Raw genomic sequence first — 55,288 nt, 5'->3', positions numbered from 1 at the left:
ATACTGTCGCGGGTGGTGCCGGGTTGGTCGTAGACGATCACCCGGTCTTCACCGAGCATGCGGTTGACCAGGGTCGACTTGCCGACGTTCGGACGGCCGATGATGGCGATCTTGATCCCGTCTTTTTCGCTCGGGCCAGGAATGCGCTTGGCTTCCTCGCCTTCGGCGACGATCTCTTCCTCTTCGCCTTCCTGCGGCTCGTCTTCGTCACGCGGGAAATCGCTCAGTGCCGCTTCCAGCAGTTGAGTGATACCACGGCCGTGAGCACCGGCGATCGGGATCGCGTGACCCATGCCCAACGGGGCGAATTCAGCGCGGGCCATTTCCGGGTCGATGTTGTCGACCTTGTTGGCGACCACGTGGGAACGCTTGTTACGCTTGCGCAAGTGTTCGGCGATCATCTGGTCGGCGGCGGTGAAACCGGCCTTGGCATCTACCAGGAACAGCACAACATCCGCTTCTTCAATGGCCAGCAGCGACTGCTCGGCCATTTTTTCGTCCATACCGTGTTCGTCACCGGAGATACCGCCGGTGTCGATCAGAATGTAGGAACGCCCTTGCCACTTGGCCTCACCGTACTGGCGATCACGGGTCAGACCGGACAAGTCGCCGACGATGGCGTCACGAGTCCTGGTCAGGCGGTTGAACAAGGTGGATTTGCCGACGTTCGGTCGGCCCACCAGGGCGATTACGGGAACCATGCGGCTCTCCACTTCGTTATTTCAGAAAATACAAAAGCCGCTGCGAGGCAGCGGCTGGTGCTCGGGGCAACACTGTGGGAGCGGGCTTGCTCGCGAAAGACCGTAGCAGCACCGCGTTTAATCAGGCTGTACGCGTCTTCGTTGACGCCCTTCGCGAGCAAGCCCGCTACCACAAATGAAGCTGCCTGGGGCGTTAACCCCAAGCATAGTTGTTACTTGATGGTCAGGGCTTCCAGTTTGCCGCTGTTGCCATACACATAGATCGTGTTGCCCACCACCAGCGGACGGGCACGCAGGCCGTCACTGTCGATACGCTCACGACCCACAAAACGACCGTCCACCTGGCTCAACAGGTGCAGGTAACCTTCCAGGTCACCGACGGCTACGTAGCTGGAAAATACTTCCGGCGCCGACAACTGACGGCGAGCCAGCGAGTCGTTGCTCCACAGTGCAGTGGTCGAACGCTCGTCAACGCCTTCAACGGTGCCCGAAGACAGACTCACGTAGACGTTGCCGAAACCTTGAGCGACACCGGCATAGCTCGATGCATCGCGCTGCCAGAGTTGGCGACCACTCTGCAGATCAAGTGCTGCCACGCGACCCTGGTAGCTGGCAACGTACAGCGTTTCGCCGGACAGCAGCAGGCCGCCGTCGATGTCGACCACGCGCTCCAGTTCCGAACGACCGGTTGGAATCGCGACCCGTTGTTCCCAGACCGGTACACCGTTGGAAATGTCCAGGGCGACCACTTTACCGGTCGACAGGCCAGCCACCGCGAGGCGGTTGGTCACGACCGGTGCGCTGGTGCCGCGCAGGGTCAGTACCGCTGGGGTGCTGTCGTAAATCCAGCGACGGTTGCCGGTGGCGGCATCCAGGCCGATCAGACGATCGTCCTGAGTCTGTACCACCACGACGTCACCGTTGTTGGCCGGCGGCGCGAGGACTTCGCTGGAAACCCGGGCGCGCCACTTCTCTTCGCCATTGATGGCGTCGAGCGCAACGATTTCACCCTTGAGGGTACCGATCGTGACCAGACCGTAACCCACGCCAACGGCGCCGGAAACAGGCAGTTCAAGCTCTTTTTTCCACTTCACGTCGCCGTTGTTGCGATCCATGGCCATCACGATGCCGTTCACGTCGGCCGCGTAGATGGTGTCACCGTCGATCGCCGGTACCAACATGTTGTAGGTTTCGCCCTGACCGTCACCGATCGAACGACTCCACTGCTTCTGCAGAACGACTTCTTCTTTGAAGGAGGTCAGTTCGGCCGGTGGCAGTTCTTTTTTGCTGTTGCTGCTGCAACCCGCGGCCAGAATGGCCAGAGCCAGCAATGCTGCATGCTTCCAACGGATCACGTCACGCATCCCCTTTGGCCAGGTCGTCGAGCTTGATTTGAAGGCCACCGACTGCCGCTTCATCCGACAGTGCCGCCTTGGCTTTTTGATACGCGGTGTTCGCTTCGTCAGTACGACCCAGCTGAACCAGCAAGTCGCCCTTGAGTTCTTCGCGAGTGGCCAGGAACGCCTTGTCAGCATCACCGTCGAGCAGCTTCAGGGCTTCATCGGCCTTGTTCTGCGCACCCAGCACCTGCGCCAGACGCTGACGGGCGATTTCGCCCAGCGCCGGGTTGGCCGGTTTGGCAACGATGGCTTTGAGTTCGGTCGCGGCGTCGTCCAGCTTGCCGCTGTCGACCGCTACTTTCGCCACGAACAGGCTGCCGTACTGCGCGTACGCGGTGCCGCCGAATTCGCTGTTGAGCTTGCCGGCCAGATCCGCAACGCGGGCAGCGTCAGGCTTGCCATCCGGGGTCAGCGTGGTTTCCAGCAATTGTTGATAGAGCACCGAGGCGCCTTGCGACTGGTTGCTCTGATACTTGTGATAAGCCTGCCAGCCGAACACGATGACCAGCGCCAACAGGCCACCGGTGACCAGAGGTTTGCCGTTGCGTGTCCACCAGTCCTTCAAATCCGCCAACTGTTCGTCTTCGGTACTCGACACCCCAATACTCCTTAATCGCTAAATCGGCTGTTTAGACAGCTTCAACCCTGCACGACGCAGGTGGCCAGGTGAGCGGCGAGCGCATCCCAGGCAATGCTTTGTTGTTCGCCCTGGCCACGCAGGGGTTTGAAACCTACCACTTGCTGGGCCATTTCGTCGTCACCGAGGATCAGTGCATACAGTGCACCGCTCTTGTCGGCTTTCTTGAACTGGCTTTTGAAGCTGCCGGCGCCGGCATTGACTTGCAGACGCAGGTTTGGAAGCTGGTCACGTACACGCTCGGCCAGGGCCAGACCGGCCAGTTCGGCCTGCTCACCAAAGGCGCAGAGGTAGACGTCGACCTGACGGGAGATTTCTTCCGGGATCTGCTCCAGGGTTTCGAGCATCAACACCAGACGCTCGATACCCATGGCGAAACCGACGCCTGCGGTCGGCTTGCCGCCCATCTGCTCGACCAGACCGTCGTAACGACCGCCCGCGCAGACAGTGCCCTGGGCGCCGAGCTTGTCGGTGACCCATTCGAATACGGTTTTGCTGTAGTAATCGAGACCGCGCACCAGTTTCGGGTTGAGCACGTACGGGATGCCAACCGCGTCCAGACGCGCCTTCAGACCTTCGAAGTGCGCACGGGACTCGTCGTCCAGGTAGTCGGCCATCTTCGGCGCATCGACCAGTACGGCTTGAGTGTCGGCATTTTTGGTGTCGAGCACGCGCAGCGGGTTGGTTTTCAGACGACGCTGGCTGTCTTCGTCGAGCTTGTCGTGGTGCGCCGAGAGGTACTCGACCAGCGCTTCACGATAGCGACCACGGGACTCGCTGGTGCCCAGGCTGTTGAGTTCGAGCTTGACCGCATCACGGATACCCAGCTCGCCCCACAGGCGCCAGGTCATGATGATCAGTTCGGCGTCGATGTCCGGACCGTCGAGGTTGAACACCTCCAGACCGATCTGGTGGAACTGGCGATAACGACCTTTCTGCGGACGCTCGTGGCGAAACATCGGGCCGATGTACCAGAGTTTCTGCACCTGGCCACCGCCGGTGATGCCGTGCTCGAGCACTGCACGCACGCACGCCGCGGTGCCTTCCGGACGCAGGGTCAGGGAGTCGCCGTTGCGGTCTTCGAAGGTGTACATCTCTTTTTCGACGATGTCGGTCACTTCACCGATCGAGCGCTTGAACAGCTCGGTGAATTCGACGATCGGCATGCGGATCTGCTTGTAACCGTAGTTATCCAGCAGACGCGCGACAGTGCCCTCGAAATAACGCCACAGCGGGGTCTGTTCGGGCAGGATGTCGTTCATGCCACGAATGGCTTGCAGAGACTTGCTCACTATAAATCCTTAAATTCGTTCGGCTTTCAGTCAGGCTCAGCCGCGCGCGATGACCGCTGCGTCAGCTTCGACCTTTTCGGCCGCTTTCTGGCGGATCAGCTTTTCCAGCTCGTCCACCAGATTGTCATTCGTCAGTTTCTGCGACGGCTTGCCGTCGATGTAAATCAGGTTTGGCGTGCCGCCGGTCAAGCCGATATGGGCTTCCTTGGCTTCGCCGGGGCCGTTGACCACGCAACCGATCACCGCGACATCCAGCGGCACCAGCAGGTCTTCAAGGCGCCCTTCCAGCTCGTTCATGGTCTTGACTACATCGAAGTTCTGCCGCGAGCAGCTCGGGCAGGCGATGAAGTTGATGCCACGGGAACGCAGATGCAAAGACTTGAGAATGTCGTACCCGACCTTCACTTCCTCGACCGGATCGGCCGCCAGCGAGATGCGGATAGTATCGCCAATCCCCTCGGCGAGCAGCATACCTAGGCCCACGGCGGATTTCACTGTGCCCGAACGCAAACCACCGGCTTCGGTGATACCCAAGTGCAGCGGCTGGACGATTTCTTTCGCCAGCAGACGGTAGGCTTCAACGGCCATGAACACGTCAGAGGCTTTCACGCTGACCTTGAAGTCCTGGAAATTCAGGCGTTCGAGGTGCTCGACGTGCCGCAGCGCGGACTCGACCAGCGCAGCCGGGGTCGGCTCGCCGTATTTCTTCTGCAGGTCTTTTTCCAGGGAACCGGCGTTGACGCCGATGCGGATCGGAATCCCGCGATCACGGGCGGCATCGACCACGGCGCGCACCCGGTCTTCACGACCGATGTTGCCCGGGTTGATGCGCAGGCAGTCCACACCCAGTTCGGCCACGCGCAGAGCGATCTTGTAGTCGAAGTGGATGTCGGCAACCAGCGGCACCTTGACCAGTTGTTTGATCTTGCCGAACGCCTCGGCGGCGTCCATGTCCGGTACCGAAACGCGGACGATGTCGACGCCGGCGGCTTCCAGACGATTGATCTGCGCGACGGTGGCAGCCACATCATTGGTGTCGCTGTTGGTCATGCTCTGCACAGCGATAGGCGCATCGCCGCCGACAGGCACGTTACCGACCCAGATCTTGCGCGAAACGCGACGTTTGATTGGAGATTCGCCGTGCATGACTTATTGACCCAACTTCAGGCGAGCAGTCTCGCCACTGGTGAACGGAGCGATATCGACCGGTTGGCCGTTGTAACTGACCTGTGCGGCGCGAGCCACACCCAGACGCACCGCCAGTGGCGGCTTGCCAGAAACCGAAACGCTGTCGCCTTTATGTTTCAGACCACTGAACAGCACTTTGCCGCGACCGTCGGTGACCTGTGCCCAGCAATCGGCGGTGAACTGCAGTTGCACCTGGCCGTCGCCGGCAGCTGGGGCAGCCGCTTCTACGCTTGGCGCAGCTGTGGCCGCGGTCACTGGAGCGGTGACGGTCGGCGCTGGTGTGGCCGGAACGTTAGGTGCTGGAGTCGCCGGGGTGGCCACCACCGGAGCCGGTGTATGAACCGGTGCGGCTGGCGTGGTCGCAGCCGGGGCGGCTGGAGCAGTTGCCGGAGCGGCAGGCTCGGCACCCGTCGCTTCAGCGGTGGTTTCCGATTGCGGCAGTGCGAGAGCGGTTGCGCCCTCGGCCTGACCTTCGGCAACGGCCTGGTCTTCCGGCTCATCGATCGGGTGAATCTGCGTGGTGCCGTCGGCGCCTTCGACTTCGACGTGCTCCGGAACCAGGCTGGTCAAGTCTTTGGTGCGCAGCGAGGTCTGATCCTGCCACCAGACGAAACCGCCGCCGATGACCGCGATCAGCAACAACAGGCTGACGATACGCAAAATGGTGTGGGAAACCCGCACCGGCTCTTCGATACGCCCCAACGCATGCACATTGCTGCCTTGGGAGTCGGTACCGGTGGACTGGTCGAATTGCTGGACCAGAACGGTCTGATCCATGCCGAGCAACTTGGCGTAAGCGCGAATGTAACCGCGAGCGAAGGTATGCCCCGGCAGCTTGTCGAAAGCGCCAGCTTCAAGATTGCTCAGGGAAGTCACGGTGAGGTTGAGCTTGAGGGCCACTTCGGCCAGCGACCAGCCATTGCTTTCGCGGGCCTGGCGCAAAGTCTCACCGGGATTAACGCGAGTCGCTGCTACAACTTCGGGATGCGCCGCTTTCATCATTGCTCCGACAGGTATTGCTGATATTCCGGCGTACCGGGATAGAGTCGTTTTAATTGCAGGCCATAACTGGCGGCCTTGTCGCGATCTTCAAACACTTTTGCCAGCCGAACGCCGAGCAATAGACTACGTGCATTTTGCTCGGTTAGCAGGCTGAAACGGTCGTAATAGTCACGCGCGGGCACATAATGCCTGTCTTCGAAGGACAACTCAGCCATTTCCAGCAAAGCACGCGGTTGTTGACGGTTCAGCCGCAGGGCTTTTTCCAGTTGCTGCTGCGCCAGATCCCGCTGCCCGAGCTTCGAGGCGGTCATGCCGAGGTTCTCGAAGACCCGCGAACGCTCAGGATACAGGGTATCGGCGGCTGCCTGCTCAAAACGCTCGTAGGCTTCCTTGTAACGCTGTTCTTCGTAGAGAAAACTGCCGTAGTTATTGAGGATTCGTGCATCGGTGGGACGCGAGGACAGGGCTTTGCGGAAATGTTCGTCGGCCAGTTTCGGCTCCATTTCGGCCTGGAACACCAGCCCGAGGGCGGCGTTGGCATCAGGATCGGAATCGTCCAGCTCCAGCGCCTTCTTCAGCGGCACCTTGGCCCGTTCGGTCATCCCTTGCTGCAAGTATCCCAATCCCAACTGCACGTAGGCGGCACGCGCTTCGTCGCGGCCCTTGCTGGTCTTCATCGTGTTGTAGTCACCCGACAGGACACAACCAGCACACAGGCTGGCCATCAGCAACAGCAGCGCAAAGCGCAGGGACATAGAGATCCTCTCTTAGTTAGTGTTCGCGGCGTTCTGTGCCAGATCGCTGTCGGCGCTCAACTCGCGCACGGCGATGTAACGTTCGCTGCGACGGGTACGATCCAGCACCTGCCCTACCAATTGACCACATGCGGCGTCGATGTCTTCACCACGGGTGGTGCGGACAGTGACGTTAAAGCCGGCCTGATGCAACTGATCCTGGAACCGACGAATGGCGTTGTTGCTCGGCCGCTCGTAACCGGAATGCGGGAACGGGTTGAACGGAATCAAGTTGATCTTGCACGGAATGTCTTTGAGCAGCTCGATCATTTCCACGGCGTGCTCAAGCTTGTCGTTGACGTCCTTGAGCAAGGTGTACTCGATGGTCAGCACACGCTTCTCGCCAAGGGCGGACATATAGCGCTGGCACGACTCGAGCAGCATCTTAAGCGGATATTTCTTGTTGATCGGCACCAATTGGTTACGCAATGCGTCATTCGGTGCGTGCAGGGACAACGCCAGGGAGACGTCGATGTGCTTGGCCAGCTCATCGATCATCGGCACCACGCCCGAAGTGGACAGGGTCACGCGGCGCTTGGAGATCCCGTAGCCCAGGTCATCCATCATCAGATGCATGGCGGCCACGACGTTGTCGAAGTTCAGCAGCGGTTCGCCCATGCCCATCATCACCACGTTGGTGATGGCGCGGTCGATGGTGGCGGGAACACTGCCGAAGGATTTGTTGGCAATCCACACCTGACCGATGACTTCGGCGGCGGTGAGGTTGCTGTTGAAGCCTTGCTTGCCGGTGGAGCAGAAACTGCAGTCCAGGGCACAGCCTGCCTGGGACGAAACGCACAGAGTGCCGCGTTTGCCCTGGGGAATGTAGACGGTCTCGACACAGCTGCCGGACGCCACGCGCACCACCCACTTGCGGGTGCCGTCGCTGGAAATATCCTCGCTGACCACTTCGGGACCACGGACTTCAGCAATAGCCTTGAGCTTGTCGCGCAAGGCCTTGCTGACGTTCGTCATGGCGTCGAAATCATCGACGCCAAAGTGGTGAATCCATTTCATTACCTGACCGGCACGGAAACGCTTCTCCCCGATTGAGTCGAAGAATTTTTCCATTTCCGGCTGGGTCAGACCCAGCAGGTTTGTTTTAACAGTCGATGTAGTCATGGATTCACCTTCACTCTTTAAGCAATGCTTAGCGAGTGGTTACTTCAGTAGCTGCGAAGAAGTACGAGATTTCACGAGCAGCAGCGGCTTCGGAGTCCGAACCGTGAACGGCGTTGGCGTCGATCGACTCAGCGAAGTCAGCACGGATGGTGCCAGCAGCAGCTTCTTTAGGGTTGGTAGCGCCCATCAGCTCACGGTTGCGAGCGATAGCGTTTTCGCCTTCCAGAACCTGAACAACCACTGGACCGGAGATCATGAAAGCAACCAGGTCACCGAAGAAACCGCGCTCTTTGTGCTCAGCGTAGAAGCCTTCAGCTTCGGCTTTGGACAGCTGCTTCATTTTCGAAGCAACAACTTTCAGACCAGCCTTTTCGAAACGGGTAACGATTTCGCCGGCAGCGCCTTTTGCAACAGCGTCAGGCTTGATGATGGAGAAAGTACGTTGAACAGCCATGGTGTAACTCCAGAAACAGTAATTTGCGAAAAATTAAACCCGCGAATTATACGCGGGTTCTTGGGTATTGCCTAACCTGCGAGGACGATCAGTCGACTTCTTCGATCCAGAGTGCCTGAACCGCTTCCAACACCTTCTCGCCGACACGGCCAGAGGTGTTGTCGAAGTCAGGCAATTCCATGATCCATCGCTGCAGGTCGACGAAATTGACAGAAAGCGGATCTACATCCGGCTTGGCTTCGGCCAATTCTTCTGCAATGCGTTGAACATCATTCCAACCGTAGCTCATGACAGTCTTACCAGTCAGTGCGGCGCTTCGGCCGCATGGTTAAGCGAATATTTCGGAATCTCGACGGTGATGTCTTCTTCGCCGACGATAGCCTGACAGGCCAGGCGCGATTGCGCTTCCAGGCCCCAGGCGCGATCGAGGAAGTCTTCTTCCAGCTCGTCCGCCTCTTCCAGCGAGTCGAAACCCTCGCGGATGATGCAATGGCAAGTGGTGCAGGCGCAGACGCCGCCGCAGGCACTTTCCATCTCGATATGGTGTTCGTGAGCCAGATCGAGAATCGAAGTGCCGGGTTCGGCCTCGACCACCATGCCTTCAGGGCAAAACTTCTCGTGGGGCAGAAAAATGACCTGCGGCATCAGATATCCTCGATTTCATTCAGATTGCGCCCCGACAGAGCGGCTTTCACCGTCAAATCCATGCGGCGGGCAGCAAAAGCATCGGTCACTTGCGACAGACGCTTGGTCTGCTGCTCGATGGCGTAACCATCGGTGCCTTTCATCAGTTCGGCCAGTTCCTGCATCTGCAACTCGATGACCATGCGCTCTTCGGCGTCGAGCAAACGCTCGCCATCGGCCTCCAGAGCGCCCTGCACCGCTTCGATCAGGCGCTGGGCATCGACTTGCTGCTCGCGCAGGACGCGGGCGACCTTGTCGTCATTGGCGTGCTGGAACGAATCCTTGAGCATCTTGGCGATTTCGCCGTCGGTCAGGCCGTAGGACGGCTTGACCTGAATGCTCGCCTCAACGCCCGAACCCAGTTCGCGGGCAGAAACACTGAGCAGACCGTCGGCATCGACCTGGAAGGTCACGCGAATCTTCGCCGCACCGGCCACCATCGCCGGAATGCCGCGCAGTTCGAAGCGCGCCAGGGAGCGGCAGTCGCTGATCAGCTCGCGCTCCCCTTGGAGCACATGGATCGCCATGGCCGACTGGCCGTCTTTATAAGTGGTGAAGTCCTGAGCACGGGCGACCGGGATAGTGGTATTGCGCGGAATCACCTTCTCCATCAGCCCGCCCATGGTTTCCAGCCCCAGGGACAGTGGAATCACGTCGAGCAGCAGCAGTTCGCCGCCATCGCGCTTGTTGCCAGCCAGCGTATCCGCCTGGATCGCGGCCCCGATGGCCACCACTTGATCCGGGTCGATTTCCGTCAATGGCTGACGACCGAAGGCTTCGGCAACGGCCTCGCGTACACGTGGAACGCGAGTCGAACCACCGACCATGACCACGGCATGCACGTCTTCCAGCTCGATACCGGAATCACGCACGGCGCGGCGGCAGGCTTTCAGGCTGCGCGCAACCATTGGCTCGATCAGCGCATCGAAGGCTTCGCGGGTCAGCTGCGCTTTCCAGTCACCGTAGGCGACTTCAACGCTGGCCGCATCGGTCAGGGCTTCTTTCGCCGCGCAGGCAGTTTGCAGCAGATTGCGTTGCGCACCCGGATCGAGATCGGCGGACAGGCCGGCGCTCTCGATGATCCAGCCGGCAATCGCGTGATCGAAGTCATCGCCGCCCAGGGCGCTGTCGCCGCCGGTGGCCAGCACTTCGAACACACCGCCAGTCAGACGCAGAATCGAAATATCGAACGTACCGCCGCCCAGGTCATAAATCGCCACCAGACCTTCGGCATGCTGATCCAGACCATAAGCCACGGCAGCCGCCGTCGGCTCGTTGAGCAGGCGCAGCACGTTCAGACCGGCGAGTTTCGCCGCATCCTTGGTGGCCTGGCGCTGAGCATCGTCGAAATACGCCGGAACGGTGATCACCGCACCGACCAACTCGCCACCCAGGGTCGCTTCAGCACGCTGACGCAGGACCTTGAGGATATCGGCGGAGACTTCGACCGGGCTTTTCGGGCCTTGCACGGTGTCGATGAACGGCATGTGCGATTCGCCACCGACGAAGCGGTATGGCAGTTGCTCGCCCAATTGCTTGACGTCGGACAGGCCACGCCCCATCAGGCGCTTGACCGACAGCACAGTGTTCAAGGGATCGGAAGACGCGGCCAGTTTGGCCGACTCGCCAACCTCGACGCGGTCGGCGTGATAACGCACGGCGGACGGCAGGATGACCTGCCCGTCAGCGTCGGCCAGTGGTTCGGAAAGACCACTGCGCAACGCAGCGACCAGCGAATTGGTAGTGCCCAAGTCGATTCCCACAGCCAGACGACGCTGGTGCGGTTGAGGACTTTGGCCGGGTTCGGCGATCTGCAGTAGGGCCATCGTGATCAGGACTTATCTGTATATCAGGCGTGCGACCGGAGCGGCACTGGGTTAATCGTCGAGGCGCTCTTCTAACTGGCGCACTTCGTAGGTGAGCTTGTCGAGGAACTGCATGCGCCGCATCAGGCGTTCGGCCTGTTCGCGTTGCGCTGCATCATCCCAACAGGCTGCGAAGCTTTCGTTCAACTGTTCCTGAGCCACTTTCAGGCGACGCTTGAATACCGCGACACCGTCGAGGTCGGCGCTGTCCTGGAGGTCTTCGAGCTCTTCGCGCCACTGCATCTGCTGCAAAAGAAACTCGGGGTCATGGACCGTGACTTCCATCGGCACTTCATGCCCGCTGATGGTCAGCAGGTAGCGTGCACGCTGGGCCGGACTCTTGAGCGTCTGGTACGCGTCGTTGAGCCGCGCCGACTGCTCGAGCGCCGACCGCTGCTCGCGCTCGGAGGCGTCGGCAAAGCGGTCAGGATGAACACCGCGCGCCAACTCACGGTAGCGCGTGGCCAACTGCTCGAGATCCAGGCGAAAGCTCGGTTGCAGCTCGAATAAAGCGAAATGACAAGGAATACCCACGACAAGCCTCAGATGTTGAAGCTTTCGCCGCAGCCACATTCACCGCGAACGTTGGGATTGTTGAACTTGAAGCCTTCGTTCAACCCTTCCTTGACGAAATCGAGCTCGGTGCCGTCCAGGTAGGCCAGGCTTTTCGGGTCGATGATCACTTTCTCGCCGTGACTTTCGAACACCTGATCCTCGGCAACCACCTCGTCGACAAACTCCAGCACGTAGGCAAGGCCGGAACAGCCTGTGGTGCGAACACCCAGACGAATCCCTTCACCTTTGCCGCGCCCGTCGAGGGAGCGTCGCACGTGTCGAGCAGCCGCTTCTGTCATGCTGATAGCCATCGTTGACTCCTTACTCGTCGCGCAATGCTTAGATCAAGCCTTTCTTCTGCTTGTAGTCGCGAACAGCCGCTTTGATAGCGTCTTCAGCGAGTACCGAGCAGTGGATTTTCACTGGCGGCAGGGCCAGTTCTTCGGCCAGCTGAGTGTTCTTGATGGTCTCGGCCTCGTCCAGCGTCTTGCCCTTCATCCACTCGGTGGCCAGGGAGCTGGAAGCGATTGCCGAACCGCAGCCGTAAGTCTTGAACTTGGCGTCTTCGATAACGCCCTGATCGTTGACCTTGATCTGCAGACGCATCACGTCGCCGCACGCCGGAGCGCCGACCATGCCGGTGCCGACATCCGGGTCTTCCGCGTTCATCTTGCCGACGTTGCGCGGGTTTTCGTAGTGGTCGATGACCTTTTCGCTGTAAGCCATGATGCTTAATCCTCACTCATCAGAGAGTCGCTCTTTAAGCCCCGCAACCTGGGGTCGCAGGGCCGGTTCGCGGCGACTTGAAATCAGTGTGCCGCCCACTCGATTTTCGAAATGTCGACACCGTCTTTGTACATGTCCCACAGCGGCGACAGAGCGCGCAGCTTGGTAACGGCCTCGCAGACTTTCTGCGCGGCGTAGTCGATTTCTTCTTCGGTGGTGAAGCGGCCGAAGGTGAAACGGATCGAGCTGTGTGCCAGTTCGTCGTTGCGGCCCAAGGCGCGCAGTACGTACGAAGGCTCCAGGGACGCCGAGGTGCAGGCCGAACCGGACGATACCGCCAGATCCTTGAGCGCCATGATCAGCGACTCGCCTTCAACGTAGTTGAAGCTCAGGTTCAGGTTGTGCGGAACGCGGGCGGTCAGGCTGCCGTTGACGTACAGCTCTTCCAGGTGCTCGACCTGCTTGAAGAAACGATCGCTCAGGGCCTTGATGCGTACGTTTTCGGCAGCCATGTCTTCCTTGGCTACGCGGAAGGCTTCGCCCATGCCGACGATCTGGTGGGTCGCCAGAGTGCCGGAACGCATGCCACGTTCGTGACCGCCGCCGTGCATGGTCGCTTCGATGCGCACACGCGGCTTGCGGCTGACGTACAGGGCGCCGATTCCTTTAGGGCCGTAGGTTTTGTGGGCGGAGAACGACATCATGTCGACTTTCAGCTTCTGCAGATCGATCTCGACCTTGCCGGTGGACTGAGCCGCGTCAACATGCAGCAGAACGCCCTTGGAGCGGGTCAGTTCGCCGATGGCAGCGATGTCGTTGATGGTGCCGATTTCGTTGTTCACGTGCATTACCGACACCAGAATGGTGTCTTCGCGCAGTGCCGCTTCGATCATCGCCGGCGTGATCAGACCGTCTTCGGTCGGCTCGAGGTAGGTCACTTCGAAACCTTCGCGCTCCAGTTGGCGCATGGTGTCGAGAACAGCCTTGTGTTCGATCTTGCTGGTGATCAGGTGTTTGCCTTTGGAGCCATAGAAATGCGCCGCACCCTTGATTGCCAGGTTGTCGGATTCGGTGGCGCCGGACGTCCAGACGATTTCGCGCGGGTCGGCGTTGACCAGATCGGCCACCTGACGACGGGCATTTTCGACGGACTCTTCAGCTTTCCAGCCGAACACGTGGGAACGGGACGCCGGGTTACCGAAGTTTCCGTCGACCAGCAGGCATTCACTCATCTTTTGCGCAACGCGCGGATCGACCGGGGTGGTCGCAGAGTAATCAAGGTAAATCGGCAATTTCATGGACTATCTCCTAAATCAGGGCTGGCGTTCCGCTAGCTCTTCGGCTGTCATTCGACGGCGGACGCTTCAATCTTGTCCAGGCGTGGCGCCTTGCTGTTGCAACGACGCTGGTCCTGACGCTGGGCTACTTCTTGCACCTCACGGCGAGTCACAAGATCAGCCAAGCTGATACCACTTAGAAATTCGTGAATCTGCAGGCTCAGATCGCACCACAGGTGATGAGTCAGGCAGGTGTCGCCGGAATGGCAATCGCCCTGGCCCTGGCACTTTGTAGCGTCGACCGATTCGTTGACCGCATCGATCACCTGAGCCACCTGGATGCCCTGCATGTCGCGCGAAAGCTGATAACCACCGCCTGGACCGCGAACACTGGAAACCAGGTTACTGCGGCGCAGCTTGGCGAAAAGCTGTTCGAGATAGGACAGGGAGATGCCTTGGCGCTCGGAGATATCGGCCAGGGACACCGGCCCGTGCTGCGCGTGCAACGCCAAGTCAAGCATGGCGGTCACGGCGTATCGGCCTTTTGTAGTCAGTCGCATGGACAATTACCACGGAGTTCGGAATGGGCGGGAGTATGCAATTCCCGAGCATTTAAGTCAACTATAAGACCTAGTGCTTTAGTCGGGTTTACCCGCAAAAGAGCGCGCGCATCATAGCAAAGGCTGGCGGCGTACAGCCAGCGGTACCGCGTTATCGTTCTTCGCGAGCAAGCCCGCTCCCACAGGGGATGCATTCCAATGTGGGAGCGAGCCTGCTCGCGAAACGCAGCGCCCCGGTTTAGCTGGCCTGGCTCTGATCCTTGCCCTTCACACAGGCAAAGTCTTCTTCGCGCAGTTCAGGCAGATCTTTCGCACAGTAATTACTGCCCAGATCCTTCAGCGCGCCGCACATCCCTTCCAGCCGCCCATCCACCGCTTGCAGGTGATCGAGCAACTGACCGATGGCACGGGCCACCGGATCGGGCATGTCTTCGCTGACACCATAAGCATCGAAGCCGATCTTCTCAGCCATCGCCTTGCGCTTGGCGTCCTGCTCTTCATCGGATTTGACGATGATCCGCCCCGGAATCCCCACCACTGTGGCGCCCGGCGGCACTTCCTTGGTGACCACTGCGTTGGAGCCGACTTTGGCGCCAGCCCCTACCGTGAACGGCCCGAGCACTTTGGCGCCAGCACCCACCACCACGCCATCACCCAGCGTCGGGTGGCGCTTGCCCTTGTTCCAACTGGTACCACCGAGGGTTACGCCCTGATAAATGGTCACGTCATCGCCGATCTCGGCGGTTTCACCAATGACGATGCCCATGCCGTGATCGATAAAAAAACGCCGACCGACCTTGGCCCCCGGATGAATCTCGATCCCGGTCAGCCAGCGACCGAAGTTCGACACGAGTCGCGCCAGCCATTTCAGCTCGTTGCGCCACAGCATCCCGGCCAGCCGGTGAATCCAGATCGCATGCATGCCGGGATAGCAGGTCAGGACTTCAAAAGCGTTACGCGCCGCCGGATCTCGATGGAATACGCTCTGGATATCTTCACGCAAACGCTCAAACATCATTCAGTCCTTCCGCTTAAGAAGCTCACCACGGGCCGCTTTTTGGGTTTCCGTGAGGATGCCACGCAAAATATTCATTTCCGCCCGGCTGACCGAGCTGCGTCCGTACAAGCGGCGCAGGCGCGCCATCAAGTGCCGCGGTTTTTCCGGATCGAGAAATTCGATGGCGACCAGCGTCTGCTCCAGATGCTCATAAAAGCGCTCCAGCTCATCCATGGTCGCCAGCTCGGCACTTTTCACCGAGGCCACTTCTTCTTTCTCGATCTTGGTCGGCTGCCCTTGAGCAGCCAGCCAGGCCATGCGCACTTCATAGCTCAACACCTGCACCGCCGCCCCGAGGTTCAGCGAGCTGAACCCAGGATCGGAGGGGATGTGCACATGAAAGTGACATCGCTGCAGCTCCTCGTTGGTCAGGCCGGAGTCTTCACGACCGAATACCAACGCGATTTCCGCGCCCTGCCCCGCCTCCTCGACCACTTTGCTCCCGCATTCGCGCGGATCGAGCAGCGGCCAGGGAATGCGCCGGTCGCGGGCGCTGGTGCCGAGCACCAGATTGCAGCCGACCAGGGCGTCTTCCAGGGTGGCGACGACTTGAGCATTTTCAAGGATATCCCCGGCACCCGAAGCTCGAGCATCGGCTTCGTGGTGCGGAAACAACCGCGGTTCTACCAGCACCAGCCGCGACAGACCCATGTTTTTCATGGCGCGCGCGGCCCCGCCGATGTTGCCGGGGTGGCTGGTATTGACCAGGACGACACGAATGTTCTGCAGCAAGGGAGGCGCTCTCGGACACAGGAAAGGGGTGCAAATCTTACAGAACAGCCTACCGTTAAGCTATGAAAGCGAACAGCGACCTTCACCTGAAGAAAAGTTCTGATAGAATGCGCGGCTTTCTTTAACAACCTTAGGTGACACATCCATGCAGCCCATGCTGAATATCGCGCTGCGCGCCGCCCGCAGCGCCAGTGAACTGATCTTCCGCTCCATCGAGCGCCTGGATACCATCAAGGTCGACGAAAAAGACGCCAAGGATTATGTATCCGAGGTCGATCGCGCCGCCGAACAGAAAATCATCGATGCTCTGCGCAAGGCTTACCCGAATCACTCGATCCAGGGTGAAGAGACCGGCATGCACGTCGGTAACGGCATCGAAGGCGAAGAGTACCTGTGGATCATCGACCCACTGGACGGCACCACCAACTTCCTGCGTGGCATTCCTCACTTCGCTGTCAGCATTGCCTGCAAATACCGTGGTCGCCTGGAGCACGCAGTGGTTCTGGACCCGGTTCGCCAGGAAGAATTCACCGCCAGCCGTGGTCGCGGCGCTCAACTGAACGGTCGTCGTCTGCGCGTCAGCGGTCGCACCAGCCTCGACGGCGCTCTGCTGGGCACTGGCTTCCCGTTCCGTGACGACCAGATGGATAATCTCGACAACTACCTGGGCATGTTCCGCGCCCTGGTTGGCCAGACTGCCGGCATCCGCCGCGCCGGCTCCGCCAGCCTGGACCTGGCCTACGTGGCTGCCGGTCGTTTCGACGCGTTCTGGGAGTCGGGCCTGTCCGAGTGGGACATGGCTGCAGGCGCCCTGCTGATTCAAGAAGCTGGCGGCCTGGTGAGCGACTTCACCGGCGGTCACGATTTCCTTGAAAAAGGCCACATCGTTGCCGGCAACACCAAATGCTTCAAGGCAGTCCTGACGGCGATCCAGCCGCACCTGCCGGCTTCGCTGAAGCGCTAAGCTTCCGGCGAAACGCAAAAAGCACCCTTCGGGGTGCTTTTTTTATGCCTGCGATTTCAGCGTCCAATCGAATCCACTGTGGGAGCGGGCTTGCTCGCGAAGGCGGCACGTCAGCCAACATCAGTTCTGGATGGTAGACCGCTTTCGCGAGCAAGCCCGCTCCCACATTGGGATTGCGGTGATCTGACGCTGAATCGCGCGCACAAAAAAGCACCCCGAAGGGTGCTTCTTTTTAAAACGATCAGACCGTTATTGACCTGGCTGATTCTGCGACAGAATCAACTTGCCTTCCTTGTCGACCGGAATCTGGTTGCCCGGATCGCGATCCATCCGCACTTTGCCTTCCTTGCCATCCAGCGAATAACGCACGTCGTAACCGACAACCTTGTCACTGATGTCATTCACTGTGTTACAGCGAGTCTGGGTGGTCGTGTAGGTGTCGCGGTTCTGCATGCCTTCCTGCACCTTGTTACCGGCATAACCGCCACCGACCGCACCAGCAACGGTGGCAAGCTTCTTGCCGTTACCGCCGCCGACCATGTTACCCAGCAGGCCACCACCGACCGCACCGAGCACCGTACCCACGATCTGATGCTGATCCTGAACCGGTTTCTGCCGGGTTACTGCCACATCCTTGCACACTTCACGTGGAGTCTTGATCTGTGTCTTGACCGGTTCTACGGCCAGCACTTGCGCATACTCAGGGCCGCTTTTAACCAGGCTGTAGGTGGCAACAGCACCCCCGGCAGTCACACCGACAGCACCCAATACCGCACCAACCAGCAACGACTTGTTCACATGAACCTCCTGACCATCACATGCGGGACGCGTCCCGCGCTTCTCCCAGCCTTGGAGCATAAAAAAAGGCGCGAGTTCAACTCGCGCCTTTTCTGGGCTGACAGCCGGAGAAGCGATGGCCGTTATGGACGGTCGTCGACTTCCTTCTCGGTGTTGGCCGGAGGAATCAGATCCTCGGTGCTCAGGTTCAGCCAGATCAGCACCACGTTCGCGATGTAGATCGACGAGTAGGTACCCGCCAGAACACCGATGAACAGGGCAATGGAGAAGCCGAACAGGTTGTCGCCACCGAAGAACAGCAGCGCAGCGATCGCCAGCAAGGTGGAGATCGACGTTGCCATGGTCCGCAGCAGGGTCTGAGTGGTCGAGATGTTGATGTTCTCGATCAGCGAAGCCTTGCGCAGCACACGGAAGTTCTCACGAACCCGGTCGAACACGACGATGGTGTCGTTCAGCGAGTAACCGATGATCGCCAGTACCGCCGCCAGCACCGTCAGGTCGAAGGTGATCTGGAAGAACGACAGGATACCGACAGTCACGATCACGTCGTGAATCAGCGAAACGATCGCGCCGACCGCGAATTTCCACTGAAAGCGGAAAGCCAGGTAGATCAGGATGCCGCCGAGCGCCAGCAGCATGCCGAGGCCGCCCTGGTCGCGCAGTTCTTCACCGACCTGCGGGCCGACGAACTCGACACGCTTGACCGTCGCCGGGTTGTCGCCGCCGACCTTCTGCAAGGCCTCGGCTACCTGATGACCCAACTGCGGGTCTTCGCCTGGCATACGTACGAGCAAGTCGGTGGTTGCACCAAAGCTCTGCACGATGGCTTCGTGATAACCGGAAGTCACCAGCTCTTCACGCACCTTGGTGACATCGGCCGGACGCTCGTAGGTCAGCTCGATGAGCGTACCGCCGGTGAAGTCCAGGCCCCAGTTCATGCCCTTGTGGACGACGCTGAAAATAGCCAGCAACGTGAGAAACACTGTGACGCCGAACGCGAAGTTGCGAACGCCCATGAAGTTGATTGTACGTAACATGGCAGCCCCTTAAATCCACAACTTCTTGAAGTCACGTCCGCCGAAGATCAGGTTGACCATTGCGCGGGTCACCATGATGGCCGTGAACATCGAGGTAAAGATCCCGAGGGACATGGTCACTGCGAAGCCCTTCACCGGGCCGGTGCCCATGGCGAAGAGGATGCCGCCGACCAGCAGAGTGGTCAGGTTGGCGTCGAGAATCGCGGTGAATGCCCGGCCGAAGCCTTCGTTGATTGCACGCTGCACGGTCATGCCGGCGGCGATCTCTTCACGAATCCGCGAGAAGATCAGCACGTTGGCGTCGACCGCCATCCCCATGGTCAAGACGATACCGGCGATACCCGGCAGGGTCAGCGTTGCACCCAGCAGCGACATCAGCGCCAGCAGCAGCACCATGTTCACCGCCAGCGCGACCGTGGCGATCAAACCGAAGAAGCGGTAGATGGCGATGATGAACAGCGAGACGAACAGCATGCCCCACAGCGATGCATCGATACCTTTGGTGATGTTGTCCGCACCCAGGCTCGGACCGATTGTGCGCTCTTCAGCGAAGTACATCGGCGCGGCCAGACCACCGGCACGCAGCAGCAGCGCCAGCTCGGACGATTCACCCTGGCCGTTCAGGCCGGTGATGCGGAACTGCGCGCCCAGCGGCGACTGAATGGTCGCCAGGCTGATGATCTTCTTCTCTTCCTTGAAGGTCTGCACCGGTACGTCTTTCTCGACGCCATCGACAACCTGCTTGACGTAGGTGGTCACCGGACGCTGCTCGATGAAGATCACCGCCATGCTGCGACCGACGTTCGAACGGGTCGCGCGGCTCATCAGCTCGCCACCGTGGCCATCCAGACGGATGTTCACTTCAGGTGTGCCGTGCTCGCCGAAACCGGCCTTGGCGTCGGTCACCTGGTCACCGGTGATGATCAGGCCACGCTCGATCTGCGCAGGAGGACGCTTGCCTTCACGGAACTCGAAAGTTTCGGAAGTGGCTTTCGAAGCACCCGGCTCTGCAGCCAGACGGAACTCAAGGTTGGCCGTCTTGCCGAGAATACGCTTGGCTTCGGCAGTGTCCTGCACGCCCGGCAGCTCAACCACGATGCGGTTGGCGCCCTGACGCTGAACGATCGGTTCGGCAACACCCAGCTCGTTGACGCGGTTACGTACCGTGGTCAAGTTCTGCTTGATGGAGTATTCACGGATTTCCGCCAGCTTGGCCGGGGTCATCGCCAGACGCAGCACCGGTTGACCGTTGAGGTCGGCCGGAACAATGTCGAAATCGTTGAAGTTCTTGCGGATCAGCGCACGGGCCTGTTCGCGGGAGTCAGCATCGCTGAAGCCCAACTGAATGGCGCCGCCCAGTTGTGGCAGGCTGCGATAGCGCAGCTTCTCTTTGCGCAGCAGACTCTTGACGTCGCCTTCGTAGACTTTCAGGCGGGCGTCGAGGGCTTTGTCCATGTCCACTTCCAGCAGGAAGTGCACACCACCGGACAAGTCCAGACCCAGCTTCATCGGGTGCGCGCCGAGGTTGCGCAGCCATTGCGGGGTGGTCTGTGCCAGGTTCAGTGCGACGACGTAGTCATCACCCAATGCCTTGCGCACAACGTCCTTGGCCGGCAGTTGGTCTTCAGCCTTGGTCAGACGGATCAGGCCGCCCTTGCCGTTGGCTGCCAGTGTGGCTGCCTTGACGTTGATGCCGGACTCACGCAGCGCGGTGCTGACGCGATCCAGATCGGCCTGATTGACCTGCAGGGCCGTGCTGGCGCCGCTGATCTGAATGGCCGGGTCATCAGGGTATAGATTGGGAGCGGAATAAATCAGACCGACCGCCAGCACCGCCAGGATCAGAATGTATTTCCACAGAGGATATTTGTTCAGCATCACGCCGCCCGTTATGAACGCGGGGCGCCTTGCGCGCCCCGTCGATTGAGTAGAAGTTGGAACCTTAGATCGCTTTCAGCGTGCCTTTTGGCAGCGTGGCGGCGATGGCGCCCTTCTGGAACTTCATTTCCACGGTGTCGGAAACTTCCAGAACCACGAAGTCGTCGGCCACTTTGGTGATCTTGCCGGCGATGCCGCCGGTGGTAACCACTTCGTCACCCTTCGCAAGGCTGCTCAGCAGGTTCTTCTGCTCTTTGGCGCGCTTGGCCTGTGGACGCCAGATCATCAGGTAGAAGATGACCAGGAAGCCGACCAGGAAAATCCACTCGAAGCCGCCGCCCATTGGGCCGGCAGCAGCCGGTGCAGCTGCGTCAGCCATGGCGTTAGAGATAAAAAAGCTCATTTAGCACTCCAGTTGCAAATGTTGAATCTTGGGGTCAGAAAACTCAGTCCAAAGGCGGAACGGGGAGCCCGCGTTTGGCGTAGAAGGCATCGACAAAGGCGGCCAATGTACCCTGTTGAATAGCCTCGCGCAAACCAGCCATCAGCACCTGATAATGGCGCAAGTTATGGATGGTATTGAGCATGCTGCCGAGCATTTCGCCGCACTTGTCCAGGTGATGCAGATAAGCGCGGGAGAAGTTCTGGCAGGTATAGCAATCGCAGGTCGGATCCAGCGGCGAATCATCATGGCGATGGAACGCGTTACGGATCTTCAGCACGCCTGTATCAATGAACAGATGCCCATTGCGGGCATTACGGGTTGGCATCACGCAATCGAACATGTCCACACCGCGGCGCACACCCTCAACCAGATCTTCCGGTTTGCCAACGCCCATAAGGTAACGAGGTTTGTCAGCCGGCATCATGCCCGGCAGATAATCCAGCACCTTGATCATCTCGTGCTTCGGCTCGCCCACCGACAGACCGCCAATGGCCAGGCCATCGAAGCCGATCTTGTCCAGGCCTTCCAGCGAGCGCATGCGCAGATCCTGGTGCATGCCGCCCTGAACGATGCCGAACAGCGCTGCGGTGTTGTCGCCATGCGCGTTTTTCGAGCGCTGGGCCCAACGCAGCGACAGCTCCATCGAAACGCGAGCGACATCTTCGTCAGCCGGGTACGGCGTGCATTCGTCGAAGATCATCACGATGTCGGAACCGAGATCGCGCTGCACCTGCATCGATTCTTCCGGGCCCATGAAAACTTTCGAGCCATCGACCGGAGAGGCGAAGGTCACGCCCTCCTCCTTGATCTTGCGCATCGCGCCCAGGCTGAAAACCTGGAAACCACCGGAGTCGGTGAGGATCGGGCCTTTCCACTGCATGAAATCGTGCAGGTCGCCGTGTTCCTTGATCACCTCGGTGCCCGGGCGCAGCCACAGGTGAAAGGTGTTGCCCAGAATGATTTCCGCGCCAGTGGCGACGATGTCACGCGGCAACATGCCCTTGACCGTGCCGTAGGTGCCCACCGGCATGAAGGCCGGGGTCTCGACGGTGCCACGCGGGAAGGTCAGACGACCACGACGAGCCTTGCCATCGGTGGCAAGCAGTTCAAAGGACATGCGACATTCGCGACTCATTCTGTTTCCTCTGGGCCTGTTTGTTCAGGGGCAGTCGGGGCGGGATTACGGGTGATGAACATCGCATCACCGTAGCTGAAAAAGCGGTAGCCGTTGTCGACGGCGGCTTTATAGGCGGCCATGGTTTCGGGATAACCGGCGAACGCCGAAACCAGCATCAACAGCGTGGATTCGGGCAAATGGAAGTTGGTGACCAGGGCGTCGACCACATGGAACGGCCGGCCCGGGTAGATAAAGATGTCGGTGTCGCCACTGAACGGCTTGAGCACGCCATCGCGCGCGGCACTTTCCAGCGAACGCACACTGGTGGTGCCCACGGCAATCACCCGCCCACCACGTGCGCGGCACGCAGCAACGGCGTCGACCACATCCTGGCCGACTTCCAGCCACTCACTGTGCATGTGGTGATCTTCGATCTTGTCGACGCGCACCGGCTGGAACGTCCCCGCACCGACGTGCAGCGTGACGAACGCGGTCTCGACGCCCTTCGCTGCAATCGCCTCCATCAGCGGCTGATCGAAATGCAGCCCCGCCGTCGGCGCCGCCACCGCACCCAGGCGCTGGGCGTACACGGTCTGATAGCGCTCGCGATCCGAACCTTCGTCCGGGCGGTCTATATAAGGAGGCAACGGCATGTGCCCGACGCGATCGAGCAGCGGCAACACTTCTTCAGCAAAGCCCAGCTCGAACAGCGCATCGTGGCGCGCGAGCATCGTGGCTTCGCCACCGCCGTCGATCAGGATCTTCGACCCCGGCTTCGGCGACTTGCTGGAACGCACGTGGGCCAGCACGCGATGCGTATCGAGCACGCGCTCGATGAGGATTTCCAGCTTGCCGCCCGAGGCTTTCTGCCCGAACAACCGCGCCGGAATCACCCGGGTATTGTTGAATACCATCAAATCGCCCGGGCGCAAATGCTCAAGCAAATCAGTGAATTGACGGTGTGCAAGGGCGCCGCTCGGCCCATCAAGGGTCAGCAGGCGACTACCGCGACGCTCGGCCAAAGGGTGGCGGGCGATCAGCGAATCAGGAAGCTCGAAGGTAAAGTCAGCAACGCGCATGATGGGGTTCGTCTAGCAGGGCCGGAAAGTCTAGCGGAATTATCAAAAATTGACCATGAAACGTGATTGACCAACGGTAATCACCTCTCTATACTTCGCCGCCATTGAGCCCTGATGGCGGAATTGGTAGACGCGGCGGATTCAAAATCCGTTTTCGAAAGGAGTGGGAGTTCGAGTCTCCCTCGGGGCACCAAAATTAAGAAAGGTCTTGCTTAGCAAGGCCTTTTTTTTCGTCTGCTGAAAAGTGGCCGCTGTTGTAGGACCTGCCGAAGGCTGCGATCTTTTGATCTTTTCCTTCTTGGCCGAACAAATCACTAGGACCCAGCATGGAAACGTCACTGGAAACCGTCGCCCTGTTCTCCCTCAAACTCGCTTACGAGGAGGAAGGCCTGAGCCCGATTCTGCGGGATGACATGGTCATGGTTGATTACCAGAAAGACGTGTTCGAACTGCTGGTGCGTCGCGGGGATGTCGAGACCATCCAGTTCAAGCTGAACGAGTGCCTGGGGTTGGCGATGGACGCCTTGGGCGGTGTCGAGAAACCGCTGGGACGTGAGCTGCACAAGCTGTCAGCCGATTTCAGGCAGGCGCAGTCGCTGGAGCAGCTTGATCAGCCGCTCCTCGCGCTCAAGGGTTATTTGAAGGATGTTCTTAGCTGATGGACGGCGACCTATGAGAGATCATTAGCCAAGCGCACCTTTGACCGGAATCCAGCTACTGGAAGGGAGAGAAAGAAAAAGCGAAATGGCAAAAAACATGACGATAATGAAAAACGCCAACCACAAGTGCCACAATCTGACTTTACTCACCCACCTCCAGAACCTCGGCTGTGCAAGCATTACCGCTTCCGCCAGCACCGCGACATCAAACGCACTTGCCACATTCTGTCCAACACGAACGGCCATAGTTTCGGCCATTTTCTTGTAAAACCTGATCAGTCCATGGCACTTCACCATACAGAGCGCCCCTAGAGCGCCGATGACTATCAAGGCGGCAACAAGCCAACTGTCTTGCTCATCCAACCGCTGATCAATCGCCATCACCGCAATCAATGCTCCAATAACCATCGTCAGCGTATTCGCAATTGCGCGACGCTCATCCTGGTGATGTCGAACCTGTTCACAGTACTGCTCGTAAACGCTGATTGCCGCGTCCATGCTTCCCTCCCGTAACTTTCATAACCCTCAACTCCAATGACCAGTGGCAGAGTCCCGCGTATTAACCCTAGAGTTGCTTTTTAGTTCTTCATAGCAGTGAAGTCGATGGCACGAACCTTCGTTTTTGTGGCCTGACTTCTGTGTATTCCTACTTACATAATTCGTTCGCAAGCCCCAGATCAATATGAAGCACTACAGTCTCCCCCTGCTACTTAAAAGACATCCTTTCATCCGCCGCGCCACGCGCTGAGCGTGTCAGCGCCGTGCCTTCAACACCCGAATATCCGTGGGAAACCCATCCGCACCAACAATCTTCTTCCAGCCCACATACTGAAACTCGCCCCGCTCATCGATGTAATCGCCCTTCTCCACCGACCGGCCGCCGACGATCGCCACGCGTTTTTCCTCGCCACAACCGCCATCCGATGGGCGAACGGTATAAATCACATACGGTTTCACATATTGCGTGGCGCGGAAGTATTGGCCGCAGACTTCGTCGACCGTGATCAGCATGGTTTTCAGGCGGGCTTCGCCGTCCATGTCTTCGTGCAGTTTCAGGAAGGAGATGTCGCCGATGTCGCTGTAGCCGAGTGAACGAGCGCGTTGGTATTCGGGGGAGTTCTGGTGGGCGATACGCCCTTGCTCAGCCGCCTGATTCATTCTGGCGGCGAACTCGGCTTTGCCTTGGGCAATCGTTGCCTCGGCCTGGGCGGCGACGTTTTCGCATTGAGCGAATTCGCGGGAGCCGAGGTATTGGGGCGTCAGGTTCAAGCGGCGCTCATTGATGATCCGCAGGCTGCCTTCCAGATCACCTGCCACCTCAAAGGCGCCAGGTACGCGACCGCTCTGGACGTCGGCCATTTTCTCCTGCATTCGCTGGCAGTTGGCGAGGTAATACTGCCAACTGCTCTCCGGAGGCTCTTTCCAGGCGGCGATTGCCGGAGTAATGGCGCTGGTGAGCGTGATTGCACAGAGCGTGCGCAGAACAGAAGCGACTTTTGACATGCGTAGTCCATTACAGGAATCAAGAAAGTGGCGTGACGCTACTATTTTGCTATCGTGCCGTCCACTGTCGGCAAGGTGCCGAGCGTTTGTACCGCGACGGGTTGCGAAGGATGGATACGATGGATTTTGTGTTTTTCTTTATTGCCTGGATAGGCATGTGGGTCTGGGTCGTCAGGCAGCGTGGGGCTTGGAACCTGCTCCTCGCCAATATGTTGGGCGCTGCCAGCGGCATGATTGTTGGCCTGGTGGTTTCGCAGCTTTGTGTCGGTCTGTTCGGCTCTAGCCGGCCACCGGTCCCGGGGGTCATGGGATCGATTCTGGAAATGCTCGCAACCGCTGCGGCGCTGAGCGGTGTATGGATGCTGGTGGCCCGCCGCTCGCAAGTCGAACACCCTGTCGCGCGTCAGCTACTGGCCGGCCTTTGCGGCGTCGTGGCCGGCATAACGGCGATCATGTTTTTTGCCCAGATCAATCCGCCCAATCTCGGCATGTAAATGTCTTCGTGGCGTCAGACCTCTATTTTGATATCTTGCCGTCCATCTTCAGCACTCACCGCCAGTGAGTGCTGTTTTGCAGGCTATTGAAGGGTTAAGGAAAGGATCGAATGGAGTTTCTGAGTTTTCTGGCATTTATCGCCGCCTGGGGTTTCATGTGGCGCTGGGTGGTGAAAAACCGCGGCAGCTGGAATCTGTTTTACGGCAACATCGTTGGCGCGGCGGGCGGTTTTATTGTCGGCATGGTGGTGCTGTCGATCTTGCTGTCGATATTCCCGTCGGCGCATCAATCCGCAAAAGCGCCAATCGAAGACGTGATCACACAGAGCGATGTGACCACCAGTCTGTTGCCCGAAGCCGAGTCGGACTCGACGTCCGCGGTGCTGGAGAACGCGCCGGGCTTTGCCGCGATCGAGCCGGATAACCAACCTTCTCCGCCGGATTCCGCACTGCTGCCGAATTACGCGAGCCGGGCACCGAAATCGATATCGGAAAAAACCGTCCTGGATCAGAGCGACGCGCAGGGCCGTAAAGCGCTCACCGCGCTGCGCGACAAGCTTGGGCAAAATGCCGACAGCGATGAATCGATGCTCGCGTATGTCATGTGCGGCACGCTGGTCACCAGCACGCTGCGCTTCCCGGCGTCGGCGCGCTTCGCCGACAGCTCTGCCATTGTCACCAAGCGCTTCAAGGATCAGGTCTACACCCTCAGCAACAAGGTCGCCGCGCGCAACATGAACGGCGATGACGTCACTTATAGCTTCGACTGCTCGGTGCAGGAGCAACCCGCGTCCGCCGAATGGCGACTGCTGAATCTGAAGTTGCAGAAGGTCGGTTCTTAAGCCTCGTTTAAGGGTTCAAGGCGCCGGCTGCGCTATCATCGCCAGCCTGTGCGCCTTGAGCTTTGCCCCCGAATGTCCCTGATACCTGCTGACCTGAATCCGCTGCCTCCCGTTTTGGCCGGCCCGCTGCTGCGCCGGCTGGAACCAACGCGAGTGGTGCTGTGGTTGGTCGGCTCCCGCGAGCTGGCGCTGACCTTGCGTCTGCAAGGTGTAGGAGACATTCCTCTCGATGCCGGGAAATGCACAGTCATCCCCGTAGGCCGTTACGCGTTCGTCCATTTGATCAACGTTGTGCTCGACAGCACCCTGCCCTGCGACACGCGTATTGACTACGACCTGCTGATCGACGGCCAGACGCCCATCGCCGCATGGGCGCCGCATCTGGCGTACGGCAATGCCCACTGCCCGAACCTTGTCGTGCGCTCGCGAATCGATCAGTTGCTGCACGGTTCCTGCCGCAAGCCCCATCACCCGGCGGCAGACGGTTTGCTGTGCGTCGATCAACTGTTGGCTGCCGAAACCGATCCGCAACAACGTCCAGCCCTGCTGATGATGAGCGGCGACCAGATCTACGCCGACGATGTTGCCGGCCCGATGCTGCGGGCAATTCATGCCTTGATCGAACGACTCGGCCTGTTCGACGAACACCTCGAAGGCGCGGTGGTGAGCGACAGCGCCAAGCTTTACAAGCACCCTGCCAGTTACTACCACCGCGCGGATTTGTTACCGGCGCTGGAGAGCAACGAGACCTTGCGCGAGCGATTTTTCGGCGGCGCGCGTAAGCCGATTTTCACCAGCAGTAGCGCCGACAATCACCTGGTGACGTTCGCCGAAGTCATGGCGATGTACTTGCTGGTGTGGTCGCCGGTTGCCTGGGCGTTGATCAATCCTGCTGTTCCATCGCTGACGCCTGAACGCTTGAAGCGCTACACCCTGGAGCAAACCCGCATCAATGGCTTCAAGGCCGGTTTGAGCAACGTCGCCCGAGCCTTGGCGCACCTGCCGAGCCTGATGATTTTCGACGACCACGACATCACCGATGACTGGAATCTTTCCGCGCAGTGGGAGGAAACCGCCTACGGCCACCCGTTCTCCAAACGCATCATCGGCAACGCCTTGATCGCGTACATGTTGTGCCAGGGCTGGGGCAATAATCCGGACGCGTTCAAGGATGTGCTGGAGAACACTCGCCGCCTGAGCGCCAGTGGTGACGATCAATATCTCGACAGCCCGGTGCAGGACGCGCTGATCGATGATTTGCTGCGCTTTCAGCACTGGCATTTCGTGCTGCCGACCAGCCCGGCGCTGGTGGTGCTCGACACCCGCACCCGCCGCTGGCGCAGCGAGATGGCACTCAAACAACCCTCCGGTTTACTGGACTGGGAAGCGCTGAGCGAACTGCAACAGGAGCTGCTCGATCATCCGTCAGCAATCATTGTTTCCCCCGCGCCGATCTTCGGCGTGAAGCTGATCGAAACCGTGCAGAAGGTTTTCAGCTGGTGCGGCTATCCGCTGCTGGTCGACGCGGAAAACTGGATGGCTCATCGCGGTGCGGCGCAGGTGATCCTGAACATTTTCCGACACACCCGCACACCCGGAAACTACGTGGTGCTGTCCGGCGACGTGCATTATTCCTTCGTCTACGAAGTGCTTATCCGACACCGCAAGGCCGGGCCACGGATCTGGCAGATCACCAGCAGCGGAATCAAGAACGAGTTCCCGAAAACCCTGCTGGAATGGTTCGACCGCCTCAACCGCTGGCTCTACTCGCCGCGTTCGCCGTTGAACTGGTTTACCAAACGCCGGCGCATGCGCATCGTGCCCTATACCCCGGAACATGCCGAAGCGGGTGAGCGGCTGTGGAATTCAGCGGGGATCGGGCAGGTGTTTTTCAATGCGCAGGGGCAGCCGAGCGAGATCATTCAGCACAATTCGAACGGGGCGATGAAGACGCGAATGCTGGCGCCTGAGTTGGCGGATTATCCGGACTGAATTTCAGGTTCTTTTCCTACACTGACAATGCCAGATGATGACAGCACAACAACTACGCATGAGGCACGACCGAGGATAAGGATTACAGCCTTCTCAGAAACGTCTCCAAAGTTCTTGAGCGATACTGAAATGACTCGCAGCCCTCCTTCTGCGAAACAACCACTGGTAGGTATCGCCTTGTCATCATGTACTCATTTCTGTACGTTCTTTGCATCCAGCGAGGACTACAACATGCAAACCATCAACTACACCACCGCCCGCGCGCATTTGGCCGAAACGATGGATCGCGTTAACGAAGACCGGGCTCCCCTTCTAGTCACACGCCAAAAAGGTGAGCCCGTGGTGATGATGTCTCTGGCTGAATACAACGCACTTGAAGAAACGGCCTACTTGCTCCGCTCTCCAGCCAACGCCGAACGGTTGATCAAATCGATTGGCGAAATGCGTGCCGGCAAAGCCAAAGTCAGACAATTGATCGAAGAATGAAAATCGAGTTCACGCCATCAGGCTGGGAAGACTACCTGTGGTTTCAGCAGAACGATAAGGCCGGACTCAAACGTATCAATCTGTTGATAAAAGCAATTCAGCGCGAACCGTTTGAAGGGATTGGCAAGCCTGAGCCGCTCAAACACAACATGAGCGGCTTTTGGTCCAGACGAATAACGGGTGAGCATCGTTTGGTCTACAGCATCGAAGGCGGTGAGATTTGCGTCATTAGTTGCAAATACCACTACTGAATGATGTGCCCCACACCTCTGACAATCATCTCCACCTCCCGCTCATCAATCGTCAGTGGCGGCAGCAGCCGTATCGTCTTGCCGCGTGTAACGTTGATCAGCAATCCATGATCCCGCGCAGCAATCAGCGTCAGATCGCGGATCGGCTGTTTCAGTTCGATGCCGATCATCAAGCCCTGCCCACGAATCGCCAGCACGTTGGGGTTGTCTGCCAGTTCGGCACGTAGACGAGCCAGCAAGCGCTCCCCCTGTACCCGAACATTTTCCAGCAAGCCTTGTTCTTCGATGATGTCCAGCACCGTGCAGCCGACCCGGCAGGCCAGCGGATTACCGCCGAACGTGCTGCCATGGCTGCCGGGGGTGAACAGATCCGCCGCCCTGCCCCGCGCCAGGCAGGCACCGATCGGCACGCCGTTGCCAAGGCCTTTGGCCAGGGTCATGACGTCCGGCACGATGCCTTCATGCTGGAACGCAAACCATTGGCCAGTGCGGCCGATGCCGGTCTGGATTTCGTCGAGCATCAGCAGCCAGGCGTGACGATTGCACAGTTCGCGCAGGGCTTTGAGGTACCCGGGCGGCGCCAGTTGCACACCGCTTTCGCCCTGGATCGGCTCGACCAGAATCGCCACGATCCGCTCGCCGTGCTTTTGCTGCACTTGATCCAGCGCAGCCAGATCACCGAAGGGCACTTTGACGAAATCCCCCGGCAAATCATTGAAACCCAGACGCACCGCCGGCCCATCGCTGGCCGACAAGGTGCCCAACGTGCGGCCATGAAACGCGTTGGCCATGACCACCACCAGTGGCTGTTCGATGCCTTTGCTCCAGCCGTACAAACGCGCCAGCTTCAGTGCAGTCTCGTTGGCTTCAGCGCCGGAGTTGTTGAAAAACGCCCGCTCCATTCCTGACAACTGCGTGAGTTTCTGCGCCAGCTGTTGCTGCCAGTCGATGCTGTACAGGTTGGAGGTGTGCAGCAACAGTCCGGCCTGCTCGCTGATAGCAGCGACAATCCGTGGGTGCGAGTGCCCGACATTGGTCACCGCGACTCCGGCGACAGCATCCAGATATTCTCGACCGGCCTGATCCCACAGGCGCGTGCCCAGGCCTCTGATAAAGCTCAGGGCCAGCGGTTGGTAGGTATTCATCAGGGCGGCGGTCATGACTTCAAACTCCAGTGAAGGTCGGTGTGTTTGCAGTATGGTTAGCCACCAGAACTGGATAAACTCGGCAAAACTTCAATCATTTAAAAGCAGGACTTGATAATGGACCTGTTGCAGGCAATGAGCGTGTACGTGAAGGTCGTGGAAGCCGGGAGCATGACGGCGGCCGCGTTGCAGTGCGAAATGTCCACGACCATGGTCGGAAATCACCTGCGCGCACTGGAGCAAAGGCTCGGCGTGCAGTTGCTGCAGCGCACCACCCGCCGGCAGCGACTGACCGAATTCGGTAGCGTTTATTACCAGCGTTGTCTGGATGTATTGGGCCTGGTGGCCGACTCCGAACGCCTCGCCGAACAGGCCCTCGACGAGCCGCGCGGCTTGCTGCGTATCACCGCGCCACTGACTTTTGGCGTCGAACGTCTGGCCCCGGCGCTCAGCGAGTTTTCCCTGCAATACCCGCAATTGAAAATGGATGTGGTGCTGACCAACCGCCGTCCGGACCTGCTGGAAAGTGGCCTCGACGTGGCGTTTCGGCTGGGGCATTTCGAGCAGTCGAACCTGATCGCCCGGCCGCTGATCGACTACACCCTGACCGTGTGCGCCTCCCCGGCGTACGTCGCGCGACGCGGCATGCCGATCACCCCGGAAGACCTGCAGCAACACGACTGCCTGTCGTTTGCCTATCCGGCCGGCGATGACTGGCAATCGGTGGAAAAACGCTGGCGCCTCAGCGGCCCGGACGGCGAGATTCTGGTCGACGTCAGCGGCCCGATGCTGATGAACACCTCTGCCGGCCTGCATCAGGCGGCGCGCACCGGCATGGGCATTGTGATGCTGCCGGATGCGCTGGTGGAACAGGATCTGCGCGACGGTAAATTGGTGACGGTAATCCCCGATTACCAGCCACCGAGCCGCCCATTGCACCTGCTGTACGCGCCGGATCGTTATCGTTTGCCCAAGCTGCGGCGCTTCGTCGAATTCGCGATGAAAACCTGGGGCAGATCCTGATTTAGGCTGCGATTGACTATGCTCCGGTGATTGCCGACAAGGATGCTGCCATTCGATGAAAACCAACCTCACCGTACGCGATCTGTTGCCTGCCGAAGTGGAGCCAGTTCGCCTGTTTCTAGGGCAACATGGCTGGGGACACCGAACGGGTTCCAACGACTACTTCGCCCAACTCATCGAAAACTCGCAACGCACTGCGGTCGCGCTGAGCGGCGAGCAGATCATCGGTTTCGCCCGAGGCCTCACCGATGGTTTGTCCAACGGCTATCTGTCGATGGTCGTGGTCGATGACCAGCATCGGCGCGCCGGCGTCGGGCGCGCACTGGTCGAGCATGTCATGGGGGACAACCCCGAGATCACTTGGGTCCTGCGCGCCGGGCGCGAAGGGGCGGAGACGTTTTTTGCCAGTTTGGGATTTGAAACGTCGGTGATTGCCATGGAGCGGCCGCGCTTGAAATAACCGGCGCCGACCATGGCAACCACTATGATTCATCTTCTCTTTCAAGCACGGACGCCAATTGATGTTAATCACTCTGCAAAACACCCCACTGTGGGTTTATGCGGTTTTCCTGGTACTGGTGTATTTCGGGATCAAGGCTCGCGCGCCCAGCCCCAAGAGCCGTTTAGCAATGCTGGTCACACCGCCAGCGTTGATAGCCTGGTCTCTCTTCTCAATAAATCTGACGCTTAACCCAGCCTTGTCCCTCAGTTGCTGGATCGGCGCCCTTTTGCTGGGCGGCGGTACAGCATGGCTGATGTTTTCGGCGCAATACGTGACGCTTGATGATTCGCAAACAGGACTGATCTTGCCCGGCACTTGGAAAGTGTTGATGTTGTACCTGCTGTTTTTTGCCGTGAATTACTACTTTGGCTATCAGGATGACGTGCATCCGGAGCAAGCCTCTGCTCCGGATATGCTGCAGTTCAAAGCTGCAACGTCGGGTTTCGTCTGTGGGTTGATAGGCACTCGTTCGCTGAAGCACTACCGGTTGCTGCGCTTGCTTCAGGCGCAACGCCCGGGATTGACCGCACAATGAATCAGGAGCCGTCTTTCACCAACACCGGCTTATCCTGATAACGCTGCGCAAACAACTGCTTCAACTGCGCCACCTTCGGCATGTCGTTGATCACGATGTACGGATAGCTCGGGTGTTCGGTCAGGAAATCCTGGTGATAGTCCTCCGCCGGGTAGAAGCCGTTGTAGGTTTCCAGTTGGGTGACGATCGGTTTGCTGTAGGCATGCGCCGCGTCGAGTTGGGCGATGTAGGCCTGGGCCACCCGTTGTTGATCGGCATTGACCGGGAACAGCGCCGAGCGATATTGCGTGCCGCTGTCGGGGCCTTGGCGGTTGAGTTCGGTCGGGTTGTGGGCCACCGAGAAGTAGATCTGCAGCAGGCTGCCGTAGCTGACTTGCGTCGGGTCGAAGGTAACTTGCACGGACTCGGCGTGACCGGTGTCGCCTTCGCTGACCCGCTCGTATTGCGCCGTGTTCGCTGCGCCGCCGGCATAACCGGAGACGGCTTTCTGCACGCCTTTGACGTGCTGGAAAACCCCTTGCACGCCCCAGAAACAACCACCGGCGAACACCGCGGTTTCACTGTGCGCCTGGGTGGTTTCGTCGAGGGCTGGTGGCGGGATGACCACCGCGTCTTCAGCGCCGAAAGAGAACGCCGAACACTGCCCGATCACGCCGGCCATGGCGACGCCGAGCAACACCCGTCGCCAGTTGTTTTGAGCTTTCATGTTGCGCACTCCCGATCAGCCGAAGGTGAAGGCGTAAGCCGATACGCCCGGATCAAGAAATTCGATGGTGAAGGTGCGATCCTCCACCTCGTCGGTTTGCCGCACCAATTGGTACAAGCGCTGTTCGGTCACGCGACCGCTGCCATCCGCGGCGACATCGACTCCGTGGGCATCCCCCGGCGCCTGACCGTCAATCGACACTTTGAAGCGCACCGGTTTGCCATCTGCGCCCGGCCCCAGTACCAAATGCAGATCGCGGGCGTGGAAGCGATAGACGATGCGACTGGCCGGCGCACTGGCAGTGGCGCGCTCGGCGCCGACAGCCCACTGGCCGCCGAGGCTCCAGTCATTCAGCGTCAGGTTGGCCGGTGGGTTATAGGTCGCGACCTTGTCAGGCACCAGGCTGGTTTGCGGTACGAAATGTTCCGCACGCTGGTAGCCGACGTAGGTTTCCGGCGACAGCACCTGATTCATGTCCGGGGCCATCTGCACGCCTTGGGCGTCAGCGTTGATCAGGCCATCAGCCACGGTTTTCGCCCCGGCTTCACGCAGCAACTGCTGGATGACCCGCTCCGATTCGGCGTAGTCGCCTTCGCCAAAATGGTGGTATCGAATCCGTCCCTGAGCATCGGCAAAATAATGCGCCGGCCAGTATTCGTTGTTGAAGGCGCGCCAGATCTTGTAGTCGTTATCGATCGCCACCGGGTAGTTGATACCCAGCTCCTTCATGGCTTTGGTGACGTTGCCGACATCGCGCTCGAAGGCGAACTCCGGCGCATGCACACCGATTACCACCAGCCCCTGATCGCGATACTTCTCGGCCCAGGCTTTGACGTATGGCAGGGTGCGCAGGCAGTTGATGCAGGAGTAGGTCCAGAAATCCACCAGCACCACTTTGCCCTTCAGTGCCTGGGCGTCCAGCGGTGGCGAATTGAGCCATTGCACGGCGCCAGTGAGCGGTGGCAACTGCCCTTCGACCGGCAATGTTCCGGGTGCCTTGTCAGCGATTTTCATCACCGCGCCTGTGGCTTTCATGCTGCCGTTCGCCGCGTCATCCACAGCGAGAATCTGCGCCATCATCGTGCCGCTGCCCGCAGGTGATTTGCCGGAGAGTTTGCCCACCAGCGCTTGTTCGATTCCGCCCGTGGATGCGGTCGACAACCGCGCCAACAGCCCGGTATCGAAGCCCAGCGCAATCGCCGCGACACCCGCCAGCATCGCCGCTCCCAACCCACGACGGATCCACTCCCCCGTACCGATCGAGCGCTTCATCAACGCAAAGACCTTACCGCCCAGCAGCAGCGCCGCCGCCAGTGAAGTCGCGGCGCCCGCCGCGTAGGCGAGCAACAACAGCGTGGTGGCGATGCTTGCCCCTTGCAGCGCGGCACCGGTCAGAATCAAGCCGAGAATAGGCCCGGCGCACGGCGCCCAGAGCAGACCCGTGGCAACGCCGATCAGAAACGAGGCGCCGGGACGCGGACGATTGTCCTGGCCTGCGGCTTCGGACAGGCGACTGCCGGCCGAGACCAGTGGCCGGGTCAGGCGCTCGGCGAGACGCGGCAGCAGCAGCGTCAGCCCGAACAGTGCAACGAACAGCAACGCGAGCCAGCGCCCGTACTGATTGACTTGCACCACCCAACCGCCGCCCACCGCCGCCAGCGTGGCGACGAGGGCGAAGGTCAGCGCCATCCCGGCCAAGAGCGGCAAGCCACTCTTGATAAACGGCTGCCCGGTGCGAGCGAAGACAAAAGGCAGAACAGGCAGGATGCACGGACTGACGATCGTCAGCACACCGCCCAGATAAGCGAGAACCAAGAGCCACATGGTGTCGTCCTGTAGAAAGTGAAGATCGAAAAATGGCCATGGCTCATGCCGCCACGGGTTTGAACGTCATCGCCAGGCCATTCATGCAATAGCGCAGGCCGGTGGGTTTCGGGCCGTCATCGAAGACATGCCCCAGGTGTCCGCCGCAGCGCCGACAGTGCACTTCATTGCGCGACATGCCGAAGGAGCGGTCCTGACGCGTGGCCACCGCGTGCTCCAGCGGTGCCCAGAAACTCGGCCAGCCGGTGCGGCTGTCGAACTTGGTCGCCGATGAAAACAGCGCCAGGTCACAGCCCGCGCAGTCGAATGTGCCGTTGCGATGTTCGTTGTTGAGGGGGCTGGTGTAGGCCCGCTCGGTGCCTTCTTCGCGCAGGATGGCGTACTGCTCATCCGAGAGCAGCGAGTGCCATTCACTGTCGCTGTGGCTCACCTCGAAAACCTCATCGGCATGGGCTTGCTCGATCAGTGCGCTGCCCGAGGAAAATTTTGGCAATACACCCGCCACCAGGGCTGCAACCCCCAGCCCGCCGCTCGCTACGAGAATCTGTCGCCGTGAAAACATGGCCGTCTCCAAAAATTCCAGGTGCCTGTCATGGAACACAGCCTAGGCTTGGGTTGATCGCCAAATCCTCACGGGAAGTTAACGAATTCGTGATAACTCGCCCCGAGGAAAACCCGCACAATGCGCTCACTGCGCCGAAGGATTGAGCTTGATGGAACCGACCAGACGCATCCTCGTGGTCGAGGATGACCAACACATCGCCGATTTGATTTGCCTGCATTTGCGCGATGAACATTACGACGTCGTGCACTGCGCCGACGGCGACGAAGGCATGCGCCTGTTGCAACAGGGGCAATGGGATACGCTGATCCTCGACCTGATGTTGCCGGGGGTCGACGGCCTGGAAATCTGCCGCCGCGCCCGGGCGATGGCGCGCTATACGCCGATCATCATCACCAGCGCACGCTCCAGCGAATTGCACCGCATCCTCGGTCTGGAACTGGGTGCCGACGACTACCTCGCCAAACCGTTTTCAATGCTGGAACTGGTGGCCCGGGTCAAAGCCTTGCTGCGCCGGGTCGACGCCATGGCGCGCAACCTGAAAATGGACGCCGGCAGCCTCAATCTCGATGGTCTGAGCATCGACCCGATCACCCGCGATGTCGCCCTCAATGGCACGCGCCTGGACCTCACCCCGCGCGAGTTCGATCTGCTGTATTTCTTCGCCCGACAACCGGGCAAGGTGTTCTCGCGCATGGACCTGCTCAATGCGGTGTGGGGTTACAGCCACGAAGGCTACGAGCACACGGTCAATACGCACATCAATCGCTTGCGGGCGAAAATCGAAAGCGATCCGGCGCAACCGACACGCATCCTCACCGTGTGGGGCCGTGGCTATAAATTCGGCACGGAACAACCATGAAACTGACCCTGTCGCAGCGCCTGTCCGTCGTATTCGCCGTGTTGCTGCTGGTGTGCTGCGGCACCTCGGCATGGCTGCAGGTGCGCTCCAGCAAGATGCACGAGCTGGAAGTGGTGCAAGGCCTGTCGCGGGACCTGGCCCAGCACATTGCCCATGACACGGTGCTGATGGACAGTAATGGCTTGATGCCCGGCGCCGTGCGCGAACTGTTCAGCCAGTTGATGCTGGTCAACCCGAGTGTCGAGGTGTACCTGCTCGACACGGATGGGCGGATCGTCGGCAATGCCGCACCCGAGGGTCGGATGCGACGGGAAAAAGTCGACCTCGTACCGATCAAGCGCCTGCTCGACGATCAGCCACTGCCGATCCTCGGCGATGACCCGCGCAGCGTCGATGGCCGCAAGGTGTTCAGTGCCGCGCCACTGAAGGTCAATGGCAAGCCTGCGGGCTATCTGTACGTGGTGTTGCTCAGTGAAGAACATGATCGTTTCGCCGAACGCGGCGCGACCAGTGCTGCGCTCAATACCGCGTTGCTATCAATCGGGCTGGTGGCGCTGTTGTGCCTGATTGCCGGCCTCACGGCATTCAACCTGATTACCCGGCCATTGCGCCGGTTGACTGAAACTGTCAGCCGCTTCGACATCGACGGTACACCGCAATCTGCGCCCGTCATGCCAGCCGCTGTGGATAAAACCGCTGACCCGGATGAAATCGCTGTGCTCGACGCTGCCTTCCGGCAAATGCAAAACCGCTTAGGGGAACAGTGGCGCTCGTTGACCCGCCAGGATCAGGAGCGCCGTGAACTGGTGGCGAACATCTCCCACGACCTGCGCACACCGCTGGCCTCGCTGCACGGCTATCTGGAAACCCTGTCACTCAAGGACGCCACGCTCTCTGCCGAGGAGCGGCGCCGCTATCTGGGTATCGCTCTCGATCAAAGCCGCAAGGTCGGCGGGTTGGCGCAATCGCTGCTGGAGCTGGTGCGTCTGGAACACGGCTTTGTGCAACCGGTGCTGGAACGCTTCTCCCTGATCGATCTGCTGCAGGACATCTTCCAGAAATTCGAACTGGCCGCCGAAGCCCGCCATGTCGAACTCAAGGCCAGTTTCGGGCCAAACCTGCCGACGGTCTGCGCCGACCTTGGCTTGATCGAACGAGTGCTCACCAACCTGGTGGACAACGCCTTGCGCCATACGCCGCCGGGCGGCGAAATCGAGCTGGATCTGAAACCCCAGGGCGCATTGGTCGAAGTCACGGTTAGCGACACCGGCCCCGGCATCGCCCCCGAGTTGCGCGAAGGTCTGTTCCTGCGTCCGTTCAATATTGGTGGTGCGCGACGCGACGGAGGACTGGGGCTGCGCATCGTCCACCGCATCCTGCAACTGCACGGACGAGACATTCAGTTGGTCGATGTCGCCGGGCGGGGCGCAACTTTCCGCTTCACGCTGCCGACCGATCAGCAAACCGCTGAACAGTGGATGGTGCGCTCGATGAACCTGAACACGCCGGACAAATAATCCGCACCACCGGACTGTTGTTCCGTGACAACGCCGCCCCGCTCCCCTAAATTAACCGGCCTGAAAAAGACCCCGTGCTTTCTCGTCTCAACTCAAGTTAAAAAAGTAGTGAAATTTCAATGTCCGATTTCAACACCGCTGAATCCGTAGTCACCGAATCGTCCAAAGCGGAATACGAAAACTCCATCAATCTTTCACAACACCTTCCACAAGCCAAGATCATCAGCGAGATGGTGCTGGATGCTTTCCAGTCGACCCGCGAAAGCGACCAGATCCGCGAGCTGCGCGCCGCGATCCGTCAGGCGCACGACAGCTTCGATGACGACAAAGCCTACGAGCTGATGGGCGAACTCAAGCGCCTCAAGGACGCCGAGGCTGCCGACATCGCCGCCCTCGAAGACCTGAGCAGCAAGTTCTCGATCGGCCGCATCCTGTCCTGCTTCAAGGACGATCCGGCATTCCAGGAAATCGTCTACGGCCTCGCGCTCAAAGTGCTGAACCAGACCCATCAGGCGATCAGCAACCCGAGCGGCGGCAAGAGCAAAGCCGCCCGCGCCAAGAAAGAAGTCGAAATCTTCACCATCAGCAAGGACGGCAGCAGCGTGACCCTGCCGCTGCGCACGCCGCGCTCGCGTATGAACGTTGACCGTGAAGCGCTGGAGTTCCTCGGTTTCACCTTCGTCGGTGAAGGCGAAGAAGCCGAGTTGGAGGGTGAGACCTTCGTCGACAACGCCGGCACCGAACACGCGATCAACCGCAAGAACATCATCACCGCCCTGCAACAGCAGACCGCATTCGATGGCTACAGCATCGCTGCGCAGTAATCCCGGCACCGACAAAAAAGCCCCGCTCTGAGATTCAGGCGGGGCTTTTTGTTGGTCGGCGCGGCGGTCAGACTTCCGGCTGCACCGCTGCGATCATGTCGACTTCAACCGCGGCGTTCTTCGGCAACTGGTAGACACCGACCGTAGTGCGCGTATGTCGCCCGGCATCACCGAGCACATGGCTGAAAACGTCCGATGCACCGTTGGCCACCTCACTCAGGTCAACGAAGTCCGGGGTCGACTTCACATACACCGTGACCCGCAACAACGCCCGGATCTTGTCCAGCGAACCGACCGCATCGACGATCAGCGCCAGGCAGCGCATGGCACTGATGCTCGCGGCAGCCTGGGCGTCCTTGAGGGTCAACTCCAACCCCACGCGACCGGGATACAGAATCCTGCCATTGACCCGCGGCACCATGCCGCTGATGTACAACTCATCGCGGTGGCGGATCAGCGGCGCGTAATTGCCGCCGGCGGTGTTCTCGCCGTAGATGTCGTAATTCAGCTCGTGTGCCAGGGCAATGAAGCGTTCGTCGCAGGTCATCCTCTCAGTCATTTCGCCCAGCCTTTTGATCGATGCATGAAAAATCGCAGGTTAAGACCGATGAAAATCGCGGATTTGACTCGATGTAGATCATCGGCATAGTTGGATCCAAATCTAGGTCTTTTACTGACTGATAGCAACCTGCCGCCACAATAGCAGCGCCAGCCTTTCTGCGCGCAGCAGCCATCTCCTGAATTCCTTGCATCAATTCGTCAAATAGAACGCGTTTTGCCATCCATCAGCGCCTCAATAAAACCCAGTTGTCGGGTGATCGTAACGAAAGAAAAATCTTCTGGCGGTAGGAGATATCCCCTTTTGGAGAAGGCTCCTTCCCAACTGGCAGAAATTATTGAGTGTTGGAAGTATTCGTTCATGGTTACCTAAATCAGGCCCAACAAAAAACCCCGCACATCTCTCAATGTGCGGGGTTTTTCTTGAAGCCATCCAGCCTTACGGCGCGTACGTCAGCAGCAGCTCGGCCGGCACCTTGAAGTCCAGGGACATCATGACGCTCAGGGCGGTGATGGTGAAGATCGAGAACACGAACAGCTTGCGTGCCCAGACCGTGTCATCCACCGCCTTGTAGCCGGTCCAGGCCATGTACAACCAGTACATGCCCATGGCCGCGGCGACGGCGAGGTAGCTCATGCCGGCGTAACCGCTGAAGGTCAGCATCAAGGTCGCCACGAGGAACGCCAGGATGTAGAGCAGGATGTGCTTCTTGGCCACTTCGATTCCGCGCTTGACGGGCAGCACCGGAATCGATGCGGCCAGGTAGTCGTTGAAACGGAAAATCGCGATGGCGTAGGAATGCGGCATCTGCCACAGGCTGAACATCACCAGCAGGGTCAGTGCGGCCATGTCGAAGCTGTTGGTTACGGCAACGTAACCGATCACTGGCGGCATGGCGCCCGACAGACTGCCCACCAGCGTGCCGTGAACCGACTTGCGCTTGAGGTACAGGCTGTAGAAGCCGACGTAGATGATGAAGCCGATTACCGCGAACAGGGCGGCCAACGGGTTGGCCACCTTGTACAACAAGGCAACGCCGAGAACACCCAGGATGGTCGCGTAGACCAGGGCCAGTTTCAGGGAGATCAAGCCCTGCACCAGCACCCGGTTCTTGGTGCGTTCCATCTTCAGGTCGATGTCGCGGTCGATGCAGTTGTTGAACACGCAACCGGAGGCCACAACCAGGGATGTGCCGATCATGGCGGCCAGGAACACCGCCAGATCTACATGCCCTTTCGAGGCCAGGAAGAACCCGCCTGCCACAGAAAGCACGTTACCGAAAATGATCCCCGGTTTGGTGATTTGGATAAAGTGCTTGAGCGACATCGGGTCTACCTCACTTCGCCATCATGTACGTGTGGATGCTGAACATGATCCACAGCGACAGGCCAACCAGCAGCAGGATCACGATGGCCGTAAAGACAAACGCGATCACGTTGTTACGTTGTGCAATCGAACGGTCCAGGTGCAGGAAGTAGTACAGGTGAACGATCACCTGGATTACCGCGAACAGCAGGACGATTGCCAGCGTGGTCGACTTCGGCAAGGTCGGGAACATCACCAGGCCGAACGGGATGGCAGTCAGGATCACCGACAGGATGAAGCCGATGGCGTACGACTTTACGCTGCCGTGGCCAGCATCATGGCTGTCATGGGAGTGTGCATTAGCCATTACAGAGTCCCCATCAGGTAAACAACGGTGAATACGCAGATCCACACCACGTCCAGGAAGTGCCAGAACAGGCTCAGGCAGCTCAGACGGGTCTTGTTGGTCGCCGTCAGGCCGTGCTTGTTGACCTGGTACATCATGATGCCCATCCAGATCAGACCCGCGGATACGTGCAGACCGTGGGTACCGACCAGGGTGAAGAACGCCGACAGGAAGCCCGAACGGCTAGGACCGAAGCCCTCGGAGATCAGCAGGTGGAACTCGTTGATCTCCATGGCGATGAAGCCTGCGCCGAGCAGGAAGGTCATGAACAACCAACCCAGAACCTGCTGCTTTTTACCTTTGTACAACGCCAGCATGGCGAAGCCGTAGGTGATCGAACTGAACAACAGCAGAGCGGTTTCGCCCAGCACGTATGGCAGTTCGAAGATGTCGTGGCCCGACGGGCCACCGGCGACGTTGTTTACCAGTACTGCGTACACCGCGAAGATCGACGCAAACAGAATGCAGTCGGTCATCAGGTAGAGCCAGAAACCGTATACGGTCATCTCGCCCGAGTCGTGGTGATGGTCATCGTGCCCATGGTCACCATGGGCGTGTCCAACATTGGTCACTAAGTTCGACATGGTTTAAGCCTGTTCCAACGAGGTTACACGGGTGGCATTGGCCGGGATTTTCCCTGCCGCGACCAGACGCTTGTGCTGCTCGGCTTCGATGCGCTCGATCGTTTCAACCGGAACCATGTAGCCCTGGTCGTCACGTGCGGCGTGGATCACGAAGTAGATGACAGTGCCGGCCAGGCTGGCGATCGCCAACCACCAGATGTGCCAGATCATCGCGAAACCGAAGACGGTCAGCAGTGCGCCCATCACCACGCCAGTGGCGGTGTTGTTCGGCATGTGGATCGGTTCGTACTTGGCCGGAGCCTGGTACGCAGTACCGTTTTCCTTGGCTTCGGTGAACGGGTCGATGCAGTCAGCCTTAGGCAGCACAGCGAAGTTGTAGAACGGAGGTGGCGACGAGGTCGACCATTCCAGAGTGTGGGCATTCCACGGGTCACCGTGTTCGCACATGTTCTCTGGCTTGTTGCGGTCACGCACACTGACGTACAGCTGGATCAGTTGGCAGGCGATACCGACAGCGATCATCACCGCACCGAACATGGCAACGTACAGGTACGGTACCCACTCAGGGTTGGTGGTGGCGTTCAGACGACGGGTCATGCCCATGAAGCCCAGTGCATAGAGCGGCATGAACGCGACGAAGAAGCCCGAGATCCAGAACCAGAACGCTGCTTTACCCCAGCCTTCGTGCAGCTTGAAGCCGAACGCTTTCGGGAAGTAGAAGCCGAAACCTGCGATGTAGCCGAAGACTGCGCCGCCGATGATCACGTTGTGGAAGTGCGCGATCACGAACAGGCTGTTGTGCAGAACGAAGTCAGCACCCGGGATGGCCAGCAGTACGCCGGTCATGCCGCCGATGGCGAAGGTCACCATGAAGCCCAGGGTCCACATCACCTGGCTGGTGAAGCGCAGACGGCCCTGGTAGATGGTGAACAGCCAGTTGAACAGTTTCACACCCGTCGGGATGGAAATCAGCATCGTCGCCAGACCGAAGAAGGCGTTGACGCTGGCACCCGAACCCATGGTGAAGAAGTGGTGCAGCCAAACCATGAAGCCCAGTACCGAGATCGCGCCCGAAGCGTAGATCATCGAGTGGTGGCCGAACAGTTTCTTGCCGGTGAACGCCGAGATCACTTCCGAGAAGATGCCGAATGCCGGCAGGATCAGGATGTAAACCTCAGGGTGGCCCCAGGCCCAGAACAAGTTGACGTACATCATTGGATTGCCACCAAGTTCATTGGTGAAAATGTGGAAATCCATGTAACGGTCGAGGGTCAACAGTGCCAGGGTAGCAGTCAGGATCGGGAACGAAGCCACGATCAGGACGTTAGCCCAGGTGCAGGTCCAGGTGAAGATCGGCATGTCCATCAGTTTCATGCCAGGGGTACGCATTTTCAGCACGGTCGCGAGGAAGTTGACCCCCGTCAGCGTCGTACCTAACCCGGATAGCTGTAGCGCCCAGATGTAGTAGTCCATACCCACGCCAGGGCTGTACTGCAGACCCGACAGCGGCGGATAGGCAACCCAGCCGGTCTTGGCGAATTCGCCGACGCCCAGGGACAGGTTGATCAGCACAACGCCGGACACCAGCAGCCAGAAGCTCAGGGAGTTCAGGAACGGGAAGGCAACGTCACGCGCGCCGATCTGCAGCGGCACTGCAAGGTTCATCAGGCCGGTGAAGAATGGCATCGCCATGAAGATGATCATGATCACACCGTGAGCGGTGAAGATCTGGTCATAGTGTTCAGGTGGCAGGTAGCCAGGCGAACCCTCGGTGGCCATGGCCAACTGGGTACGCATCATGATGGCGTCGGCAAAGCCACGCAGCAGCATGACCATGGCAACGATGATGTACATCACACCGATTTTCTTGTGGTCGACCGACGTCAGCCACTCGGTCCACAAGTAGGTCCACTTCTTGAAGTAGGTGATTGCAGCGAACAACGCCAGACCACCGAGCGCGATCATCGAGATGGTGACCATCACGATCGGCTCGTGGAAAGGGATCGCTTCCCAACTTAATTTACCAAACATCGTTTACTCCTCTGCCCCGGCAGCTGAATGCGAATTCGAGTCCATATCCGTTGCCGCCACTTCTTTCTCTTTCTTCTCGTGCTTCAGCGGCTTGCCCGGTTTCATGCCTTCGTACTTGTCGACGATGATCTGAAACAGGTTCGGCGTGACCGAGGAGTAGAGCTCGACTGGATTGTTCTGGCTTGGCTTGGCAAGGGCTGCGTATTCAGCTTGTTCAAGCTGTTTAGGTGCCTTTTTGACTTCACTTACCCAGGCGTCGAAATCTTCCTGAGAAGTTGCGATCGCTTTGAATTTCATACCGGTGAAACCAGCACCGCTGTAGTTGGCGGAAATACCGTCCATTTCAGCGTTGCGGTCAGCGATCAGGTGCAGCTTGGTCTGCATGCCCGCCATCGCGTAGATCTGGCCGCCCAGGCCCGGGATGAAGAACGAGTTCATCACGGCGTCGGAGGTGATCTTGAAGTTGATTGGCGTGTGCGCCGGGAACACGATCTTGTTGACCGTGGCAATGCCTTGTTCCGGGTAGATGAACAGCCACTTCCAGTCCAGCGCAACGACTTCGATGGTCACCGGCTTGACGTCGGATTCAATCGGACGGTACGGGTCCAGTTTGTGGGTCGAAATGTAGGTGATGTAACCCAGGGCGATGATGATCAGAACCGGGATGGTCCAGACGGCCACCTCGATTTTGGTCGAGTGCGACCATTTCGGGGTGTAGACGGCGTCCTTGTTGGAAGCGCGATACTTCCAGGCAAACAGGAAGGTCATGACGATAACCGGCACAACGACCAACAGCATCAGCAGCGTGGCGGTGATGATCAGGTTGCGCTGTTCCAGGCCGACCTGGCCCGTTGGATTGAGCAGGGTCATGTTGCAGCCTCCCAGCAACAACGTGCCGAGCAGCGGCACTAGGCCTAGTAATCTGGGGTACCTGTTTTTACTCATCTCACGACCTCTAAAGCAGCTTGCGCAATGCAGTTGGGTTTTGATCGCCAACACTTCACCCTGCCAAGGGTTGGCATTTTCTTTGGATTGAATAAGGGCCGCCCGTCGCGCGTCAGACGCTCGACAAAACCTTGGGACAGCGGTCAGTTCTTATTCGAATTCGTGGTCAAAGGCCTTGTTACAGACCAATTCCATTTGGTGCGGAAAGTTGGAAGGCACCGACACCTGGGTGTCTCAAAAGCCTTTCGGCCTGCTCGACACCCGACTTCCTGCTCGGTTCCTTATAAAGGCCGAGCAGTGCCGGGAATTCAATGCGGGCGATTGTAGATAGGTAGCGCCCTATACACCATGTCTTATCCCGAAATAATTTTTATCGCTCAGAGCAACAATCCATCACCGTTTTTGCAAAAGTTCCGCATGTTATCGAAATCAATTCTCAACAAAAACACCAAAAAATGTAGGCCTATACACCTCAGTTCAGACAGCTCCGAAGGCTTTTTCCCGGCATCGAATCGGCGCAAAGCCCGATATTCAAAGGCCTCTGGCCATCTGCCAGAGCTTGTTAAAACTGCCTGATCTGGCACATCCGTGCAAAACCAGAAAAATGCCGAAACAGACCAATCCTTTTTTGTAACATTACGCCAATCCGGGTCGCCGAAACGCCCTGCGACAGGGCGCGTGTGACAACATGTCGCACACCTGCCGCACTCTCTGTTGCCGTTCGTCACGGTGATTTCACAAACACTCTGAAATGCAAAACGCCTCGATCGGCTGATCCGCAAATCGAGGCGTTTTCTGTATCGGCCAATCAGCCGAAGAGTTGACTCAGCGCAGTGCTTTTCGGTTACGCGAGGTCAGCAGCGGCACCAGGATCACCACCAGCACGAACGCCACCAACGCCCATTGCGCCAGCGACAGACCGAGGATCGGCGGGTACGGCGTCGAGCAGAAACCGTCGACCTGGAAGCCCAGCGGGAAGATCTTCGCCAACGGCAGGTCGTCGACAATCGGCTGCAATACATCGATGCCGCAGCTCACCGCCGGATAGAACTGGGTGTACACATGATGCCCGGCGACGCCGGCCCCGGCGATCGCGCAGATCACCACCAGCACTTCGAACACCGTGATGCTGCGTCGGGTGCGCATGGCCGCGCCGATAAAGGCGAACAGCGCAATCAGCAGCAAGGCATAGCGCTGCAGGATGCACAGCGGGCATGGCGCCTCGCCCAGCACGATCTGCATATAAAGAGCGCCACCGATCAGCGCCAGACAGATGACCCCCAACAGCACCAGAAAGCGCCGCTCACGTCCCAGTCGAATCGTTTCCTCGCTCATCGCGTTTCCCTTTCAAATCCATGGTTCAGCCGTTGAACGGCTGATGGTTGCCCGCAAGTCTACACGCGGGACATTACGCCGCGCAGTAGCGGGGGAATAAACGATAAGGCGGTTAAGGAATGATTAACCTTTAAACAGAATTTGATAATAGAGACCGCGTAACGGCCTTCGCGAGCAGGCTCGCTCCCACATTGGATCTGCGTCGAACACAAATCCTGTGGGAGCGAGCCTGCTCGCGAATGAAGGCAACCGCGTTTCAGATCATTCCAGAGCAGCCGCCGGCCCGAAGAACTCATAGCGGCTCTGCTGCTCCGGTACACCCAAGGCTTTCAGATGCCGTTTGATCGCCCCCATGAAGCCTTTCGGCCCAAGGAAGTAAGCATCGACATCGCGCTGCTGCGGCAACCATTCACCCAACTGCTCGGCGCTCAGCATCCCGAGCTTGTCCGCTGCCGGACTTACGCCGTCATCTTCGGCGTAGCAATAGAAGCGCTTGAGCTGCGGATGACGCGCCGCCAGACCGTCGACCCAGTCGCGGAACGCATGCACGCTGCCATTGCGCGCGCAGTGGATAAAATGCACCGGGCGTTCGGTTTGCAGCGCTGCTTCAAGCATCGCCAAAGTCGGAGTGATGCCGACACCGCCACTGATCAGCACCAACGGCTTGTCACTGGCCGTCAGGGTGAACTCGCCCGATGGCGGGAACAGCGCAATGCTTGCGCCGACGTGCAGTTGATCGTGCAAGTAGTTGGACGCACGACCACCCGGCTCGCGTTTCACGCTGATGCGGTACTGGCCCTTGTTCGCCAGCGCCGACAGCGAGTAGTTGCGGCGAATCTCTTCGCCATCGAGGATCAACTTCATGCCGATGTACTGGCCCGGCTGCGCAGCAAGGATCGGACCTTTGTCCGCCGGTTCGAAGTAGAACGAGATGATCTCCGCGCTCTCCTCGACCTTGTCCACCACGATGAACTCCCGCGCCCCGCGCCAGCCGCCGACCGCTTGTTCTTTCTGGTCGTAGATCGCCGTCTCCGCGCCGATCAGAATCTCGGCCAGTTGCCCGTACGCCGCGCCCCATGCGCTCATGACCTCAGGCGTGGCGATCTCGTCGCCGAGCACTTCGGAGATGGCGCGCAGCAGGCAGGTGCCAACAATCGGGTAGTGCTCCGGGAGGATTTGCAGGGCGACGTGCTTGTTGATGATCTTCGCCACGAGATCGCCCAACTGGTCGAGCTGATCGATGTGCCGCGCATACATCAACACGCCGTTGGCCAGAGCACGCGGCTGGTCGCCACTGGCCTGGTGCGCCTGGTTGAACAGTGGACGTACCTCAGGGTATTCGGCGAGCATCATGCGGTAGAAGTGGGTGATCAGCGCTTCACCGCCGCTTTCCAGCAGAGGCACGGTGGATTTGACGATGGCACGATCCTGGACGCTAAGCATAAGAGTGACTCCTGAGCTTTTTGAGAATTACCTTAGGCTTATCAGTTTTCGTGCCAGATTATTTATCGTTATAAATCAATGGCTTATTTTTTGAGTAGTCATTTAGACTCAAAGCCCCTTATAGTCATATCGACTACATAGAGTCTCTTTGACTACAAGACCATGACCGCCAAATCCCTGCTCACCGCTCTACTGCCGCTGGTCTCCGACCTGTCCCGCGAACTGCCCGAAGGCGAGCGCTATCGACGCCTGCTCGAAGCCCTGCGCGCCCTGCTGCCATGCGACGCCGCCGCGTTGCTGCGCCTCGACGGCGAATGGCTGGTGCCATTGGCGGTGGATGGATTGAGCACCGACACCCTCGGCCGACGCTTCAAAGTCAGCGAACACCCACGTTTTGCCATCCTGCTTGAGGGCGCCGGGCCGACCCGGTTCGCCGCCGACAGCGACTTGCCCGATCCTTACGATGGCCTGGTCGATGGTCTGGGCGATCACCTCGAAGTCCATGACTGTCTCGGTTGCCCGCTGTTCGTCGAGGAAAAACTCTGGGGCCTGATTACCCTTGATGCGCTCGACCCGGAGCGTTTCGAGCCGATCGAACTCGACGCTTTGCAAGCCTTCGCCAGCCTCGCTTCGGCCACGGTCAACGCCGCCGAACGCATCGAACGCCTGGCGCTGCGTGCCGAAGACGAGCACCAGCGCGCCGAGGTCTACCGCCAGGCCAGCGGCCAGCAGCCGCGCGAAATGATCGGCCAGAGCAAGGCGCACAAACGCCTGGTGGAGGAAATCAATCTGGTCGGCGGCAGCGACCTGACCGTGCTGATCACCGGCGAAACCGGGGTCGGCAAGGAACTGGTGGCGCAGGCGATCCACGCCGCCTCCCCGCGCGCCGACAAACCGATCATCAGCCTCAACTGCGCCGCCCTGCCCGACACCCTGGTCGAGAGCGAACTGTTCGGCCACGTGCGCGGTGCCTTTACCGGCGCTACCAGCGACCGCCGCGGCAAGTTCGAACTGGCCAATGGCGGCACGCTGTTTCTCGATGAAGTCGGCGAACTGTCGCTGACCGTGCAGGCCAAATTGCTGCGCGTGCTGCAAAGCGGCCAGTTGCAGCGGCTTGGCTCGGACAAGGAACATCAGGTCGACGTGCGCCTGATCGCCGCGACCAACCGCGATCTGGCCGAAGAAGTGCGCAGCGGCCGTTATCGCGCCGACTTCTATCACCGCCTGAGCGTGTACCCGCTGCGGGTCCCGGCGCTGCGCGATCGCGGCCGCGATGTGTTGCTGCTCAGCGGCTTCTTTCTGGAACAGAACCGCTCGCGCATGGGCCTCAACAGCCTGCGCCTGAGCAGCGACGCCCAGGACGCGTTGCTCGCCTACACTTGGCCGGGCAACGTGCGCGAGCTGGAACACTTGATCGGGCGCAGCGCACTGAAAGCGCTGGGCAATTGCAAGGTAAGGCCGAAGATTCTCAGTTTGAGCGCGGTGGATCTGGATCTGCCGCGTGAGGTTGTGGATAACTCGACTGAGCCTACTGCCAATATTTTAGCGGTGGCACCGTTGATCAATGGCGACTTGCGCAGCGCCACTGAGGAGTATCAGCGCCGCTTGATCAGTGCGGCGCTGGAACGCAATCAGGACAACTGGGCGAGTGCGGCGCGGGAGTTGGGCCTGGATCGGGCGAATCTTGGGCGGATGGCCAAGCGGTTGGGGATGAAGAGCTAAAAGCATACCCTCACCCTAGCCCTCTCCCGGAGGGAGAGGGGACTGATTGGGGGATATTCAAGAATTCCGCCGACGTGAGAGATCTGTACTGAATCCATAATCGACTCGGTCATTCAGGTCGATGTACAGCGCCAGACACCTCGTTCGGCCCCCTCTCCCTTCGGGAGAGGGCTGGGGTGAGGGGCTTTGGATCTGCCGCCAGCCGATAACCGACCTAAAGCCCACCCCGTTAACGCCGATAACCCGGCATCAATAGTTTCTGGCGATTTGCACCCTCGCCCATCACCTTTTTCCACAGAAGGTTTTTATGTCTTCCAACAAAGCCCGCGCAGATTCACTTTCGCTTCTGCTGTTTACCTTGCGCAGCGGCAAGCTGATGGCGATCAACCTGCTGAAAGTCAGTGAAATCATTCCCTGCCCGCCGCTGACCAAAATGCCGGAGTCGCATCCGCACGTCAAAGGCATTGCCACGCTGCGCGGCGCGTCGCTGTCGGTGATCGACCTCAGCCGCGCGATCGGCGAGCGACCGCTGGAAGACCCGAACGGCGGCTGCCTGATCGTCACCGACGTCAGCCGCTCCAAGCAGGGTCTGCACGTTCAGGCAGTGAGCAAAATCGTCCATTGCCTGACCACCGACATCAAGCCACCGCCATTCGGCTCCGGCGGCTCGCGCGCCTACATTACCGGCGTGACGTCGGTCGACGGCACACTGGTACAAGTGCTCGACATCGAGAAAGTCATCCACAGCATCGCCCCGGCGCAGATCGAGATGGCCCCGACCGACCTGAGCATGGAAGATGCCGAAGTCCTGGGCAACGCAAGGATTCTGGTGGTCGACGACAGTCAGGTGGCGCTGCAGCAATCGGTGCATACCCTGCGCAATCTCGGTCTGCAATGCCACACTGCGCGCAGTGCCAAGGAAGCCATCGACTGCCTGCTGGATCTGCAAGGCACCGCGCAGCAGATCAACCTGATCGTTTCCGACATCGAAATGTCCGAGATGGACGGCTACGCCTTCACCCGCACCCTGCGCGAGACGCCGGACTTCGCCCACCTCTACGTGCTGCTGCACACCTCGCTCGACAGCGCGATGAACAGCGAGAAAGCGCGCCTGGCCGGGGCCAACGCGGTGCTGACCAAGTTCTCCTCGCCGGAACTGACGCAGCGGCTGATCGAAGCGGCCAAACACGTCGCCGCCAACGGTCACTGAGTCTTGGGCCAGACGTACTGCTTTTTGATGCGGCGCGACCTTCGCCAAGACGTGCCGCCGATCCACTGGCCGGAAGGCATTGAGCTGAGCACTTATCGCCCGGAACTGGCGGCAGCGGTGCATCAGCTGATGCAACTCGGCTACCGTGAGGGCGGCGGTCGGGTGCCGGCACTGGAGGAATGGCAGCTGCGCTTCGAGAGCGATCCCGAATACGACCCGGCGCTGTGTTTCATTGCCAGCGATGCCGAAGGCGTGATCGGCGTGGCGCAGTGCTGGACCAGCTCGTACATCAAGAACCTGGTGGTGCACCCACGTGCTCAGGGCCGAGGTTTGGGTCGGGCATTGCTGCTGAATGCATTCAAGGTGTTTCAGCAAAAGCGCGAAGGATTTGTCGATCTGAAGGTGCTGGAAGACAACCTGCGGGCGCAGCGTTTGTATGAGAGTGCCGGGATGTATGTGGTTCGCCGGGAATTGGTGCCAGACTGAAAGTTCGTCATCGCGAGCAGGCTCACTCCTACAGGGGAAACGCATTCCAAAATGTAGGAGTGAGCCTGCTCGCGATGAGGCCATCACTGACAACTTTTCACCCCTGACAGACTCCAACTTTGGCCACCCACGACCAAGGACGCCCACGATGAAAGCCCTCACCCTAAGCCTGCTCTGCCTCACCGCCCTCGCCTCCCAGGCTCACGCCTCCAGTCCCGACGCCTGGGCCGCGTACGACAAAACCGTACTCGCCAGTTGCACCAAGGCCAGCGGCCTCAAAGACGCCAAACCGGTCGGCACCCCCGCGCAATTCGATGACCGCGTCGGCTATACCGCCGTGCTGCTGCAAGGCCAATACCCGCAAAAACACATGAAAGGCCAGCAAGGCACCGAGCTGTGCCTGTACAGCAAAACGTCGAAAACCGCCTTCGTCACCGAGTGGGACTCGGTCCGTCCGACCGCGAAGCCTTGAGGGCTGGCGCACAACTTGCTTCGATCAGCCTCAGCCTGGCGACTTTACGTCGCCGTTTCACACTCTGATTGAAGATTGATCGTGCAATGAATACGACGTTTTCCTGCGTCGGTTGCGGCAAATGCTGCACCGACCACCATGTGCCCCTGACCCTCGCCGAAGCCCGCATGTGGGCGGCGGATGGCGGTCAGGTGATCGTGCTGGTGGAGGCCTTTCTCGGCAACGGCCTGGGCCTGCCGGCGCAGCAGCGTGAACACGCCGAACGGCGTTCCGCGGTAGTGCGCAGCGGTACCACCGAGGCCCACGTGGCAATCACCTTCGCCGCCTACAACGTCGGTCGCTGCCGGAATCTTGACGAAGACAACCTGTGCCGGATTTACGAACGCCGGCCGTTGGTGTGCAGGATTTATCCGGCAGAAATCAATCCGCACATCCCGCTCAATCCTGCGGCCAAGGATTGCCCCCCCGAGTCGTGGCAACAGGGGCCACTGCTGATTGTCGGCGGGGAGCTGGTCGATCAGGCACTGCTGGAGTTGATCCAGCGTTCGCGTCAGGCCGATCGCGATGACATCCGGATCAAGGATGCGATCTGCGCCGCACTGGGGATTCGCACCACAGCGCTCAAGGGCGATGGGTTTACCGCATATTTGCCGGAGATGGGCGCGTTTGCGGCTGTGATCGATCAGGTTTGCGCACAGCCTCTGAACACAGAATCCAGTGAATGGCTGTTTCATTTGTCCGGGGATGATGTGGCCGGGCAGTTGCTCGCAGCCGGGGCTCAGGTGGTGACGGAGCCGGCGCAGACGTATGCGTTTATTTCGCTGCGGGCGGCTTGATCCGGATTTTGTACTGCCTGCAGTGGCCCCTTCGGGAGCAAGCCCCCTCCCACAGGAATCTGAGTTGTACACAGAATAAATGATCACCCCATACACCTGTGGGAGGGGGCTTGCTCCCGAAGGGGCCGGGACAGGCTGCATCAATCTCGAACCTGCCGCCGCCCCCAGAACTCTCTTGCCAGCAACCGCAAATCCCCCGCCAACCCCGCCACATCTTCGGAATTGCGCTGACTCTGCCGCCCCTCATCCACCGTCAATTCCGACGCCGTGCGAATGCTGACGATGTTGCGATTAATGTCCTCGCTCACCGCACTCTGCTGCTCCACCGCCGCGGCAATCTGCAGGCTCATCTCGGTGATCTGCTCGACCCGCTCGCTGATCCCGTCCAGTGCCCGCGCCGCGCGCTGTGCCTGTTCGACGCTGTTATCCACATGCTCGCTGCTCTGCTGCATCACCCGCACCGCATCGCGCGCGCCGTTTTGCAGGGTGCTGATCATCCGCTGAATCTCGTTGGTCGATTGCTGCGTGCGTTGCGCCAGTCCGCGCACCTCATCCGCCACCACGGCAAAACCACGCCCGGCATCGCCAGCGCGCGCCGCTTCGATCGCCGCATTGAGCGCCAGCAGATTGGTCTGCTCGGCGATGCTGCAGACCACCTCCAGCACCCCGGAAATCTCGCTGCTGTGGCCTTCGAGCTGATGAATCACCTCGGTCGCCCGCCGTAATTCCTCGGCCAGACGCAACACCGCGCTGCGACTCTCGCCCACCAGCCAATGCCCCTCGCGCGTTTCCGTGCCAGCCATGTCCGCCGCCACCGAGGCCTGCTGCGCATGGCTGGCAACCTGCGCGACACTCGCGGCCATCTGATGAATCGCCGCCGCCACCTGATCGGTTTCGGCCTGCTGGGCCAGCGAACTGCTGTGGCTGCTTTGCAGATGATCAACCAGTTGCGCCGCGTGCCCGGCCAACTGCTGCGAAGCATCCCCCATGCGCCCGACCACCGCGCCGACCTGCGCCTCGATCATCTGCAGGGCGAACTCGATCTGGCCGATTTCATCGCGGCGCCCGGTGTAAATGCTCTGGCTCAACGGATTGTCCGCAACCTGCCGCGCCCGCTCGGTCAGGCGTTCCAGCGGCCGCAAAATCCAGCGCACGCCCAACGCGCAAAGACTGCTGCCGGCGACAAACGCCACTCCATCAATCCACGCCGACTCCGGGCGCAACCAGGCCTCGATCCCCAACACCAGACCCAGCAACGTGCTGCCCAACGCCGTGATCCTGCCGCGCAGCCCCAGGCTCGGCAGCCGAAGCACCGGACGCTCGTCGCGCAACTGCGCATATGCTCGCTCCGCCGCAGCTACGAGCCGCGCATCAGGCCGGGTGCGCACCGACTGATACTCCACCGCCACACCGCTCTGCGTAACCGGCGTGACATACGCGCTGACCCAATAATGATCGCCATTCTTGCAACGATTCTTCACCAGCCCCATCCACGAACGCCCGCTCTTGAGCGTCTGCCACATATGCGCAAACGCCTGCGCCGGCATGTCCGGGTGACGCAACAAGTTGTGTGGCGTGCCGAGCAATTCGTCGCGGCTATAACCGCTGATCCTGATGAAATCGTCGTTGGCGTAGGTGATCGCGCTGGTCAGATCGGTGGTCGAAAGAATGTTCGCATCGTGCGCCACATCGACGTTACGGCCGGTGACCGGGAGATTGATCTTCATGCAATAGCGCGCTCGTTTTATTGGAAGAGTCGGCAGGGCTGCTGACTCTAAGCGCACCAATTGGTCAAATATTGATCTGGCTCAGGATCTGAGCACTTAGCCATCACTGCGACCGAAAATCGCAGTCGATGGCTGAAGGCGGGATGAAACTCAGCGCTTGCCCATCGAACGACGGGTACCCGGCGGCGCCATGCCTGGGGTCTTGGTGTGGCCATTCTTGGCGCCGTTCTTGTACCACGGCTGATTCGAACCCTTGGCCGCCGCCAGTTCACCCGGTTTGAACGGGAACTTGAAAGCCGGAATCTCGGGTTTGCTCTCGCTGGCGTCAGCCAGTTCAGCCGGGACATCGCTCACAGCGTCGTCAACCGGCGGTTGGGTCGGGGAAGTCATAAAAGCTCCGCAAAGCAAAAAGTCGGGCCCGAACAGTGAGCCGCGAAGGCGCGCAGTATACCTGCGCGCCCAGACTCGGCACCTGAAGATTTGCACCGCTCGCCGAACGGTTTACAGGTAAGTGATGGTGACGATGCCTTTATCGCTCGACATCTTCAGCGCTTGATAGGTCATGGAAAACGGCAGCGACTGATGACTGCAAGCGTTGCGATAGGTATCCACATCGACTTGCAGACCCGGTTTGATTTCAACCTGCCGCGACACATCGGCGCCCAACGACCCGGCACGCTCCACCGCACAACCGGAATCGACAATCTGCCCGGTGAAACGGATCTCGCCGGAAGTCGATTGCGGCGCGGCACAGACTGCCAATGGAAGCAAAACAAGCACACTCGCCAAAGCGGTTTTCAGATTCATTGCACGACACTCCCGAAGAGGCCCGCTCAATTTGACGGCCGGGCTGTACAACGTTTATCCGCGGGTGGGGGCGGATCTTTAGGAGCGTAGATGTTGCGAGGCACAAACGTTCCGATTTAGAGATATTGGGTGGTGGAATTGGGGGGGTGGTCACGGTTTTGAATGGCGGTGGCAGGACTGTCATCATCGCCAGCAGGCTGGCTCCTACAGTTGGAATGGGTGTGGTCAGGTGGAGAGCGGTCGGCTGTCAGGCCGCCTTCGCGAGCAAGCCCGCTCCCACAGTTGGAATGGGTGTGGTCAGGTGGAGAGTGGTCGGCTGTCAGGCCGCC

General features: G+C 59.5%; 61 protein-coding genes and 1 tRNA gene (1 of these 62 cut by a window edge). 19 read left to right on the top strand and 43 right to left on the bottom strand.

Going from position 1 to position 55,288, the window contains the following annotated elements:
- The 19 genes from der to trmJ all read right to left on the bottom strand — a co-directional run.
- On the bottom strand, positions 1-701 hold the 5' portion of the coding sequence (der, locus tag M0814_RS23270; RefSeq protein ID WP_003227884.1) for a ribosome biogenesis GTPase Der. The gene continues 772 nt to the left of window position 1, outside the view; the window shows 701 of its 1,473 coding nt (coding positions 1-701); the start codon lies at positions 699-701; its stop codon lies off the left edge, out of view.
- 212 nt (positions 702-913) lie between these two features.
- Positions 914-2,065, bottom strand: coding sequence for an outer membrane protein assembly factor BamB (gene bamB / locus M0814_RS23265; RefSeq protein ID WP_045122617.1), 1,152 nt, complete (start codon positions 2,063-2,065; stop codon positions 914-916).
- Complete coding sequence (locus tag M0814_RS23260; protein WP_003227886.1) at positions 2,058-2,699, bottom strand: tetratricopeptide repeat protein; 642 nt, start codon at positions 2,697-2,699, stop codon at positions 2,058-2,060. Before M0814_RS23260 ends, bamB begins: the two co-directional genes overlap by 8 nt.
- Before the next feature lie 41 nt (positions 2,700-2,740).
- Positions 2,741-4,030 (bottom strand): histidine--tRNA ligase, encoded by a 1,290-nt coding sequence (hisS, locus tag M0814_RS23255; protein ID WP_003227887.1) that lies wholly within the window; start codon positions 4,028-4,030, stop codon positions 2,741-2,743.
- 36 nt (positions 4,031-4,066) lie between these two features.
- Positions 4,067-5,176, bottom strand: a complete 1,110-nt coding sequence (gene ispG, locus M0814_RS23250) for a flavodoxin-dependent (E)-4-hydroxy-3-methylbut-2-enyl-diphosphate synthase (RefSeq protein ID WP_003227888.1) — start codon at positions 5,174-5,176, stop codon at positions 4,067-4,069.
- A 3-nt stretch (positions 5,177-5,179) separates the two neighbouring features.
- Complete coding sequence (locus M0814_RS23245; RefSeq protein WP_103484065.1) at positions 5,180-6,217, bottom strand: RodZ family helix-turn-helix domain-containing protein; 1,038 nt, start codon at positions 6,215-6,217, stop codon at positions 5,180-5,182.
- Complete coding sequence (gene pilW, locus M0814_RS23240) at positions 6,217-6,975, bottom strand: type IV pilus biogenesis/stability protein PilW (protein ID WP_103484064.1); 759 nt, start codon at positions 6,973-6,975, stop codon at positions 6,217-6,219. The genes M0814_RS23245 and pilW overlap by 1 nt, the downstream gene beginning before the upstream one ends.
- Before the next feature lie 12 nt (positions 6,976-6,987).
- Positions 6,988-8,136, bottom strand: coding sequence for a 23S rRNA (adenine(2503)-C(2))-methyltransferase RlmN (rlmN, locus tag M0814_RS23235; protein ID WP_003227893.1), 1,149 nt, complete (start codon positions 8,134-8,136; stop codon positions 6,988-6,990).
- Between the two features lie 28 nt (positions 8,137-8,164).
- Entirely contained in the window at positions 8,165-8,590 is a 426-nt protein-coding gene (gene ndk, locus M0814_RS23230) for a nucleoside-diphosphate kinase (RefSeq protein ID WP_003227894.1), read from the bottom strand.
- Positions 8,591-8,678: 88 nt separating this feature from the next.
- The gene (iscX, locus tag M0814_RS23225; RefSeq protein WP_027619659.1) at positions 8,679-8,879 is read right to left on the bottom strand and encodes a Fe-S cluster assembly protein IscX; all 201 of its coding nucleotides are present in this window, start codon (positions 8,877-8,879) and stop codon (positions 8,679-8,681) included.
- 14 nt (positions 8,880-8,893) lie between these two features.
- Positions 8,894-9,235: an ISC system 2Fe-2S type ferredoxin gene (gene fdx, locus M0814_RS23220; RefSeq protein WP_003227897.1), complete on the bottom strand. Its 342-nt coding sequence runs from the start codon at positions 9,233-9,235 to the stop codon at positions 8,894-8,896.
- A complete protein-coding gene (gene hscA, locus M0814_RS23215) occupies positions 9,235-11,100 on the bottom strand; it encodes a Fe-S protein assembly chaperone HscA (RefSeq protein WP_003227899.1) in 1,866 nt (621 codons plus the stop codon). The genes fdx and hscA overlap by 1 nt, the downstream gene beginning before the upstream one ends.
- A gap of 51 nt (positions 11,101-11,151) precedes the next feature.
- A complete protein-coding gene (gene hscB, locus M0814_RS23210) occupies positions 11,152-11,673 on the bottom strand; it encodes a co-chaperone HscB (RefSeq protein ID WP_003227901.1) in 522 nt (173 codons plus the stop codon).
- An 8-nt stretch (positions 11,674-11,681) separates the two neighbouring features.
- Complete coding sequence (iscA, locus tag M0814_RS23205) at positions 11,682-12,005, bottom strand: iron-sulfur cluster assembly protein IscA (protein WP_003227904.1); 324 nt, start codon at positions 12,003-12,005, stop codon at positions 11,682-11,684.
- A 28-nt stretch (positions 12,006-12,033) separates the two neighbouring features.
- Positions 12,034-12,420, bottom strand: coding sequence for a Fe-S cluster assembly scaffold IscU (iscU, locus tag M0814_RS23200; protein WP_003227907.1), 387 nt, complete (start codon positions 12,418-12,420; stop codon positions 12,034-12,036).
- Positions 12,421-12,503: 83 nt separating this feature from the next.
- A complete protein-coding gene (locus tag M0814_RS23195) occupies positions 12,504-13,718 on the bottom strand; it encodes an IscS subfamily cysteine desulfurase (RefSeq protein ID WP_003227909.1) in 1,215 nt (404 codons plus the stop codon).
- A gap of 47 nt (positions 13,719-13,765) precedes the next feature.
- Positions 13,766-14,257, bottom strand: a complete 492-nt coding sequence (gene iscR / locus M0814_RS23190; RefSeq protein WP_003227911.1) for a Fe-S cluster assembly transcriptional regulator IscR — start codon at positions 14,255-14,257, stop codon at positions 13,766-13,768.
- Positions 14,258-14,495: 238 nt separating this feature from the next.
- A complete protein-coding gene (gene cysE, locus M0814_RS23185; protein ID WP_025109222.1) occupies positions 14,496-15,272 on the bottom strand; it encodes a serine O-acetyltransferase in 777 nt (258 codons plus the stop codon).
- A 3-nt stretch (positions 15,273-15,275) separates the two neighbouring features.
- Positions 15,276-16,046, bottom strand: coding sequence for a tRNA (cytosine(32)/uridine(32)-2'-O)-methyltransferase TrmJ (gene trmJ / locus M0814_RS23180; RefSeq protein ID WP_003227915.1), 771 nt, complete (start codon positions 16,044-16,046; stop codon positions 15,276-15,278).
- A 145-nt stretch (positions 16,047-16,191) separates the two neighbouring features.
- On the opposite strand from trmJ, the gene suhB reads away from it, so the two are divergent.
- On the top strand, positions 16,192-17,010 hold the full coding sequence (suhB, locus tag M0814_RS23175; RefSeq protein WP_003227916.1) for an inositol-phosphate phosphatase: 819 nt from the start codon (positions 16,192-16,194) through the stop codon (positions 17,008-17,010).
- A 249-nt stretch (positions 17,011-17,259) separates the two neighbouring features.
- Here the strand turns inward: suhB and M0814_RS23170 are convergent, their stop codons facing one another.
- The 6 genes from M0814_RS23170 to queA form a co-directional block, all read right to left on the bottom strand.
- Entirely contained in the window at positions 17,260-17,808 is a 549-nt protein-coding gene (locus tag M0814_RS23170; protein WP_003227918.1) for a glycine zipper 2TM domain-containing protein, read from the bottom strand.
- Between the two features lie 122 nt (positions 17,809-17,930).
- Positions 17,931-18,845, bottom strand: a complete 915-nt coding sequence (secF, locus tag M0814_RS23165; RefSeq protein WP_003227920.1) for a protein translocase subunit SecF — start codon at positions 18,843-18,845, stop codon at positions 17,931-17,933.
- A 9-nt stretch (positions 18,846-18,854) separates the two neighbouring features.
- Complete coding sequence (secD, locus tag M0814_RS23160; protein WP_103484063.1) at positions 18,855-20,723, bottom strand: protein translocase subunit SecD; 1,869 nt, start codon at positions 20,721-20,723, stop codon at positions 18,855-18,857.
- A 64-nt stretch (positions 20,724-20,787) separates the two neighbouring features.
- The gene (yajC, locus tag M0814_RS23155; protein WP_003227923.1) at positions 20,788-21,126 is read right to left on the bottom strand and encodes a preprotein translocase subunit YajC; all 339 of its coding nucleotides are present in this window, start codon (positions 21,124-21,126) and stop codon (positions 20,788-20,790) included.
- 43 nt (positions 21,127-21,169) lie between these two features.
- The gene (gene tgt / locus M0814_RS23150; protein ID WP_161794909.1) at positions 21,170-22,285 is read right to left on the bottom strand and encodes a tRNA guanosine(34) transglycosylase Tgt; all 1,116 of its coding nucleotides are present in this window, start codon (positions 22,283-22,285) and stop codon (positions 21,170-21,172) included.
- A 14-nt stretch (positions 22,286-22,299) separates the two neighbouring features.
- A complete protein-coding gene (gene queA / locus M0814_RS23145) occupies positions 22,300-23,364 on the bottom strand; it encodes a tRNA preQ1(34) S-adenosylmethionine ribosyltransferase-isomerase QueA (protein ID WP_003227927.1) in 1,065 nt (354 codons plus the stop codon).
- Positions 23,365-23,472: 108 nt separating this feature from the next.
- Here queA and M0814_RS23140 point away from each other — a divergent pair.
- Together M0814_RS23140 and M0814_RS23135 are read left to right on the top strand one after the other, a co-directional pair.
- Positions 23,473-23,557: transfer RNA gene (locus M0814_RS23140), tRNA-Leu, on the top strand.
- 133 nt (positions 23,558-23,690) lie between these two features.
- Positions 23,691-24,023 (top strand): hypothetical protein, encoded by a 333-nt coding sequence (locus M0814_RS23135; RefSeq protein WP_103484062.1) that lies wholly within the window; start codon positions 23,691-23,693, stop codon positions 24,021-24,023.
- A 24-nt stretch (positions 24,024-24,047) separates the two neighbouring features.
- Here the strand turns inward: M0814_RS23135 and M0814_RS23130 are convergent, their stop codons facing one another.
- Both M0814_RS23130 and M0814_RS23125 read right to left on the bottom strand, forming a co-directional pair.
- Positions 24,048-24,521 (bottom strand): hypothetical protein, encoded by a 474-nt coding sequence (locus M0814_RS23130; RefSeq protein ID WP_103484061.1) that lies wholly within the window; start codon positions 24,519-24,521, stop codon positions 24,048-24,050.
- Between the two features lie 255 nt (positions 24,522-24,776).
- A complete protein-coding gene (locus M0814_RS23125; protein ID WP_103484060.1) occupies positions 24,777-25,526 on the bottom strand; it encodes a hypothetical protein in 750 nt (249 codons plus the stop codon).
- 119 nt (positions 25,527-25,645) lie between these two features.
- On the opposite strand from M0814_RS23125, the gene M0814_RS23120 reads away from it, so the two are divergent.
- From M0814_RS23120 to M0814_RS23100, 5 genes are all read left to right on the top strand, one after another.
- Entirely contained in the window at positions 25,646-26,020 is a 375-nt protein-coding gene (locus M0814_RS23120; protein WP_103484059.1) for a hypothetical protein, read from the top strand.
- 110 nt (positions 26,021-26,130) lie between these two features.
- Positions 26,131-26,862 (top strand): hypothetical protein, encoded by a 732-nt coding sequence (locus tag M0814_RS23115; protein WP_103484058.1) that lies wholly within the window; start codon positions 26,131-26,133, stop codon positions 26,860-26,862.
- 72 nt (positions 26,863-26,934) lie between these two features.
- On the top strand, positions 26,935-28,854 hold the full coding sequence (locus tag M0814_RS23110; RefSeq protein WP_103484057.1) for an alkaline phosphatase D family protein: 1,920 nt from the start codon (positions 26,935-26,937) through the stop codon (positions 28,852-28,854).
- 231 nt (positions 28,855-29,085) lie between these two features.
- Positions 29,086-29,340, top strand: coding sequence for a type II toxin-antitoxin system prevent-host-death family antitoxin (locus tag M0814_RS23105; protein ID WP_086791676.1), 255 nt, complete (start codon positions 29,086-29,088; stop codon positions 29,338-29,340).
- On the top strand, positions 29,337-29,591 hold the full coding sequence (locus M0814_RS23100) for a Txe/YoeB family addiction module toxin (RefSeq protein WP_086791674.1): 255 nt from the start codon (positions 29,337-29,339) through the stop codon (positions 29,589-29,591). Before M0814_RS23105 ends, M0814_RS23100 begins: the two co-directional genes overlap by 4 nt.
- Here M0814_RS23100 and M0814_RS23095 read toward each other — a convergent pair.
- The gene (locus tag M0814_RS23095) at positions 29,585-30,751 is read right to left on the bottom strand and encodes an aspartate aminotransferase family protein (protein WP_103484056.1); all 1,167 of its coding nucleotides are present in this window, start codon (positions 30,749-30,751) and stop codon (positions 29,585-29,587) included. The two genes, M0814_RS23100 and M0814_RS23095, sit on opposite strands and share 7 nt — an antisense overlap.
- 102 nt (positions 30,752-30,853) lie before the next feature.
- Here M0814_RS23095 and M0814_RS23090 point away from each other — a divergent pair, with 102 nt between their 5' ends.
- From M0814_RS23090 to M0814_RS23080, 3 genes are all read left to right on the top strand, one after another.
- Entirely contained in the window at positions 30,854-31,759 is a 906-nt protein-coding gene (locus M0814_RS23090) for a LysR family transcriptional regulator (RefSeq protein ID WP_045122621.1), read from the top strand.
- Positions 31,760-31,814: 55 nt separating this feature from the next.
- The gene (locus M0814_RS23085) at positions 31,815-32,219 is read left to right on the top strand and encodes a GNAT family N-acetyltransferase (RefSeq protein WP_103484055.1); all 405 of its coding nucleotides are present in this window, start codon (positions 31,815-31,817) and stop codon (positions 32,217-32,219) included.
- A gap of 61 nt (positions 32,220-32,280) precedes the next feature.
- Entirely contained in the window at positions 32,281-32,796 is a 516-nt protein-coding gene (locus M0814_RS23080; RefSeq protein ID WP_103484054.1) for a hypothetical protein, read from the top strand.
- Between the two features lies 1 nt (position 32,797).
- On the opposite strand, the gene msrA is transcribed toward M0814_RS23080, so the two are convergent.
- The 3 genes from msrA to msrB are packed head-to-tail and all read right to left on the bottom strand — an operon-like array spanning position 32,798 to position 35,888.
- Complete coding sequence (msrA, locus tag M0814_RS23075; protein WP_103484053.1) at positions 32,798-33,502, bottom strand: peptide-methionine (S)-S-oxide reductase MsrA; 705 nt, start codon at positions 33,500-33,502, stop codon at positions 32,798-32,800.
- Between the two features lie 15 nt (positions 33,503-33,517).
- Entirely contained in the window at positions 33,518-35,326 is a 1,809-nt protein-coding gene (locus M0814_RS23070; protein WP_103484052.1) for a cytochrome c biogenesis protein DipZ, read from the bottom strand.
- A 43-nt stretch (positions 35,327-35,369) separates the two neighbouring features.
- Positions 35,370-35,888 (bottom strand): peptide-methionine (R)-S-oxide reductase MsrB, encoded by a 519-nt coding sequence (gene msrB / locus M0814_RS23065; protein WP_103484051.1) that lies wholly within the window; start codon positions 35,886-35,888, stop codon positions 35,370-35,372.
- A gap of 151 nt (positions 35,889-36,039) precedes the next feature.
- Here msrB and M0814_RS23060 point away from each other — a divergent pair, with 151 nt between their 5' ends.
- The 3 genes from M0814_RS23060 (at position 36,040) to M0814_RS23050 (ending at position 39,091) form a co-directional block, all read left to right on the top strand.
- Complete coding sequence (locus M0814_RS23060; protein WP_103484050.1) at positions 36,040-36,750, top strand: response regulator transcription factor; 711 nt, start codon at positions 36,040-36,042, stop codon at positions 36,748-36,750.
- On the top strand, positions 36,747-38,267 hold the full coding sequence (locus M0814_RS23055) for a HAMP domain-containing sensor histidine kinase (RefSeq protein WP_103484049.1): 1,521 nt from the start codon (positions 36,747-36,749) through the stop codon (positions 38,265-38,267). The genes M0814_RS23060 and M0814_RS23055 overlap by 4 nt, the downstream gene beginning before the upstream one ends.
- Before the next feature lie 119 nt (positions 38,268-38,386).
- On the top strand, positions 38,387-39,091 hold the full coding sequence (locus M0814_RS23050; RefSeq protein WP_003227976.1) for a hypothetical protein: 705 nt from the start codon (positions 38,387-38,389) through the stop codon (positions 39,089-39,091).
- A 67-nt stretch (positions 39,092-39,158) separates the two neighbouring features.
- On the opposite strand, the gene M0814_RS23045 is transcribed toward M0814_RS23050, so the two are convergent.
- From M0814_RS23045 to hmpA, 9 genes are all read right to left on the bottom strand, one after another.
- Positions 39,159-39,650 (bottom strand): RidA family protein, encoded by a 492-nt coding sequence (locus M0814_RS23045; RefSeq protein WP_027612161.1) that lies wholly within the window; start codon positions 39,648-39,650, stop codon positions 39,159-39,161.
- Positions 39,643-39,873, bottom strand: a complete 231-nt coding sequence (locus M0814_RS23040) for a hypothetical protein (protein WP_146774718.1) — start codon at positions 39,871-39,873, stop codon at positions 39,643-39,645. The genes M0814_RS23045 and M0814_RS23040 overlap by 8 nt, the downstream gene beginning before the upstream one ends.
- Positions 39,874-40,088: 215 nt before the next feature.
- Entirely contained in the window at positions 40,089-40,976 is an 888-nt protein-coding gene (gene cyoE / locus M0814_RS23035) for a heme o synthase (RefSeq protein ID WP_003227980.1), read from the bottom strand.
- A 10-nt stretch (positions 40,977-40,986) separates the two neighbouring features.
- Complete coding sequence (cyoD, locus tag M0814_RS23030) at positions 40,987-41,322, bottom strand: cytochrome o ubiquinol oxidase subunit IV (protein ID WP_003227981.1); 336 nt, start codon at positions 41,320-41,322, stop codon at positions 40,987-40,989.
- Complete coding sequence (gene cyoC / locus M0814_RS23025; RefSeq protein WP_003227982.1) at positions 41,322-41,945, bottom strand: cytochrome o ubiquinol oxidase subunit III; 624 nt, start codon at positions 41,943-41,945, stop codon at positions 41,322-41,324. Before cyoC ends, cyoD begins: the two co-directional genes overlap by 1 nt.
- Before the next feature lie 3 nt (positions 41,946-41,948).
- A complete protein-coding gene (gene cyoB / locus M0814_RS23020; protein ID WP_003227984.1) occupies positions 41,949-43,976 on the bottom strand; it encodes a cytochrome o ubiquinol oxidase subunit I in 2,028 nt (675 codons plus the stop codon).
- A gap of 3 nt (positions 43,977-43,979) precedes the next feature.
- The gene (cyoA, locus tag M0814_RS23015) at positions 43,980-44,921 is read right to left on the bottom strand and encodes a ubiquinol oxidase subunit II (protein ID WP_003227985.1); all 942 of its coding nucleotides are present in this window, start codon (positions 44,919-44,921) and stop codon (positions 43,980-43,982) included.
- Between the two features lie 825 nt (positions 44,922-45,746).
- Positions 45,747-46,256, bottom strand: a complete 510-nt coding sequence (locus M0814_RS23010; protein WP_003227988.1) for a disulfide bond formation protein B — start codon at positions 46,254-46,256, stop codon at positions 45,747-45,749.
- 261 nt (positions 46,257-46,517) lie between these two features.
- Positions 46,518-47,699, bottom strand: a complete 1,182-nt coding sequence (gene hmpA / locus M0814_RS23005; protein ID WP_103484048.1) for an NO-inducible flavohemoprotein — start codon at positions 47,697-47,699, stop codon at positions 46,518-46,520.
- A 162-nt stretch (positions 47,700-47,861) separates the two neighbouring features.
- Between hmpA and norR the strand changes: the two genes are divergently transcribed.
- From norR to M0814_RS22980, 5 genes are all read left to right on the top strand, one after another.
- The gene (gene norR / locus M0814_RS23000) at positions 47,862-49,421 is read left to right on the top strand and encodes a nitric oxide reductase transcriptional regulator NorR (RefSeq protein ID WP_103484047.1); all 1,560 of its coding nucleotides are present in this window, start codon (positions 47,862-47,864) and stop codon (positions 49,419-49,421) included.
- Between the two features lie 307 nt (positions 49,422-49,728).
- Entirely contained in the window at positions 49,729-50,631 is a 903-nt protein-coding gene (locus M0814_RS22995) for a chemotaxis protein (protein WP_003227992.1), read from the top strand.
- A gap of 27 nt (positions 50,632-50,658) precedes the next feature.
- On the top strand, positions 50,659-51,117 hold the full coding sequence (locus tag M0814_RS22990) for a GNAT family N-acetyltransferase (protein ID WP_103484046.1): 459 nt from the start codon (positions 50,659-50,661) through the stop codon (positions 51,115-51,117).
- 148 nt (positions 51,118-51,265) lie between these two features.
- Positions 51,266-51,589 carry a hypothetical protein gene (locus M0814_RS22985; protein WP_103484045.1) on the top strand — a complete coding sequence of 108 codons (324 nt, stop codon included), beginning with the start codon at positions 51,266-51,268 and terminating at the stop codon, positions 51,587-51,589.
- A gap of 86 nt (positions 51,590-51,675) precedes the next feature.
- Entirely contained in the window at positions 51,676-52,425 is a 750-nt protein-coding gene (locus M0814_RS22980; protein ID WP_103484044.1) for a YkgJ family cysteine cluster protein, read from the top strand.
- Between the two features lie 140 nt (positions 52,426-52,565).
- On the opposite strand, the gene M0814_RS22975 is transcribed toward M0814_RS22980, so the two are convergent.
- From M0814_RS22975 to M0814_RS22965, 3 genes are all read right to left on the bottom strand, one after another.
- Positions 52,566-54,152 carry a PAS domain-containing methyl-accepting chemotaxis protein gene (locus M0814_RS22975; protein ID WP_103484043.1) on the bottom strand — a complete coding sequence of 529 codons (1,587 nt, stop codon included), beginning with the start codon at positions 54,150-54,152 and terminating at the stop codon, positions 52,566-52,568.
- Between the two features lie 150 nt (positions 54,153-54,302).
- The gene (locus tag M0814_RS22970) at positions 54,303-54,542 is read right to left on the bottom strand and encodes a hypothetical protein (protein ID WP_064589103.1); all 240 of its coding nucleotides are present in this window, start codon (positions 54,540-54,542) and stop codon (positions 54,303-54,305) included.
- Between the two features lie 111 nt (positions 54,543-54,653).
- Positions 54,654-54,959 carry a type 1 fimbrial protein gene (locus M0814_RS22965; protein WP_103484042.1) on the bottom strand — a complete coding sequence of 102 codons (306 nt, stop codon included), beginning with the start codon at positions 54,957-54,959 and terminating at the stop codon, positions 54,654-54,656.
- Positions 54,960-55,288 lie beyond the last annotated feature (329 nt).

Origin of the sequence: Pseudomonas sp. MWU12-2020 (assembly GCF_023100605.1) — a bacterium.
Lineage (GTDB): Bacteria > Pseudomonadota > Gammaproteobacteria > Pseudomonadales > Pseudomonadaceae > Aquipseudomonas > Aquipseudomonas fluorescens_H.
This window is presented reverse-complemented; position numbering and strand designations above follow the sequence as displayed.

Bases quoted from the DNA above. Each gene is read 5' to 3' on its own strand.
- norR (WP_103484047.1), top strand. From the start codon at position 47,862: ATGACCGCCAAATCCCTGCTCACCGCTCTACTGCCGCTGGTCTCCGAC.
- M0814_RS23110 (WP_103484057.1), top strand. From the start codon at position 26,935: ATGTCCCTGATACCTGCTGACCTGAATCCGCTGCCTCCCGTTTTGGCC.
- cyoD (WP_003227981.1), bottom strand. From the start codon at position 41,322: ATGGCTAATGCACACTCCCATGACAGCCATGATGCTGGCCACGGCAGC.
- M0814_RS23130 (WP_103484061.1), bottom strand. From the start codon at position 24,521: ATGGACGCGGCAATCAGCGTTTACGAGCAGTACTGTGAACAGGTTCGA.
- M0814_RS23195 (WP_003227909.1), bottom strand. From the start codon at position 13,718: ATGAAATTGCCGATTTACCTTGATTACTCTGCGACCACCCCGGTCGAT.
- cyoE (WP_003227980.1), bottom strand. From the start codon at position 40,976: ATGTCGCTCAAGCACTTTATCCAAATCACCAAACCGGGGATCATTTTC.
- M0814_RS23090 (WP_045122621.1), top strand. From the start codon at position 30,854: ATGGACCTGTTGCAGGCAATGAGCGTGTACGTGAAGGTCGTGGAAGCC.
- hscA (WP_003227899.1), bottom strand. From the start codon at position 11,100: ATGGCCCTACTGCAGATCGCCGAACCCGGCCAAAGTCCTCAACCGCAC.
- M0814_RS23045 (WP_027612161.1), bottom strand. From the start codon at position 39,650: ATGACTGAGAGGATGACCTGCGACGAACGCTTCATTGCCCTGGCACAC.
- M0814_RS23245 (WP_103484065.1), bottom strand. From the start codon at position 6,217: ATGAAAGCGGCGCATCCCGAAGTTGTAGCAGCGACTCGCGTTAATCCC.
- M0814_RS23050 (WP_003227976.1), top strand. From the start codon at position 38,387: ATGTCCGATTTCAACACCGCTGAATCCGTAGTCACCGAATCGTCCAAA.
- iscU (WP_003227907.1), bottom strand. From the start codon at position 12,420: ATGGCTTACAGCGAAAAGGTCATCGACCACTACGAAAACCCGCGCAAC.
- M0814_RS23070 (WP_103484052.1), bottom strand. From the start codon at position 35,326: ATGTGGCTCTTGGTTCTCGCTTATCTGGGCGGTGTGCTGACGATCGTC.
- iscR (WP_003227911.1), bottom strand. From the start codon at position 14,257: ATGCGACTGACTACAAAAGGCCGATACGCCGTGACCGCCATGCTTGAC.
- M0814_RS22970 (WP_064589103.1), bottom strand. From the start codon at position 54,542: ATGACTTCCCCGACCCAACCGCCGGTTGACGACGCTGTGAGCGATGTC.
- M0814_RS23115 (WP_103484058.1), top strand. From the start codon at position 26,131: ATGGAGTTTCTGAGTTTTCTGGCATTTATCGCCGCCTGGGGTTTCATG.
- M0814_RS23010 (WP_003227988.1), bottom strand. From the start codon at position 46,256: ATGAGCGAGGAAACGATTCGACTGGGACGTGAGCGGCGCTTTCTGGTG.
- M0814_RS22990 (WP_103484046.1), top strand. From the start codon at position 50,659: ATGCGGCGCGACCTTCGCCAAGACGTGCCGCCGATCCACTGGCCGGAA.
- M0814_RS23060 (WP_103484050.1), top strand. From the start codon at position 36,040: ATGGAACCGACCAGACGCATCCTCGTGGTCGAGGATGACCAACACATC.
- M0814_RS23040 (WP_146774718.1), bottom strand. From the start codon at position 39,873: ATGGCAAAACGCGTTCTATTTGACGAATTGATGCAAGGAATTCAGGAG.
- pilW (WP_103484064.1), bottom strand. From the start codon at position 6,975: ATGTCCCTGCGCTTTGCGCTGCTGTTGCTGATGGCCAGCCTGTGTGCT.
- M0814_RS23080 (WP_103484054.1), top strand. From the start codon at position 32,281: ATGTTAATCACTCTGCAAAACACCCCACTGTGGGTTTATGCGGTTTTC.
- cysE (WP_025109222.1), bottom strand. From the start codon at position 15,272: ATGTTTGAGCGTTTGCGTGAAGATATCCAGAGCGTATTCCATCGAGAT.
- M0814_RS23125 (WP_103484060.1), bottom strand. From the start codon at position 25,526: ATGTCAAAAGTCGCTTCTGTTCTGCGCACGCTCTGTGCAATCACGCTC.
- M0814_RS22975 (WP_103484043.1), bottom strand. From the start codon at position 54,152: ATGAAGATCAATCTCCCGGTCACCGGCCGTAACGTCGATGTGGCGCAC.
- M0814_RS23100 (WP_086791674.1), top strand. From the start codon at position 29,337: ATGAAAATCGAGTTCACGCCATCAGGCTGGGAAGACTACCTGTGGTTT.
- bamB (WP_045122617.1), bottom strand. From the start codon at position 2,065: ATGCGTGACGTGATCCGTTGGAAGCATGCAGCATTGCTGGCTCTGGCC.
- yajC (WP_003227923.1), bottom strand. From the start codon at position 21,126: ATGAGCTTTTTTATCTCTAACGCCATGGCTGACGCAGCTGCACCGGCT.
- ndk (WP_003227894.1), bottom strand. From the start codon at position 8,590: ATGGCTGTTCAACGTACTTTCTCCATCATCAAGCCTGACGCTGTTGCA.
- queA (WP_003227927.1), bottom strand. From the start codon at position 23,364: ATGCGCGTTGCTGACTTTACCTTCGAGCTTCCTGATTCGCTGATCGCC.
- rlmN (WP_003227893.1), bottom strand. From the start codon at position 8,136: ATGACTACATCGACTGTTAAAACAAACCTGCTGGGTCTGACCCAGCCG.
- M0814_RS22995 (WP_003227992.1), top strand. From the start codon at position 49,729: ATGTCTTCCAACAAAGCCCGCGCAGATTCACTTTCGCTTCTGCTGTTT.
- M0814_RS23085 (WP_103484055.1), top strand. From the start codon at position 31,815: ATGAAAACCAACCTCACCGTACGCGATCTGTTGCCTGCCGAAGTGGAG.
- M0814_RS22980 (WP_103484044.1), top strand. From the start codon at position 51,676: ATGAATACGACGTTTTCCTGCGTCGGTTGCGGCAAATGCTGCACCGAC.
- hmpA (WP_103484048.1), bottom strand. From the start codon at position 47,699: ATGCTTAGCGTCCAGGATCGTGCCATCGTCAAATCCACCGTGCCTCTG.
- cyoC (WP_003227982.1), bottom strand. From the start codon at position 41,945: ATGTCGAACTTAGTGACCAATGTTGGACACGCCCATGGTGACCATGGG.
- iscA (WP_003227904.1), bottom strand. From the start codon at position 12,005: ATGGCTATCAGCATGACAGAAGCGGCTGCTCGACACGTGCGACGCTCC.
- suhB (WP_003227916.1), top strand. From the start codon at position 16,192: ATGCAGCCCATGCTGAATATCGCGCTGCGCGCCGCCCGCAGCGCCAGT.
- tgt (WP_161794909.1), bottom strand. From the start codon at position 22,285: ATGTCCTTTGAACTGCTTGCCACCGATGGCAAGGCTCGTCGTGGTCGT.
- ispG (WP_003227888.1), bottom strand. From the start codon at position 5,176: ATGCACGGCGAATCTCCAATCAAACGTCGCGTTTCGCGCAAGATCTGG.
- cyoB (WP_003227984.1), bottom strand. From the start codon at position 43,976: ATGTTTGGTAAATTAAGTTGGGAAGCGATCCCTTTCCACGAGCCGATC.
- iscX (WP_027619659.1), bottom strand. From the start codon at position 8,879: ATGAGCTACGGTTGGAATGATGTTCAACGCATTGCAGAAGAATTGGCC.
- msrB (WP_103484051.1), bottom strand. From the start codon at position 35,888: ATGTTTTCACGGCGACAGATTCTCGTAGCGAGCGGCGGGCTGGGGGTT.
- cyoA (WP_003227985.1), bottom strand. From the start codon at position 44,921: ATGAGTAAAAACAGGTACCCCAGATTACTAGGCCTAGTGCCGCTGCTC.
- msrA (WP_103484053.1), bottom strand. From the start codon at position 33,502: ATGAAAGCTCAAAACAACTGGCGACGGGTGTTGCTCGGCGTCGCCATG.
- M0814_RS23120 (WP_103484059.1), top strand. From the start codon at position 25,646: ATGGATTTTGTGTTTTTCTTTATTGCCTGGATAGGCATGTGGGTCTGG.
- M0814_RS23055 (WP_103484049.1), top strand. From the start codon at position 36,747: ATGAAACTGACCCTGTCGCAGCGCCTGTCCGTCGTATTCGCCGTGTTG.
- M0814_RS23135 (WP_103484062.1), top strand. From the start codon at position 23,691: ATGGAAACGTCACTGGAAACCGTCGCCCTGTTCTCCCTCAAACTCGCT.
- M0814_RS22985 (WP_103484045.1), top strand. From the start codon at position 51,266: ATGAAAGCCCTCACCCTAAGCCTGCTCTGCCTCACCGCCCTCGCCTCC.
- secF (WP_003227920.1), bottom strand. From the start codon at position 18,845: ATGTTACGTACAATCAACTTCATGGGCGTTCGCAACTTCGCGTTCGGC.
- M0814_RS23105 (WP_086791676.1), top strand. From the start codon at position 29,086: ATGCAAACCATCAACTACACCACCGCCCGCGCGCATTTGGCCGAAACG.
- secD (WP_103484063.1), bottom strand. From the start codon at position 20,723: ATGCTGAACAAATATCCTCTGTGGAAATACATTCTGATCCTGGCGGTG.
- M0814_RS22965 (WP_103484042.1), bottom strand. From the start codon at position 54,959: ATGAATCTGAAAACCGCTTTGGCGAGTGTGCTTGTTTTGCTTCCATTG.
- fdx (WP_003227897.1), bottom strand. From the start codon at position 9,235: ATGCCGCAGGTCATTTTTCTGCCCCACGAGAAGTTTTGCCCTGAAGGC.
- M0814_RS23095 (WP_103484056.1), bottom strand. From the start codon at position 30,751: ATGACCGCCGCCCTGATGAATACCTACCAACCGCTGGCCCTGAGCTTT.